This is a genomic window from Mesorhizobium sp. WSM4830, from assembly GCF_055811495.1.
Window position 1 is genome coordinate 1 of record NZ_JBVVQI010000012.1, and the last position, 57,671, is coordinate 57,671.

Genomic DNA, 57,671 nt, shown 5'->3' on the forward strand with positions numbered 1-57,671 from the left:
ACGTCAGCCAGGTTAAATCCGGCTTGTGCAATTTCCGTGCCTGATCCGCCTGACGTGTAATGCAGAGTGGTCATCCAATATTCCTTTTTCTGTTTCGACTGCGCCCTACCTACAGACAGCGTATATTAGCGCCAAATCACATACCGGCACGCGGTGTGAGAATCTTTGATCGTAAGTTGATAAACATCGCGACGTTCTCGCCGATAAGCCTTCGATGGGGTGTCAGGTCGCAAGAGAGTCTCGCGCCATGTGTCGGACCTGGCGTGCGCTATCTGGGGCGCGCATCGCCGCTCTTGAAGCTCCGGTCTAGCTTGAAGAAGGGCCTCGTCATGCCGGGTGCTGGGCATCGGCTTAGCCGTCAACGAAATCGGAAGCGGGACGCATCCAGTGTGCCGTACAGCCGTGCCAAGCCCCAGATGCTCCAGTGTTTCGCTATTAACGCGAATCTTTCTGGGACACCCGCCGAGAGCTTGCGATCATGATGTTCGTGCGGAAGAGGTTGGCCGGATTGGCTGCGAGGCTGGTGCAAGGCGACATATCCCGGACATCAGGGCGCGGACAAGCGGCTTGCGTACCGGCGTCTCGATGAAGCGCCAGACGAGAAAAGAGGCCAGAAGGACCCCGGCCAATACAGCGACGAATGCGGCGTCCTTCCCGACATGCGGCGCCAGCGCGTTAAGCGAAACATAGCCAATGTACTGATGCAAAAGATACAGCGGATAAGTCAACCCTCCGAGCATCATGACGGTCTTGGATGGAGCAATCATGGAGCGGAGCAGTATCGCGCCAGCGAAGACTCCGTAGACCACTAAATTGGCAGCGAGGAGGGCAGGATACGAAATGGCTGCGCCAAAGTGCTCCTGCATCCAGTTGTGAGAGAACATTATGGTCTGGCAAGACACCAGGAACGCGACGGCAAGAAGCAAGAACGCAGCCGGCGAACGACCCCTTGCAACGATGTCTTCCGCGAGGATGCCGGCGGCAAACAAAGGCGCATAGTTTGTAATAAAGAGAATGCGTATCACCGTGTTTCCAAAGAAGAACTCGTTGCTTGCCGAAATTGCGAGCCAGATGGCAGCGATGGGTATTTTCCAGCGCTGAAAGGCACCTGCAAAGATCAGCACCGCAACCCAGCCGTAGAACAGGATCTCGAGCATGATCGACCAATAGGCGCCATCCATGGATGGTCTGCCGAAGAGGCGGGCGAACATGGAAAGATTGGCTATATAGGTTGCAACATCAGTCGGGAAACGCTGGTCTTTGGCGACGACGAGAAAAACAAACGTCGCGGTCATGCAGACGAGGAATCCGGGGTAAAGCCGGGCGAAGCGGGCGACCGCGAATTCTTGCCAGCTTCGACCTTCGGCCGACCACGCGATGACGAAACCGCTGATCAGGAAAAACAGATTGACGCCGAGATAGCCATAGATGGCGTAAGGTGCTGCGGCAGGATATTCCACATCGAGACTTCCGGCGATCGCGCCGCCGAAAAGATAATGATAGAGTACGACCGCGAGGGCCGCAGCCAGGCGCAGCAGGTCGAGTGATGCCATGCGCGCCGGAATGGCCCTACCTGCCGGTTCCACAGCTACCTCCCGCAGCCGTTTCAGCTTTTGACAATCATCAGCGGCCTGATCCGCAATACCAGTGCTAAAGCGAAGACTGCAAACCGGCGGCGGGCCAAGCCTTTACCTTCTCAAGTACGAACAGCTGCTCGCAGGACAGGAACCGCAGGACGCTAAAAGAGCGTACCAGCTTGAGCCCCGCCGCCGCGAAATCCTGTCGTGCAACCGTGAGATTGACAGGATGAGGCGCCGACATCCTTCCGGTGATCATCTTCCGCAGCCTTAGCCGTATTCTCTGGAGGCGGGTGCCAAGGCCGTAGGATACGATCAGGCGACGGCTGGCAACGCGCGCGAGCTCAATGATAATGTCGCGCCTGAGATGTGGCGGGATAAGGTGAATGAGGCGAAGACAGACCACCGTATCAAAGCTTTCGTCGGCGAACGGAAGCTGCGTCACGTCACATCGGATGAATCCCCGAAAACCGGATTGACCTTCATATGCTGACTTAGCCAAGGCCATCATTTCCATTGAAATGTCTGCAGCCAGCACCCGACAATCATGCTGGCCCAGCACGCCGGCCAGCTTCCCGGTTCCGCATGGGATATCGAGCACCTGAGATGGAGGCGGGCTGCACCTCTCCAGCGCCTTGGCGATGCAGCGTTGTTCCCGTCGCGCAATGACGTATGACGCAACGGTGGACAGCTTCAACCGGCCTGCATAGCCGTTCAGGTACCAGCTCGCAAAACTCGGATCTTGATATCTCTGTTTTGTCGGGAGCTCATAGGCCGCGACTGCCGCGACCTTGGCGTTGTAATTGGCAGGTATAGCCGTATTTGCCGCTGCCGTCTGATGTGGCTCGAGGTTCTCGCTCATATGCCTGCTTTCATACGATTTCTCCTGCAGATGAGATCGAAGATTTTGTCCGACACGTTTATTGGATAGCCGACCAGGCTGCCCTATTGGCGATAGAGGGGATAAACGGCCAGTTGGCTGCGTCCATCACAGAGAAGGTTTCCAGAACGCTGGGTGTCTCGCATCCCTCGAACGGATGAGACATGGCGAACTCATGACTGCCGCGCCCTCGCGGAAGTGTGCAGGGGAATAGGGCTACTGCACAGCCCTGTCGGAGACGGAACGGTAAACGGACGGAAGGCAATCCGGAAGGGTAGTGACCCGAAACGCAATCCTTCCGTTCACGATTTTGGCGTCCGTCGATATCCCAACGTGACCACACCGTCATTCATACGGATGGCGCGGATTCCTGGCTCGTCGGCTAGACATCCCAGGAAGAGATGGGCGTTCGCTTCAGCAAATGGACATGACGTCACTGCCAGTAGGCTTCCCTCAGTCTGGATTAAAAGATGATCTTGGAGCTATTTGGGCCGTCCGGTGCTGGTAAGACGACGTTAGCGTCCGAGCTGGTGCACGTTTTGCGAGCTCAGGGCTACTGTGTTGTTTTGCAGACCGGTGACCGTCGACACCCGGTTAGAAGGGCCGCCTTCAAACTGGTTTCCGGCTTGCATTCAAAGTGGATCGGACAGCGTTCTCTCGGTGCAGAAGTGCTTAAGATTCTTCCACCCAAGAATGAGCTGTGGGCGGCTCGCCTGAACTGGCATCTTGAAGCTCTTCTTCAAGCTTGGCGCGCGGCAATAGCGTCCAATGACACGATCTCAATTTTTGACCAGGGTATGGTGCAATTCGTATGTTCACTGGTTTTGTTCAGCGGCATCACGGATCGTGAAAGGGTGTCGCGCGCGCTCGAGCTTCTACCCAAACCGGACCTGCTTGTCCGATTGCAGGCGCCAAGAGAAATTCTAGAGGTTCGGCTGAAGGAACGCCGGCGTAACCTCGGTATTATTCAGAAGTTCCTCGAAGTCGATCTGCAGAGCAGTCTTGATCATATTGACCACGTTAATCTCATTGAGGAACAACTTGGATCATTTCCGGTGCCAACAACTTGCGTCGAAAGTTTAGATTCGAACGGGCTCACAGCCGCCACAGAAATGATAGCGCGTGGAGTAATCGACAAGTTCGGGGCGGCGCGGGCGAAATTTAAAAGAGTTGAAGCTTAGAGAGATGCGGTTCTTAAAGCGTCGATAAGAAGATATCCAATAAGACGGAAAATCGAATTATTGAGAAGAAACCGCGCGAGTTGACATGACATGCGCTTTTTTCGCTACCAGACTGCCTTGGCGTTGACGTTAGCTGCTGTCAGCGCGATATCGATAGTCATCCGCGGGGCGGTGAGTGGAGAGGACGTCGCATCGACAAAGTTCGTCGCGCCGGTAGCCACGGACCTGCCGGATTACCTGCACGCCGCGAAGGATGCGGCATTTGGCACAACTTTCACCCGAATAACCAAACCCGGAATGCTCGGCGCCGGCATCGCATGCGGGAGCAAATATTGCAGCCACCGCTATTCGAGCGCCCAGGCCTGGAATTCGGATCAGAGCCTTCTTGTCATCAGCAACGGCTGCGGCGGCTTATGCTTCCTGGATGGGCGCACCTACGCTCCGCTTTTTCGCCGTGTTCGATCGATCGAATGCGAATGGCACCCTCGCGATCCCGACCTGATGATCTGCGTCGGCGGCCGGAAAATTTCGACCTGGGCGCCACGCACCAACCATGAGGAGGTCCTGTTTGTTTCGACTGACGGCAGCAAGCTCCAGTTCGGGCCATATAAAGGCAATCCAAGCCGTGACGGCAGCCGTATTGCCGTACGCGCGGTTCGCCGGGACGGCAAAGCGGTGGTCTTTGCCTACGATCTCAAACAGCGGCGGAAATTTCCGGAAATCGATCTAGCACAGCTTGTCGGGGCCAACGGCGCCTGCTCAATCTCGCCGCTTGGCGTCAACATCTTATGCATTCAGAACCTGAAAGACGACACTCAACAGACGTTCATCTTTTCTGTTGACGGCGTTCTGCGCCAGAAATGGACTGAGCATCATCGGCCTGGCCATGGCGACATGACCGTCGATGCCGACGGCAGCGAAATCTATGTGGGGATCAGTAAGTCCGATCCGGACATATACCAGGTGATCAAGCGAAGGCTGTCAGATGGGAAAGTCACCTCGCTCATGAGATATGGTGAAGCACAGCATGCGTCGCTCAGGTCGCTGGACAGACCCGGTTGGGTGTTCCTTAGCTATTCGGGCAATCCGGACGAAGTATCGAAATATCCGGCTTGGGCGCCATATGCACGGGAAGTCATCGCGTTGCGCATCGACGGCAGCGGAGAGGTCCGGCGCATTGTGCAGACGAACAACGTTCCATTCGACTACTGGAGTGAGACCCACGCCTCGCCGTCCCCGGACGGTTCACAGGTGATCTGGTCAAGCAATTGGGGAGTACCCGGCGGCCCGGTTTACGATTTCGTCGCCCGTATTGACTGGCCGGAAGGATCAGACACTGGCTCGAGAGCATTAGCCGCGAGCGGTCTTCAATAACGAAACCTTCCGGTTGCCTATGGCGATATCGCCGATCGTGCTTGCTCCATTCACGCTTTTAACGCCTCACGTTCAACTTCGCCGACATACGGGTCCGTTCATGTCGATTCATTCAAACGGACGACGACAGTGGCCAAGCCTCCACCTAGCGTGATTGTGCAGTTTGCAAGGCTTATGACACTTGCCGGAATCCTACGAATTACAGCGATGACGTCGGGTGACGGCTTGTATCGCGAAGGGCGCTCGCGTCGGAGCTCACTGTTGATGTCGCGGCCGAGAAAGGAATAGCAGATGGATTCGGATAAGCGAGCCGAAGAGAATGCCTCGTTCAACTCTGAGTTGTTAGAATGGCTGGTATGCCCAATGACCAAGTGCTCACTTGCCTGGGATTCGGATCGCGATGAACTCGTTTCGAAGAGCGCAGGACTTGCCTATCCGGTTCGCGACGGCATTCCAATCCTGCTAGCCTCGGAGGCACGGACGATCACCTCCCGCGTGGTCAAACTTCGCGCATCCAGACGATGATGGGAGCCGCGCTAAAGCAGGCGGCTTTCCGACGATAGCCAGCAATGACAGGAAAGTGTGCCGCGGAGCGCGAGCTGTCTGCGGACCCGGCTCGGCACCCGGGCAGTGGCGACCTCTTTGATGCAACGCGCGACGACCTGAACCGGCTGGGTACGGCGGCCCGTTGCCGGGACAGGGTTTGCGTCATTTAAACAGACGAGGACAGTGGCAAGACCTGCCCCTACCGTGACCATGGGCGAGATGGGTAGCGAAACCAACACCATGAAAGCAAATTCAAGGGCCGGCCACTTTGCGCGATCGGACTACAGCGAACGGTCAGGAGACGCAGGATGAATCCGCATCTCGTGTGTGTCGGAGGCGAGGATCATGCCCTGCGAATTCCGTTCCTGATGTCGCTGCGAGAGAAGGGATTTCGGGTTACCGCGGTGTCGAGCGGCGGTGAAGCCGCATTCCTGCGGCATGGCATTCCGCATCGCAGCTACGGTTTCGACCGATTTTCCAGCAGCAGCGGAGAATGGGCCGCTATCAGAACCATTCGAAAGCTGATGGCGGAACTCCGGCCGGACATTATCCAAAGCTTCGACACCAAGCCCAACCTGGTGACGCCACTTGCGGTGCGCGGGAGCGTTCCAGTCGTGCGCACTATCAACGGTCTGGGCTGGACGTTCTCGTCCCTGGAACCGCGCGCTCTTGCCCTGCGCCCAATCTTTTGCGGACTGCAATGGCTTTCGTCGTTATGGACGGCGGCTACGGTGTTCCAGAATCGGGACGATCAGGCATTCTTTGAACGCTACCGACTGATCGGACGCGGCAGCGGACGAGTGATCCGCAGTTCTGGAATCGACGTCGATGCGTTCGCCATGGCAAGGCATCTTGCCCCGTCGGCGATGAAAATGCGCGAAGAGCTTGGGCTCCAATCCGCCGAGATCGTGATTTTTGTCGGCCGGCTAACGCGCCAGAAAGGCATCCCGACACTCCTCAAGGCAGTCCCTCGCATCCTGTCGGAAAGGCCCAATGCCCGTTTCGTGCTTGTCGGGCCATTGGAATCCGAGGGCCCGTTTGCAGTGGACAAGGCGGAGATCGATCGGCATGTGCCGCATGTCATCGCGTTGGGTCTACGACGCGACGTTCCTGCCCTTCTTGGCATGGCCGATCTGTTCGCCTTTCCAACACAATACCGAGAAGGGATTCCGCGCGTCCTGCTGGAGGCAGGGCTCGCAGGATTGCCTATCGTCGCCTCGATGATGCCTGGTTGCAATGAGGTGGTCGAGGACGGATGGAACGGCTATCTCGTCCCCCCGCACGATGCGAACAGCCTTGCCTCTCGAATTATAGAGGTCCTGTCCGACCGCCGGAAGGGAACGACCATGGGCGCTCGCTCTGTCGAGCTCGTCCGGACGCAGTTCTCGCTGCCCTGGGTGGTCGAGCAATATTGCGATCTCTTCGACAATGTCCTTAGTGCCAAATCCCGGGAGGGCATCGCTCGACCGGCATCGCCGGTGTTGCTTGAAGAGCCTGCTGCAAACCGCGGATCCGGTGGAGCACGCCGATGATCCGGGACGCGATCCTGGCCTGCGGCGTTGCCATGTCGTATGCGGCGCAGCTCTCAGTTCCGGGCTTGCCCTTCGGCTATGGCGAATTGTTTCTCGCGCTTTGGATCATGCTGTCGATCGGGCGGGTGCTCGCCGGCGGTCACTTGGTCGTCAGGCCCGCCCTGATCCATGTTGCGGGCTTCTGGCTGATCATCACGCTCGCTCTGGGTATTGGAACCATCGTCGGCTACCTGACCACGGTGCTGTATCTGTCGGTGGTGATGCACGATGTCATAGCCTACCTGCTGCTGATCTGCGTCACCTGCCTGGCCGCCGCGGAGCCCGACGCGGATCGCCGTCTGCGCAGTACTGCCTGGTGGGTGGTCGCTATCGCGAACGCATGCTTTGTTGTTCAGTTGGCACTTGGATGGGGTTGGATTCACCAATCCGGCGTCGATCCCTGGTACTGGGATCGCTTCCGAGGCTGGTCAGAGAACCCCAACCAGCTCGCGCTCTATTGCGCACTCTTTGGTCCGCTCGCCTTGCATCTTGCGACGACCACAAGCAAGCCGTGGGCGAGGTTGGCCGGGCTCAGCAGCCTTATCCTGACCATCTATATCGGAAGGCTGACGAAGAGTGATGCCTATCTTTACACGACGGTCCTGGTCGGCCTGATATTTGTTGGGCTGCGGGTTCGGACATGGCTCGCAGCCGGTGACGGCAAGGTCAGCCTGTCCCGGCAAGTTACCCTTCTGCTGATGATTGGCTTCCTTCCGTTGGCAATGTCGATGACGCCTTACATCGTCACGGAGGTGGGCAGCGTCGAACAGTTCGCCTTGAGTCTTACCAAGGACAAGGGCGGCCAGGGGACCGCCGAAACCGCTGCACTTCGAATCCAACTCTGGGGAGATGCATTGGACAAGGGCCTAACGTCAGGATCCCTGGGCCTTGGTCCTGGCCCGCATCTGGAGCGCCCCCCCGTCGGCGACAGCCAGTTTCTGCCCCGACCTTTCGAAGCCCACAACACGATTCTCGATCTGTACACGCAAGGTGGTTTGGTTGCGGTCCTGGCCCTGGCCTGGATTGTCGGCGCGGCGGCTTTATGCGCGTGGCGTGCGAAGCTCGATGCCCTGTTCGTGTTGGTGGTGTCGATCGTCATTTTCGGAATGCCACATCTGATCATCCGCCATCCAATCGTGTGGTTTGCGCTTACCATTTGCCTTGTTGCCGGAACGCCGCGAACGATTTCGGCAACCTCCAGCGACCTGAGGTGATGGCATGTGTGGGATTACCGGAATTCTCCTTGCACCCGATGCCGCCAACATCGAGCCGCTCAGGGCAATTGGCCAGATGACGACGGCCCTTCGTCATCGTGGGCCTGACGGCGAAGGCTTCTGGATCAATCGCGAAGCCGGCATCGCCTTCGGCCACAGGCGTTTGGCTATAGTCGACCTATCGGAAGCAGGGCGCCAGCCGATGCATTCGGCAAGTGGCCGATATACCATTACCTTCAACGGCGAGATCTACAATTTCCGCGATCTGCGCCGCGAGCTTGAAGACGCTGGCCATCGGTTCCGCAGCGCCAGCGATACCGAAGTGATGCTGTGCGCAATCGAGAGCTGGGGTCTCGACACCGCACTGACGCGCCTCGCTGGCATGTTCGCATTTGGATTGTGGGATCTAAAGACCAGGACCCTCCATCTCGCCCGCGACCGAATGGGCAAAAAGCCGCTCTTTATTGCTGCAACGCGCGATGTGCTCGTTTTTGCCTCCGAGCTGAAGGCAATCCATCGTTTTCCAGGTTTCTGTCAAGAGCTCGATCTCGACGCGGCCGCGACAATGCTTTCGAAGGGATGGGTACCGGGTAACAGTTGCATCTGGCAAGGCGTATTCAAGTTACCTCCAGGCTCGGTTCTGTCTGTGACGGCGGCGGATTTTGCCGAGGCGCGCAGTGCCGCATCCCTTTCGCAACGCGCCCGACACTGGTGGTCGCTGCCTGAAGTCGCCGCGAACGGACGACAGAATCCGATCGCCGGCACCGACGACGAACTGACCGACAAACTCGACGACCTGCTTCGACTTGCCGTCCGGGAACGCATGATAGCCGATGTGCCGCTGGGTGCCTTTCTCTCTGGTGGCCTCGACAGCTCCACGGTTGTGGCGCTGATGCAGGCCCAATCGCCAAAACCGGTGCGCACATTCACGATCGCTTTCGGAGAAGACGGGTTTGATGAAGCTCCCCACGCCGCGGAGGTCGCGCGGCACCTGGGCACCGATCACACTGAACTCCACCTTTCAGCAGCCGCTGCGCGCGAAGTCATTCCGGAACTGCCGCGGATCTGGGATGAGCCGTTCGCCGATGAATCGCAGATACCGACTTTGCTCGTGGCGCGGCTCGCTCGCCAACACGTTACGGTGGCCCTGTCAGGCGACGGTGGCGATGAATGCTTCGCCGGTTACGCCCGTCATTTCATGGCTGCGCGGTTGAAACGACAGCATGCGCTGCCGTCGCCGCTGCGTCACGCCCTTGCTGCAGGCGTCGGATTGCTGGCCCGTGCAGCGCGTCACGATTTCGTCGGCATGCTGCCGCTTTCGGCGAGTGGACGGCACGCGCTGCGGAGCGACCGGCTGCATCGCCTCGCTCGGCTGCTCGCTGCACCAGATGAGGACGAATTGTATCGACGGCTGACCGGAGCATCGACCGGGAGCCTCGCACTCCACACGCCGCCCACATCAATTCAAGGGTCCCCCCGGCTTGATGGCCTGCTGTCCCGTCTCTTGTACGACGATATGGCCGGTTACCTGCCCGACGATATACTGGTGAAGTTGGACCGCGCCAGCATGGCCAACAGCCTCGAAGGCCGGTGCCCGCTTCTCGACCATCGGGTTGTCGAATTCGCCTGGCAGCTGCCGGCACATGCGAAGGTCCGCAATGGCAAAGGCAAGTGGCTTCTTCGTCAGCTGCTTAGCCGCTATGTTCCGCAACGGCTGATCGACCGGCCGAAGCAGGGTTTCGATGTTCCCATAGCAGTCTGGCTGAGCGGCCCGTTGCGCATCTGGGCCAGCGATCTAGTCGCCGATATACGCCTCTCCGGAGATGGGATCTTCGACTTTGCGAAGGTCGAAACCTGCTGGCGCGACCATCTTGACGGAAGTCAGGATCATTCTCGCGATTTGTGGCCCGCGTTGATGTTCCAGGCCTGGCGCAACGAGGTCGGGCGGTCCGCCGGGCCGGCAACGGGCATGTCCACAGCGCTCGAACTGACAGGAGTATGAGATGGAAGGGTCCATAGTCAGCCGAATTCACCTTCCGCGCGCCACTGACATGCACGTGCCGACGCGCGAGATCAACCCGCGCATGAGGCCATTCCTGCGCGAACAGGTCGACGCGCAGACCCCCTTCCATCAACTCCTCACTACCATTGCGAGGAGAAAATGGTTCCTGCTTGCAATGGTGATTTTGGGCGGAGTGTTGGCTGGGCTTGCGGGTTTTGTGCGTCCTGTCCTGTTCGAGGCGACCGCACAGGTGATTGTCGATGCTCCTGGCAGGAATGCGGCTCCCGGAGGCGCGGATTCTGCTCAGGAGATGCTGGATGCGAGCATTGATGACCACTTAACCATGCTCTCTTCGCAGGGGCATCTGCGTCGCGTGGTGGCAGTCCTACGCAAGACAGAGATCGGCAATATTGCTGAGCAAGGTGATATCGGTAATTCCCGCGCCGCCCCGGTAGGCGGCAACCTGCAGAACATGCGCACCTTCGCAGCCGGTCTGCTAGAAAGGATTTGGCCGCAGGGCAGGCCGGAGGCGGCCGATGCAGCCGAACTCAAGGCATTGCGGAAGGGCATGAGGGTTGGACAGGAACTGAGATCGAGGGTGATCACCGTCGGCTTCACTGACGACGATCCGGCGCGAGCCGCCCTGGTGGCCAATACGTTCGTCCAAGTATACATCGACGATCTCGCACAGAAGCGCAGGGCGTCAGACAGGCTGGAACTCGCCTCGATCGTCGCCAGCCTGCCGGTCGTACAAAGCGACCTGGCGAAAGCGACCGACCGCCTGGAAAAGTATCGACTGAGCCATGGCGCGGCCGATCAAGGTGCGGCGGATAACGCTGCCAAGGAGACAGCCGAACTTAGTCAGCAGATATCGTTGTCGAAAGCGGATCTCTCAGCGACGGAATCTCGCCTTCAGCACATCGAGGCTTTGCGAGAGGAAGGAGCATCGGTCGCGGCGCTCGCCGAAGCGATCGGGTCTCCGGTGTTGGCCGACATGGCGGCCCGCCAAGCCAACGACAATGCGGATGCGGGCCTTAGCACTGCGATCAACGGCGAGATCGAACAAGGCACTGCTCGCATTGTGGCGGAGGCGAACATCTACCGTGCCCAGATTGCTGCTCTGGAGGGGCGTAAGAATGTGCTCGATGCGGTGGTGGCCGACACAGCCGGCCGGCTTTCCGGCTTGCGTGCGCTCGAGCCGCAGGTCAGCATCCTGACGCAGCGATACAACCAGCTTCTCACCCAACAACAGGATCTGGTCCAGCGCATCGCAACGCCCTTGCCCGGGGTCTCTATCCTTTCAGCGGCCTGGCCGCCGACTAATCCAAAAACCCTGCCGCCCGTCTTTCTTATTCCGCCCGGCATGATCGTATTTGGCCTCATTGGCGGGATCTTCGTCATGGTCCGCAGCCGTCTCAATCAGACCTTGCGCGGCGGGGCCGAAGCTGAAGCCGCGCTCAGGGTTCCGTGCCTGGGGCTGATACCGGAAGCGCCCACAATACACGCGAAACGACTACAGCAGCTGGTTCTCGGCCAGCAAAACTGCAGCTACAGCCGAGCCGTCACCTCTCTCCTTGTCACGGTGACGCTCAACAAGGCGAGGGGCCGCGCGTCGCACGTCATCCTCGTAACGTCCAGCGTCCGGCATGATGGCAAGACCGAGCTCGCATGGAGCCTCGCCTTGGCAGCTACCCGACTTGGGGGACGAGTGCTTTTTCTCGATCTTGACGGCACGGGCGCCCGCCTCACGAACGAGTTTCTGAACGAATTCGGTGCGTTCAAGCCGCATAAATCCTTTGGAGACTATATGAGCGACCGTTGTCCCCTGCACGACGCGGTCACCGGGATGCCCGAAATTGGCATTGACTTCATGGCACTCGCACCATCGGAGGATTTGCTGCCGCAACTGTCCATGATCGACGGGTCTCTGGTCACAGATGAGCTGCGCTCGATGTACAGCATCGTCATCATAAATGGACCACTGGGCCTTGGAGGACCTGAGGCCAGGCTACTCACGGGCTGGGCTGACGCGGTTCTTTTCGCTGTTCGCTGGGCCAAGACGCGCCGCAGCATCGCGCGTGGTGTTCTGCAGTTGCTGACGGAGAACGAGACGGCTCAGGTCCCCGTAGGCAGCGTTCTCACGCAGGTCAATCTCAGGAAACACGCCGGCTACCGGTTTGGGGACAGCGCGGATCTCTTGCTCGAGAGAACATCATGAGTGTCACATGCGGGATTCCGCGTAACGACCGCCACGGCATTCGGCCTGTCGAGCGGAAGATAATATCGACGATCTCGCAGTCCGGAGCCGGGTCCGCGGCCAAGGGCGATCAGGGCGATGAAATGCGCGAGGCCGGCGCAAGAGACATCGACGATTGCAGCGATCCGAAGCTCGCCCGCTTCCCTGCGGCCGCCGTTGCTCCAACGAATATGGTTTTGCCGCACAAGGAGGACACGGGCAGGGGTCTCGGCTACGCCAGCATTTTCGCTCTTTTGGTCTATATCGGGGGTGCGGGCCTGACCAGCTTGGCGCAGTTGTTGATTGCGCGCATCGTCGGCTCCACCAGCTATGGCATCTATTCCTATGTTCTGGCCTGGACCTCGGTGCTTGCCTATCTTGCAACGCTTGGTTTCCATGTATCCTTGTTACGTTTCGTCTCCGCTTACAGTGCCAAGGGGCGGCTTGACCTGGTACACGGCGTAATCAGGTTTGCTCTGCAAAGGTCGCTTGCGGCAGCGACACTATTCGGCATCATTGGCGCCGCCTTGGTCTTTTTCTTTTCAGATCCTTCTCACAAGGAGCTTCAAATCAGCCAGCTGCTAGGCATGGCAGCAGTGCCTTTGGTCACCGCCTACGCGTTGGGCGCAACACTTGTTCGTGCTTTCGGCGGCGGTGTCTCGTCCCTCCTGCCGGAACGCATCGTGCGCGACGGCCTCTTGTTGACGTTGCTGGGAATGGCGGTCTTATCCCGATCATGGACCCCCAACGCACCCTTGGTGATGCAGGCGGTGCTGGCAAGTTCAGCCATCACGGTCGGCCTGGTGTTCGTCATGGCGGCAAAATTTCAGCCGCCTGGCTTGCGGCAGGCTCAGCCAGCCGACGAGTCGCGGGAATGGTGGTCCGCAGTTCCGCCAATGATGCTCATGGCTGGGCTCGATGTTTTCATCAGCCGGGCCGGGGTCATGGTGCTGGGCTGGACGCATCACATTCGCGAAGCAGGCATTTTCGCATTGGGATTGAATGTCGCCTTGCTTGTGAGCCTTTCCCTGGTTGCCGTCTCTACGATGTTTGCGCCGACAGCGGCTGCCCTTCATGCCCGAGGCGATCGGCTCGCTCTGCAGCAGCTGTTTTCACGGGCCGCCCTACTTTCCTCTGGTGGGGCTCTAACGATGGCCATCCCGATGCTTGCGATTATTGAACCTCTGTTGAGCTGGTTCGGCGGGGATTTCAGTACCGCGGCACCCGTCGCGCGGATACTCATTCTCGGATATGTCTTTGTCGCGCTGTGCGGCCCCCAGATGCTCCTCTTGATGATGACCGGAAACGAATGGGCGGCAGCCGTAACCATGATCGTCGGCGCTGCGGCCAGTGTCATAGGCTGTGCCACAGGAATTGCGCTCTACGGCGCGCCGGGCGCCGCAATCGGCCTCGCGCTTGCGTTGGCGATTTGGAATGTGGCGATGTCGATCTACATCAGCAAACGGCTGAAAATTATCCCTGGGCTGATCTTTGCGCTAACATCGTTCAGAACGCACGCAGTCGAAGGCCAGCCGCGACATTGGTTCCTGCGCTGATCTGAGACCGTCGCCCCGATACGCGACGACATCAGCGTTCAGGAATTTCGAGTCCAGGGTTGTGTCGGATAGAGGCTGGCGAGGGCGGCTTTCTGGCCGACGCGTTACGCGGCGAGTGACAGATCATCGCCCGACAGGCCGCGCGGCCTACACGGTGGCCTCATCATTCACCAACGTCTGTTGCCGTATGCTGGCCGCGGCATCCGTTCCATGAAAGTCCCGGTACCATTCGACAAAGCGTTGCACTCCATCCTCGAGCGGTGTTGCCGGGACGAAGCCGACGGCCTGGCGAAGATCGCTGACGTCGGCGCGCGTCTCCAGAACGTCGCCAGGCGGCAACGGCACATCGACGCGAAGCGCCCGGCTTCCAAGAGCGGTCTCGATGATCGAAATCAGCCGGTTGATCTCCTCGGGCCGGTCGTTGCCGATATTGTAGACGCGATATGGCGCGGAACTTGTGGCAGGGTCGGCGGTGCAAGGGTCCCAATTCGGATCTGGCCGCGGTGGTGCGGCAAGTGCTCGAACCACGCCCTCAGCGATATCGTCGATGTAGGTGAAATCCCGCCACACGCGGCCGGCATTGGCTACTTGAATTGGTTTGCCCTCGACGATCGCGCGCGTGAACAAGTAGACCGCCATGTCGGGCCTGCCCCAAGGGCCGTAAACGGTGAAGAAGCGCAGTCCGGTCACGGGCAGGCCGAACAAATGGCTGTATGAATGCGCCATGAATTCGTTCGAACGCTTGGTGGCGGCGTAGAAGCTGACGGGATGATCGGCGCCGTGGTGTTCGGAAAACGGTACGGTTCGATTCAAGCCGTAGACGGAGCTCGAAGAGGCGTAGACGAGATGACTGACGCTGTGATGCCGGCAGCCCTCAAGGACGTTGAGAAACGCCACTACGTTCGATTGCACATAGGCGTGCGGGTCAACAAGTGAATGACGCACGCCGGCCTGAGCCGCGAGATGGACAAAGTGTGACGGGCGAACGTTTGAAAACAGCAACTGAACGCGCGCGGCATCGGCCAGATCCATTCGCACCGGCGTGAATTTCGCCTCGCTACAGAGGCGTGCAAATCGCGCTTCCTTGAGCCGCAGATCGTAGTAGGGCGTGAAATTGTCGACGCCCACGACTTTGATACCGAGACGCAAAAGCCGTGAGGCCACGTGAAAACCAATGAAGCCTGCGGCGCCGGTGACAACGATCGGTCCTGTCCGTGCAAGTTTCTGCACCGCGCGGTCCGAACGGGATCGAGCGATTTCCATCTTCTCCGCTGCGGCAAGGACAGACTCGCTGCATAGATCGTTGTCCACTTGTCGCCTTTCGAATCCGTTCGACGGTACCGAATAGCCGGTCCGGGATTGCGGCTTTCGATATTTACGCTGGCGCATAGAACCTAGTGGAGTGCGCAATCCGGTGCACGACCTGCCAAGTCATGACACGCCAACTTGCGTGGTTTTGAATTCCGGGCGGCTGCCGACGTCCGGCGATTGGATCTAAGTGGCAGGCCCTTACGGCAGGACCGAAATACGCCCAAGAAGGGCCACCAGTTCCGCCTGGCGTTTTGTTTCGGTCTTGGCGAACAGCGAGGCAAGCTGGGAACGGATCGTGGTGCGGCTGAGACGCCAGCTGCGGGCGATCTCCAAAGGTGCGTCGCCCTGGGCCAAGCGCAAGGCGAGGTGCGTTTCTGCGCTCGTCAGGCCAAACATTCTTTGCAGCGTGCGAGGATTTGGCCCCGACCTGTTGTCGCGATCCAGCAACGCCACAATGCTCGTCCCCTCGGGAGCGATAACGCCGTTCTCGTTCAGTATCACCGGTCGGTCGCCCCTGCTGCGGATCACCACCCAAGACAACGAGCCCGGCAGGAATTGGCCCGGAACATTCGCGATCAGCCGCCTTAGGGCGGCCGTAAGTCCGCTCGCCGTGTCGGCCGCTTCGCCCTGGCGCTCAAGCGTGGTTTGGGCGGCTGCGTTCCACTCGACTACTTTTCTTTCGCGATTCAGCACGAGATAGCCACAGCCAATGCGATCAAGCACGCCGGTTATGGATTCCAGACTGCGGCCTTTTTGTTCGCCGAACCTTGCGTCCAATGGATCCGATGCGCGATCAGGAAGGTGACCAGAAGAGGGCCGCGTATTCCGCGCTTCAAAATCATACTTGGTCCTCGTTGCAATGTACCGATTGCTCGAAGAAGCATCGACCTGTCTATCGATCAGATTCATTTTCTACCCCTAACCCAAAGTTTCACACGCCCGAAATAAGTATTCGGGATTCATGTAGTCTTCTATGTGTCGCTGGATTCTAGTCTTCTATGCGCTGACGGATGATATGTTCATCACCACCTTGAAAACTTAATATGATCCGACAGTTCTAAGGCAGCTCCTAGGCCCCGCTGCGTCCGATAAAATGCGCGCTATGATAGCGGTGTGGCAATCCGGCAGTGGTACTAAGCTGTACGTTTTTTGCTCTAGTCTCGACGGGCTAGTCAGAAGGTTGTAGTCTGTGTCCATGAGCTCGCAGTCGCGCAGGTCGAATTCGAACCCGTCGGGCAGATTGCTAACTCATATTGCCTCTGCATCGGTGTTAGCTGCCACACTGATATTTGAAATAAAATCGTCAGCCTATATTGGGCAAGGCGCCAGTTTTCTGGAATTTATTCCGGCTATTATTATTATCGCCTATCTCGAAGACCGCGTACCGGCGCTCGCTGCGACCATTCTGATGGTGGCTGTCGGGCTGTGGGCACGAGGACACGATCAGATTTCAAGTGGAGATTGGGCACGGGCAATCCTGCTTCTGGTTTCGGGCGGGGTGATTGCCATGACCTTCCATCGCCTTAGGCAGGACTTGCGTGAGTTGCTGGAAGTCGCGGAGGCCAGGCTCGCTGCCGTCGAGGCGACCGAAAGCCGCTATCGTTGGGCCTTCGAACGTGCTGCCCTGGGATTCGCGAACACCAACGAGAAAGGTGAGTTGCTGCAGTCCAACAAACGCCTTTGTGAGATGACCGGGTACAAGGAGGAGGAGCTTGCCCAATTGCAGCTCGATACGCTCACCCATCCGAACGACCGGCACACCTTGGCGCAATTGTTGGCGAGGCTGGGCAATGACATCTCTTCGTTCGTTTCCGAGGTCCGTCTGTCAAGAAAGGACGGTACGGCCTTCTGGGCTCGGCTAACGCTTTCTTCGTCCGTACCCAAGGGGGGGCTCTCGGAGAGCATCTTCGTGGTGGTCGACGATATTTCGGAACGACGCGCTGTTCACGAAGCGCTTCGGGCTCAGAAGGAATGGCTGGACCTCGCTCTGTCTGCTGGACGCTTGGCTACGTGGCGCATCGACCTTAAAAACGGGACAGTCACGGGCTCGGACACGTTCTGGGACATTCTCGGCCTGGCCCGGGCCAATAGCCGCAGTTTGGAGGAACTGTCAGCTGTCGTTCATCCGGCGGACTGGCCAAAGCTGGCGGCATCGAGAAAGGCCGCACCATCGGTCACGAATTACGATGTTGAGATACGCGTCCGCCGACCGGACGGACATATCCGCTGGGTTGCGCTGCGCGGAAGGGAGGAAAGACATGATGATGGTGGACAGCGGCTTGGAGTGGCTGCCGACCTGAGCGAGAGACGACAAACCACGCTGCTGCGCGCCGCGGCAAAGAAGCGGGAGCGCATCATGCTCGAACAGCGTCACAGATTCGGCAATGTTTTCGCGGTGATCACGGCGCTCGTGAAGATGGTCGATGTTCCCGGAAACAACGTCGCCAAATACAAGGAAATGCTGATCGACCGGATACGCGCGCTCGAGGCAACCCATCTGCTTCTTTCACGCAACGGCAGCGTATCGGGGGCGATAAACGATCTCGTTGCGCAAGAATTGCACCCATATATTGGAACACGTGCGATATCGGTCAGCGGTCCTTCCGTGGCGATGTCGGGAGGCGCCGCCGAGAGTTTTGCAATGATCGTTCACGAGCTTGCCACCAATTCCATGAAATATGGAGCGCTTGCCGATCCAAAAGGCCGGATCGACGTAAGCTGGACGTTCGCACCTGAAGAAACAGGCAGTGATATCGTGTTCGAGTGGGTGGAATCGGGGCGGCGTAGGACCTCAAGCGTAGTCCGTCATGGCTTCGGCTCCATGATAATCGGAGTGGATGGAGCGCCGCTTGTCGGTCACTCTCCCAGGCTGGAAATATCGGACCAAGGGTTGCGGTATTCGCTGCGGCTGTCACGCAAGGAAATCGGATTGTAGTGCAGTGCTCCAATCGGAAAGCAGATATCTAAAAGGCGGGTCGCGCTGAGCGGCCTTTGAGATGCGCAGGGTTCCTTCCAAGAATGTCGTTGGCCCAAAGCCGCGCTGCGGCTTTGGGATATGCAGTAATATGCGTGAGGAGTCTTGGGACGCCGTTTGCACGTCCAAAAGGGACGCGCGGCGCTCTAGCTGGCATGTCTCGAAAGCCAAGTCTTCAGCATAACGGCAGCCTCGGTCCGATTGCGTACCCCCAACTCACGCAGAACCGCAGCAGCGTGGATTTTCGTGGTCGCCTCCGCGATTTCCAGATCGCGCGCAATTTCCTTGTTTGAATAGCCTTCCGCCATCAGCTTGAGGACTTCCTTTTGCCTCGAGGTCAGCCTGCCGAGGTTGACGCCAGCGGTACGCCTCTGTGGGCCTTTGTCGTCGGAATGGGTATGCGCGTGGGTTGTTTGCGTTGCACCCGGGCGTGACAGAAGTGCAGGAACATAGATGCGGCCGGAGAGGATTTCATTGACGGCCAAAACAACCTCTTCGTCCGTCTGCGATTTTACGATGTAGCCGTGAAGCCCGATCGACAGCGCGGTGAGTATTTCCGAGCGTGAATCGTTTCCGGAAACGATCGCAAATCGCGTGTCCGGATAGGCGGACAGGATCCCGCCGAGCACTTCTTGATTGAACAGGCCCGGCATATTCAGGTCCAGGATCGCAAGATCCACGAACGATTGCTCTGCCAGCAAACTGAGCACCGCGTCGAAACAAGACGCTTCAAATATCTCTACACCTGGAATGCCTGCGGTCAGTGCCAATCGCAAGCCGCGACGATACAAGCCGTGATCGTCGGCGATGACGATTCGATACATTGAACTACCCCAACGCCTGTCTGAATGGATTGAACGGCGATGGCCTGAAAGTCGTGGCCATCCACTCGTCGATTCATCCAGCCGACGCTGCGGCACCCCCAACACCGCAAACGCCAGATTTCTAATATAATCTTAAATGACGGGAAACGCTCCTCTTTTTTTGCCCCTTGTGAGCGAAACCCGCCGAACGTCGTCGAACATACGTTCTGACCTTTTGGACAGCTGACAGACCGGTCGGTCATTCAGCAGTGCTATAGGTCTAAAGATATAGAACAGCAAAACGGCTGAATTGTTACCATTCGAATGCACGACGACATCCACCCTGAGGGCCACATACCATCCAGATGCAATGTCCGGATCAGGGGACAGTGGGGAAAACTCACCGGTCTTCTACGGGAAATCTCACCGGTTCTTCTGAGGGGACAAGAACGCGTTTCCCGGTGCTGACCAGGGCAGGATAGCCGGCCCGTGACGATAGCGTTCAGGCCGAATGAACAAGGGAGGACCAAGATGAAAGCGGTTATTCAATGTGGAGGAATGGGAACACGCCTGCGCCCCTTCACTTCGGTCTTGCCGAAGCCGCTCATGCCGATCGGCGCACGGCCGGTTCTCGAGATGCTTCTGAAATGGTTGCGACGCAACGGTATTCAGGAAGTCTATATTACAACCGGGTATCTCGGCCACTTGATCCGCACCGTGTGTGGAGATGGCTCGCAGTGGAACCTGAAAATTCGATATACGCAGGAGATGGAGCCGCTTGGCACCATCGGGCCACTGTCTTTGATCAGGGATGAACTGACGGAGCCATTCATCGTTCTCAATGGCGATGTCCTCACGGATCTAAGCCTCAGTCGATTTGTAGCAGCGCACCGTAAGCACACCGATCCAGTGACGATCGCAACAGCCTGTCGCCTGATCAAGATGGATTTCGGCGTCATCGACGAAGTCGACAATACCGTGCAGGTCTTTCGCGAGAAGCCGACGCTTTCGCATCTGGTCAGCATGGGAATTTACTGCATGAACCCGGATGTTCTGCAGTTTATCCCATCCGGCATACCCTTTGGGTTCGACGACCTGATGCTGCAGATGATGCAGAACGGCACAACCGTGCACGTGTACAAACATGAGGGTCTCTGGCTCGATATCGGGCGCGTCGACGACTTTCAGAACGCACAGACCATTTCCTGGGAAGACCAGTCGGCCTCGATCGAGGTCACTGCGACGGCTGCATGATCATGATGAAGTCACGAGCCCGGTTCCCACAGTTATCAGTCTAGGAGGTTGTGATGCTCTTGGTCAGTGCCCCGATCTTGGGTGTGCCGGAAAAGACTGCTTTGACCAAGGTCATCGACAGCGGCTGGCTGACCATGGGGGAGCAGGTACGAGCCTTCGAACAAGCTTTTGCCGACGTTCATGATGCGGAGGATTGCGTCGCGGTCAGTTCTTGCACCGCAGCGCTTCATCTCATTTTGCACGCACTTGGCATCGGACCGGGCGACGAGGTGCTGGTGCCATCCTTGACTTTCGTCGCGACCGCAAATGCGGTCCTCTATGTCGGTGCGACGCCGGTCTTCGTCGACATCGAGTCAGCCGACGTGCCGCTGATGTCGATCGTGGAAGCCGAAGCGAAATGCACGGCCCGCACCAAGGCAGTCATTCTTGTCCATTTCGCCGGCTACCTCGCCGATCGGGAACACTGGCAGAAGTTCGCCCGTGCCCGGGGGCTGCATATCGTCGAGGACGCGGCGCATGCGCCGGGCTTGAAGGAGGTGGGGACATTTGGTGCCGCGGCCGCCTTCAGCTTCTACGGCAACAAGAACATGACCACGGCGGAAGGCGGGGCAGTGATTGCCAGGGATGCTGGTCTGCTCGAGACAATCCGCCAGGCGCGTGGACATGGGATGACCACCGGGACGCGTCAAAGGCTGAACAGCCGCACCCCGCAGTATGATGTCACCATGCTCGGTTTCAACTATCGCATGGATGAACTGCGGGCTGCAATCGGACTGGTCCAGCTGCAAAATTTGCAGGAGTGGAATGAGATCAGGCGTATCCTGGTCATGCTGTATCGCCGTCTCATAGCGAAGCATTGCCCGGCCGTGACCATCCCGTTCCACGAGCCGCGGACGTCGGCCTACCACATCATGCCTATCCTTTTGCCACGTTACGCCGACAGGCAAGACGTCATCGACGCACTGCGCGCGCAAGGGATACAAACCACTATCCACTACCCGCCGGTGCACCAGATGACGCTCTATCGTGAGCTCATTCCCGGTACTCACTTACCGCGCACTGAAGATTTCGCGCAGCGCGAACTGACTGTACCGCTACATCCGCAGATCACCGCGCCATTGGTTGAATCGGTAGTCGTCGCTCTTGCCGCGGCGGTCAATAACTGCGCTCAGACAGGAACAGCCGCATGAATGCCCTGGACCTAGCCATTCATCGGTCTAACGTCTCGAGCGCCGCCCATGGGTCTGCGAGACGAGCAATCGATCTCGTCATTGCTGCGGCCGCGGCGATCGTCTTCGCCCCGCTGATGCTGCTGATTGCCGTGGCGCTGCTGCTGGAAGGCGGTCGGCCCATCTTCTTCACTCAGACCCGCGTCGGGGCTGGTGCTCGCCCATTCCGCATGTACAAGTTCCGCAAGTTCAGCGTGCAATGCGACCCCGGTGGCTTGGCGCTGACCATGGCCGACGACAGCCGCATGACGCCGATAGGACGGTTCCTCGCCGTCACCAAATTCGACGAACTGCCACAGCTTTGGAACGTCTTCAGAGGCGAGATGGCAATCATCGGGCCACGCCCGGAGAGCCTTGCCTTCGCCGATTGTTTTCGCGGGGGCTTCGAGGGTATTTTACAATACAAGCCAGGCTTGCTGGGTCCTGCCCAGGTTCTCTTCCGGCACGAAGCCCGTTTTTATCCTCGGTCCGTGGATCCGCTACTGTTCTACCGCGAGGTTCTGTTTCCTGCCAAAGCCAGGCTCGACCTTTCCTATTATCCGCAGCGCACGATCGGCTCCGATGTCGTGTGGATGGTGCGCGGGCTGCTGGCAGTGCTTGGCGTCGTGTCGCCGCCGCCGATCGGATCTTGAGAGCAGGTGGGACATCCGCGCTCTCGTGGATTTGCAAAGTCAGTGCCTCACGTCATAGGGGGAACGCTTGGGTCATGGCATACAAGGGCAGGAAAGTTCTGGTTACGGGTGCCGATGGGTTCATCGGTTCGCATCTCACCGAAGCACTCGTCCGTAGCGGTGCCGACGTCACCGCGCTGGCTCTCTACAATTCCTTCGACAGCCACGGCTGGCTGGACGATTTGCCGAACACCATACGAAGCCAGCTGAATCTCATCCGCGGCGATGTTCGCGACAGCGCGTTCCTTAACCGGATCGTGCGTGGCCAGGCGGTCGTGTTTCATCTCGCCGCACTGATAGCGATCCCGTATTCGTATGCCGCTGCCCAGTCCTATGTGGAGACCAATATCCTGGGCACGGTCAACGTTCTCGAAGCGGCGCGCCAATGGGAGACGGAGCGTGTGGTGCACACTTCGACAAGCGAGGTTTACGGCACCGCGCTGACAATGCCTATCAGCGAATCCCACCCGTTGCAGGGACAGTCACCATATTCGGCATCCAAGATCGGCGCGGACATGATGGCGGAGTCCTATGCCAGATCGTTCGACATCCCTGTGGTCATCATGCGGCCGTTCAATACGTACGGCCCGCGCCAGAGTGAGCGGGCCATCGTACCGACCATTATACGCCAGGCTCTCGACAAAAAATGCCCGGCGATCATGGTGGGAGACACAAGCCCGATCCGCGATCTTACTTTCGTGGAAGACACTGCGGCGGCGTTTTTGACCGCAGGTTCGGCCGAGCTCGAATTTGGCCATGCCTATAATGCCGGAAGCCAGCGCGCTGTGACGATTTCGGACATATTGGATCTGGTGATCGAGTTGAGTGGCTGCAAGAAACCAATCCACCGGGACGAGCGCCGCCTGCGGCCGCAGAATTCCGAAGTACGTGCCTTGCTCGCCGATTCTTCGCTCCTCGAAAGCAAGACTGGATGGCGTGCCCAGACCAGCCTGCGCGAAGGCTTGGAGCGGACGATCGGATGGTGGCAAGGGCGCCTCAGCGAAGGCCGAGTGCGACACGAAATGGGTTACATGACATGAGCTTTCGCCTGGGAGGATTGGCTCCGCTGTTGATTGCGGCCGCGGTATCGTCGGATTCGAGCCGGAAGGAGATTGTCGCCCATGGTCCTCGTTGATCGAATCCTTATTGTCGTGCTCGGCATGCTGGCTGCCATGGATACGGCTGCTGCAGCGGAAGCACGGGTCGCCTATCGACTTTCCGCCGGCGACACCGTCGAGATTGGAATTGCCTCCATCCCTGAGCGAACGCAACGTGCGGTGGTCCAGATGGACGGCACGATCGCGCTTCCCGAAGTCGGTATGGTTTCGGTGGGCGGCTTAACTCCGGCTGAACTGCAAACGCGCATGCAGACGATCTTGCCGACCAAGATATTCCACCAGCGTCTGCCTGATGGGCGGGAGCAAATGATCGTCATCAAGCCGACAGACGTGACCGCCGTGGTTGCGGAGTACAGGCCGATCTATGTGACCGGCGACGTGCTCACTCCCGGACAGCAGGCCTACCGCCCGCTGATGACGGTGCGGCAGGCGATTGCCGTGTCAGGCGGTTTCAGCCTTTTGCGGTCCCGGGCAAACCAGGTTGGCCCAGATCCGGTGGATCTGCGGCGCGATTACGAGTCGCTTTGGGGGGAATATACGAGAGATTATTTTCATAGCGCCCGCATCCGCGCCGAACTTCAGAACAAACCGACTTTCGACATGCAGCCACCACAAGGATCGCCCTTGCCGGCAAGTTTTGCGTCGGCGATCGCCCAGGCTGAAGCGGAAGGGCTGAAGCTGTCGTTGGACAACTTCCAGCAAGAGCAGGGCTTTCTGGATAAAAGCGGCAAGGACGCCGCCGCACAAACCGAGACCTTGCTCAAACGCGCGCAGGCCGAAGCGGATGGTGTGAAGGCGGACGAAGACGATCTGGCGCGCGTAAGGAAAGCGTTTGAGTCGGGAAATCTAACCAATACCCGGCTCGCCGACGTCCGGCGCGCTTTGGTTCTCTCTTCCAGCCGGGCACTCGAAACGTCGGTTGAACTTATGAGAGCACGACGTCAGCAGGACGATTTTGCCAGACAGCACGAACGCAATGACAACCAAAGAAGGATGGGTCTGCTGATCGAGTTGAAGGATACCAACGTGCGCCTTGCCGACGTCAGCGCAAGGCTTCGCGCCGCCAGCCAAAAGTTGCAGCCCACGGGAGCTGCCGCACTGCCGTTGCCGGTTGCCGGCGAGAAGATCCAGGCCGAGGTCACGATCATTCGCAGGGTCGGCGAAGAATGGCGAAAACAGCTTGCCCAAGAAGACACCGAGGTCATGTCGGGAGACACGATCGAGGTCAGGTTCAGCAGCGCTCTCGAAAATGCGGCGACCCGATAGATCGGGCCGCGTTTCGCAACCGCTTTACTGCCTGAAGGCTCTGGAAAACTGGTCGGTAAGGGGCTTCATCAAGTAGGACCAGACACTGCGCTCGTCGGTTCTTATGTGGACTTCGGCGGGCATGCCCGGTTTGAGTATTTTCTCTCCTGTCAGGCAGGTCGCTTCATTTTCGACGTCGATGCGCGCCGAAAAATAGGAAAGCTGACGCTGCTGATCCTTGATCAGATCCGCTGAGACGCGCTTGACCGAGCCTTCGCAAGCAGGTGTGGTGCCGGCGTCGAACGCCGGAAAGCGGATCGACACCTGCTGTCCAGGATGAATCTCATCAATACGCGCCGGAGGAATGGAAGCGTCGACGACAAGGTTGTCGGAATCGGGCACAATCATCATAAGCACCTCTCCGGCGCCAATCACGCCGCCGACGGTGTGGATCGAGGATTCTTGTACCGTGCCCGATTGCGGGGCACGAATGTCTGTCCTGCCGAGTTCGTCTTCGGCCACCACCTTGCGCTCACTGAGTTCGGTCTGCTTGGCTTCCGTTTCGCGAAGTTCGTTGGTCACGTCGCTCCGCATTTGTTCGTCGAGCTGAAGCACCTGCAGGTCCGTTTCACTGATGTGAGCTTGTACCTCCGCTATCGCTGCGACAAGGCGTCCCGATTCGCCGCGAGTCCGGGTCTTCTCCAGGCTGACATTGCTCAACCTCTCCTTGGACACCAACTTCTTTGCGTAGAGAGATTCGACATCTGCAAGGTTCTTGGTCAGCAGATCCAGAGACTCGTCCGTTGCAGACTGCTGCGATTTGAGGCCATCGATCTGACGTTCCAGCTGCTTCGCGCGGCTTTGCAATTGTGCCTTCTGGCCAGCCAGCGCCGCAGCACGACTTTCAAACAAGGCACGCTCGCCACTGACAAGTGCCACCACTTGCGGGTCACCCATTTGAGCCCGAAGGTCGGGCGGGATCTGCATTTCCGGCAGACCCTGGCGCTCGGCCTCCAGTCGGGCCAGACGAATGGTGGCGCGATTGAGGTCCTCGGTGATTATCTGCAGGTTTGCTCGGGTCAATGTGTTGTCCAGCCTGACCAACACGTCGCCGGCCTTCACATGATCGCCGTCCTGCGCGAAGATTCCGCCGATGGTGCCGCCGGTTTGATGCTGGACTTTTTTAATGTTGCTTTCGACCACCACGGTTGCGGGCGCAATCACCGCGCCGGCAATCTTGGTCAATCCCAACCAGAGCCCTCCGCCAAAGATCAACAGCAAGCTGGTTGCCAGGCCCAAGAGCAGATTGGCCCGGATGCCATCCGGCTCTGGCTTCGTCTCCAGCGAACGGCTTTCGCCACCGGCTGCGACGTATGACGACACCGCAACAGCAGGGCGATACCTCGCATATGCCCGGCTGCACGTTTGTGCGGCGGAACGACAATGTGCTGCCAGGCTCCGGACCAGAGTACCCCAGGGTAGATTGGCTCGAATCCCATCCGGCTCCGGCTTCTCCCCGGTCGGCTGGCCTTCGCCGCCAACCGCAGCATATGACGACATGGTCACGTTAGACACTAAGCAATACCTCAAGCATGCCCGCTTGCACCGTGCTGCAGCGGAACGACAATGTTTGGCTTGTCCGGGCGCGGGAAGGGCCGGATCACATTTGCCAGAACGTCTTCGCGCGAGCCGAACGAATGGAGCATCCCGTTCGACAGGACGAGTACCTGATCGATGTTGACGAGAGCGGAGGGGCGATGCGCAACGACGATCACGATACCGCCGCGCTGACGCACTGCCAGGATAGCGCCGGCCAAAGCAGCATCACCGTCTGCGTCCAGATTGGAATTTGGTTCGTCAAGAACGACGAGAAATGGATCGCCGTAAAGTGCCCTGGCAAGCCCGACGAGCTGCCTCTGCCCAGCCGAAAGGGCCGCGCCGCCTTCTCCGATGCGTGTTTGAAAACCCTGCGGAAGACGCATGATCATCTTGTCCACGCCCGCAGCCTTGGCAGCTGCCAGCACGCCTTTTGCGTCGCTTTTGCCGCCGAACCTCGAAATGTTGTCGGCGATCGTCCCGTCGAACAGCTCAACGTCCTGCGGCAGGTAGCCGATATGAATGCCGAGCAGTTCTGAGTTCCACTGATTGAGCGAGGCGCCGTCCAATCTTACGGTGCCACGAAGCGGCTTCCATGCCCCGACCAAAGCGCGCACGAGCGTGGTCTTGCCGGAGCCGCTCGGGCCGACGACCGCCAACCCTGCGCCTCTCGCCAAGCGGAAGCTTACATTGAAGATGGTTGGTTTCTGCAGGCTTGGTGGCGCGACGGTCAATTCCTCGACCGCAAGCTCTGCCTTCGGGCGGGGCAGTTCCATTGGCTCTTGCTGGCTATCAAAAGCATCCAGCGCTGCCGCCAGCTCGGTATAGCTTTTGCGGGTTGCCAGAAACCCTCTCCAGTTTGCGATCGCCACATCGACCGGCGCCAGCGAGCGGCCCAGCAATATGGACGATGCAATGATCACGCCAGGCGAGGCCTCGCCGCCGATCACAAGGTAGGCACCAAGCCCTAGCACACATGATTGCAGGGCCATTCGGAGCGTCTTCGACAGTGAGCTTGCGGCGCCGACGACGTCGGAGAGCCGTTCCTGGTTCTTCAGATAAAGATGACTGACCTCGTTCCAGCGCCGGCTAAGCGGGGCGGAAAGGCCCATCGCCTGAACAACCTCTGCGTTGCGGCGGCCGGAGTCGGCCAGAAGCCGCTGCGCTACGAGTGTCTCAGATGCACGAGCCGCAGGTTTGCGGCCGATGATCTCGGCAACCACCGTCAAAAACACAACGGCGCATGCGCCGAGCGTTGCCAGCACGCCAAGCGCGGGGTGCAGCAGATAGATGACCACCATATAAAATGGTATCCAGGGAGCGTCGAATAAGACTGTCGGCCCCAGCCCGGAAAGAAAGCCACGTAGCTGGTCCAGATCACGAAGCGGGTGTACCCGGTTCGCATCCGGCCCGGCGACGAGGGGCAGGGAAAGCGAGGCTGCGAACGCTTTTTGCTGCAGATTTCTATGCAGGCGGCTGCCGATGCGGACCAACAGGCGAAGCCTCACGAAATCGAGGAGCCCATAGGCCGCGTAAAGTCCCAGCATCCCGACTGTAAATCCGATAAGAGTCGGCACGCTCTGGGAAGGCAGTACGCGGTCGTAGACCTGGAGCATGTAGACGGAGCCGGTTAAGGCGAGGATATTTATCAATGCGGAGAAAACGCCTACGCCGACGAGGCCGTGCACACAGCCGAACATTGCGGAGCGGAGATCGAGCGAGCGCCCTTTGGTCGACTTCATGATGTGCGCTCGTTGACGCGAAATTGCTGCGCAATCTCGTCGATTCTTTCGATGAGGGACAAACTTTAACCTTCCGGGAAGCAGCAGCCCCGCCCCGCTGCTGGAACATTACGAATTGCTTACATACGTGCCTTCTTTGATTAAAATGTAGCAAAATCGTGACGCCAGGCTGAGAATTCGGCAACTGGCTCGCCAGGCTGGGGATAACCGGGTCGGGTAAGGAGATATTCCTAATCATGACACCCGGCAGAAGCTTATGATCATCTTTGTAGCATCAAGGCTCCAAAGCGTCTGGCGACGGATGGGTTTTGATTTTGTCGATCGAGAGTTAAACGGTTTTGAGATACACTTCATCGGTACGCAATTGTCGGCCACCAACGCCGGCTAAAACGGGAGGCGAGTGTCGTGAGCGAAGAGATCAATGTCGCCGATGCCTACGGCAAGGGCCGCAGCACCTTCATGGGATTGCAGTTGCTTGTCTCGCCCGGTGCGCTTGTTCCTCGGCCGGAAACGGAATTGCTCGGCAAGGCCGCTCTCGATGTCCTGAGCCAACTGAGCCTGCCGGTGCCTCGCGTTGTCGACATGTGCTGCGGGGCGGGCAATCTGGCGTGCGCCATTGCGCACCACGCTCCCACCGCGCGCGTGTGGGCAAGCGATCTTACCGACGGATGCGTGGAGGTCGCGCGCCGCAACGTCACCCATCTTGAAATAGAGGACCGGGTAACGGTTCTTCAGGGCGACTTGTTCAGCGCCTTCTCCGGCTTGGAGCTCGACGGTACGATCGACGTGATTGTTTGCAACCCGCCCTACATTTCGGAAAAACGGCTCGAGGGCGACCGTTCACATCTGGTCGAGCTCGAGCCGCGTGAAGCATTCGCAGCCGGCCCCTACGGCCTGAGCATCCACATGCGGGTGCTCAAGGAGGCACCGCGTTATTTGCGGCGTGGAGGCATCCTGCTTTTCGAGGTGGGGCTTGGCCAGGACCGGCAGGTCATGAGTTTGCTCGAGCGTTCCAAGGCTTATGAGAGTATCCGGGCAGTCACCAACCAGGCCGGTGAGGGCAGGGTGGTTGTGGGACATACGAAGGCGCAGGCGTAAGCATCGCAGCCGTGGCCGCCCAGACGCGCTGTCGCGGCTAGAAACGGCCGGGAACTTGAAACAGAGTTGCGCGAGATTTCGGCAATCAGTTTCGCTCGTGTCAGTTTCTCTTGCGCATGATGTATTGCGCAATTCCCTCGATGGAATCGAGATTCTCCGGCAGCAGCTCGCTGTCTTCGACTGTGATGCCGAAGGTCTCCTCGATGAAGCCGATAACCTCGAGCACACCCGTCGAGTCCACGATGCCCTGGTCGAGGAGCGAGGTGTCGCTCTCCAGGCTCTCGGGATCGGCTATATAGAAATTCGAAGCCAGGAAAGCGCGAATTTGTTCGCTGCAGGTATCGGTTCTGTCCTTGGTAGATAACATTGATTTCGCCTCCGGTACAAAAAATGAATGCTGATCAACTTCGCCCTGGTACCGACTCATGACAGGGCCGTTTTTTTGAGCTTACCCGTGTCGGTCATCGGCAGACTGGGTACGATGACGATGGACTTCGGAACCATGAAGTTTTCCAGCCGTCTCTGGCACTCTTTCTGCAACTGCTTTTCACCGATCATGCTTCCCTGCTCCATCACGACAAATGCCTTCACTGCTTGCCCGAGCAGCTCGTCCGGAACGCCGATGACCGCGGCTTCCCGTACGCCCGCAATGTTCATCAACACGTTTTCCACTTCCTTCGGCGCTATCTTCTCTCCGCGCGATTTTATGATCTCGTCGCCGCGACCGACAAAGTAGAGGTAGCCCTCGGCGTCCATCCGGCAGTAGTCGCCGGTGTATAGGACCTGCTCACCCGGCAGCGGGCCGGGCTTGAGCTTCCTGGCTGTCGCCTCCGGCTTGCCCCAATAGCCCTTCATCACCGTCGCTCCGCGGATGACGAGCTGACCAACGATGCCGGGGCCTACCCGCCTGTCATGCTCGTCGACAATCCACATTTCCGTATTGGGGATAGCGATCCCAACGCTCGACGGCTTTCGCTCCAGATCCTCCGGCGGCAGGTAGGTGCAGCGCTTGCATTCGGTAAGGCCGTACATCGAATAGATGCGGGCGCCAGAAAACAGCTCCTGCAGCAGGAGAATGTGCTTGAGCGGCAGGGCGGCCGCAGTGTTCGTGACGTAGCGAATACTCGAAAAATCCTGATCCCTGAGAGACCTGAGCTCCCCGAGTGCGGCGAAGATGGTCGGTACGCCGGGAAAACCCGTCACCCTTTCTTGCTTGATCAGCCCAAGGATCTGCGCCGGGAAGGCGAACGAGCGCTCAAGCACCAGCCGGGCGCCCGCGCCGAAGGCCATGATCATCTGGTAAAGACCGTAGTCGAAGGCGAGCGGCAGGACATTGAGGATCACCTCGTCTTCGGCAAGCGCCAGGTATGAGGAAATCGAGGCGCACGCGGCAATCATGTTTCGGTGCGTCAGCATCACGCCCTTGGGCTCGCCCGTCGAGCCGGACGTATAAATGATCGCAGCGAGATCGATGTCGATGCAGCGGCGCGCGGGCGGCGTGCTGCGGGCTGCCGCGACCGCGGCGTCCCAGCGCACAGCATGCGGCAGTTCTTGTAGATCGCTGCGTTCGATCGGCCCGGAGACGATCATGCGGCGCAACGATGGGCAATTCCGCGCCGGCTCCCTGAAAATCGAGTGCAGGTGTTTGTCGGTAATCAGTGCCGTCGGGCGGCAATCGTTGAGCAGATAATCAAGTTTGTCGCTTTTGGTGAGCGGATTGACGATGCACACCACGGCGTTGGCCTTGAGCACCGCCCAGAACGCAACGACGGCCTCGACAGTGTTGTCGGCGAAGACCACCACGCGATCGCCACGCGCAATTCCGGCATCGGTCAAATGGTGCGCTATGGCGTTCGAACGCATATCGAGATCGCCATAAGTGACACGTTGATTGCCGCACACCAGGGCCACCTTGCCGCCGAGCCGGCTGGCAGAGTGGGTGAGATAGTCGTGCAGGAGCGGTACGGCGCCATGCATCATGCGAGCACCTCTTCGCGATGCACGCGGTCGATATCGATGCTGAGCTTGAGCGTGCGAGCCCCACTTGGACGGCTCGCGATAAATTGCCGATGGAGAAGCTGCGTCGACAGCACCCCGACTAGCGCCATATTGTCGGAGTTGGACAGGTCGCCGCCGCCGGCGCTGGCCTGGCACTTGCTCAGGAGCCGGGTAACCGACTTGGGATCGAAGACGTTCGCTTCGCGCAGCGCGGGCTCCGAAAGTGCTTCGCGAATGTAGGCCGGAGCGCCATCTGCGACGAAGCAAAGCGCGTTGGGGGCCCGGTAAGGCTGCTTCTTGCGCGTGACGATTTCCGACGGCACGATGGGTTGCGCCACGCGCTTCAGCACATGCTTTTCATCGAGCACGCGCAGCTTGTAGGCGGCAGGAAGCGAATTCGCGAGCCTCACGAGTTCATGATCGAGGAACGGGAAGCGCCCCTCGACGGAATGAGCCATCAGCATCCTGTCCCCTTGTGAGGAAAGCAGGTATCCCGACATCAGCGTCTGGATCTCGATATACTGGTCCTGCGCAAGAGAGCCCCATCGCGAAAACTCCGCCGGCAGACGGGCAAGCAGCTCGGATACGGCGTTGCGGCGCTCCGTTTGGGCGCGCATGTCTGCCGAAAACAGCCGCTTGATGGCGCTTGTGGTACGCCAGCGCGTGCCATGCGCAAAACCAGGCGCGTCACAGGCGTGGATGTCGCGCCCGAAGAACTGGCGTGCCATCGCCTGCTGCTGCACCGGCGAGCGGCTGAGATAGGGATAGAGGCGCTCCAGCAGCCGCGAGCGTCGCGTCGAGGCGGGCTGGCGTCCCCAGAAGCGGCGGACCTTGCCCTCGCGGAACAAATCGTAGCCGGCGAACATTTCGTCGGCCCCTTCGCCGGTCAGCACGACCTTGATGCCATGCTGGCGCACCAGTCTCGAGAGCAGGAACAGCGGCGCCGGCGCGGTCCTGAGGATTGGCCGCTCGGTGTGGTAGGTCACCTCAGGGAAGATGCCAGCGATATCGCTGCGCGAAACAACCACCTCATGATGGTCACTGCCGGCCACGCCGGCAACCAGGCGCTGGAAATGCGTCTCATCATACTCGGCGTCGGCAAAACGCAGCGAGAAAGTCTGGAAGCGCTCGCCCGCGAAGCGTCTCCCCAGCGTGGCGACCAGCGAGCTGTCGAGCCCGCCGGACAAATAGCAGCCGACCGGCACGTCGGCGCGTACTATCCTGAGCGCCGTCGCGGCTTCCAGGGCGCTGCGCACTTCCTCCACCGCGTCATCAAGCGAGCCGGTGAATTCATCATCGCCGGGTCCGTCAACCTCTGGATAGTCAGGCTTCCAAAAAGCCCGCTCCCGGACGACGCCGCTTTCATAAATACGAATGCGCCCCGGGGTGAGTTCGCTTACTCCTCCAAACACGCCCTGTGGCGGCGTGACAGTCCAAAGTGTGAAAGTCTGATCGATGCCGGCTGGATCGAAGGCGCGGGGTATATCCGCATCGGCCGCGAAAATGGCCTTCACCTCGCTGGCGAAGTAAAGCCGCCCGCCATGCTCGCAAAAGTGCAGCGGGCAGATGCCGAACCGATCCCGCGACAAGACGAGACGACCTGCCACGGAGTCCCAGATGGCGACTGCCCACTGCCCATTCATTCGCTCGAAGGCGGCCTCGCCCCAGGCATGATAGGCATGAACGATGACCTCGGTGTCGCTGCGTGTGCGGAAGCGATAACCGAGCGCGACCAGGTCTTGTCGCAGCTCGACGTAATTGAAGATTTCGCCGTTGAAGACGATCCACATTGTGTCGCCCGCGCCGGCGAGTGGCTGCTGACCGCTTGCGAGATCGATGACGGACAGGCGGGCATGCGCCAATCCCGCACGTCTGTCCCGGTAAAGGCCGCGCTCGTCCGGGCCGCGATGCGCCAGCGCGCCCGCCATGCGTATCAGCGCATCCCGGGAAGGGGGCGCCGCTGCGGCGCTCAGCGACACAATTCCGGCGATGCCGCACATCGCCTAGCCCTCGCCCATTGAAGAGGACACCAACGGCCGCGCGTGAAGATAACGTGCGGCGCGCCGCTTGCTGTCGATATCCTTGAAAACCTTCTGGACCTGCATCACGGTGAGGCCGGTTGCCTCAGCGACATCTTCGTCGGCGATCCCATGGTTCAAGCCGTAGAGGCACAGATCCATCAGATAATAAGGCAGCGCGAAGTAGAACTCCTCCTGACTCTGCGCCATCGAGAAGGTGTCCGTGGTGGGCGGCCTGCGCCGGACCTCGTCCTCCACCCCAAGATATTCGGCCAACTGATAGACCTGGGTCTTGTAGAGGTGGACGATTGGCATCAGATCGGCAATTCCGTCGCCCTGTTTGACGAAGAAGCCCTGGTCGTACTCCAGGCGGTTCGGCGTGCCCGCTACCGCGTAGTTGAGGCGGTCGGCATGGTAGTATTCGGTCATCTTGCGCAGGCGCTGCTTGTAGTTGGTTGCAGCGACGATCTGCAGATAGGCTGCCGACGGCAGACGCACCGTGTCGGTCCTGCCCTCGGGGTCCTGAACCGTGAGGCGCGTGATGTTGAGACCGTTGCTCTCGAAAACCGAGGCGAGCACCAGCTTGCATTTCCAGCCGTCCCCATATTCGGGAACGACGGTCTGGATTGCTTCGGTCTGCCGTCTATAGGCGCCGATTGCTTCCAGGGCCGGCGTTATATCCTCCAGGATCGTTTCGATACCAAGCTGTGCGGCGACAATGCGGCCGAGCCTCAGTGAGTCGCCGGAGGAATGGCGCTCCGGCATGAATATCCCGAGGACCTTGCCTTTCCCAAAGGCGCGAACACACAACGCCGCGACGACGGAGCTGTCGATGCCGCCTGAGAGGCCGACAACCACCCCTCGACGTCGCAGCGTGCCGAAGACCTGCTGGCGCAAGATCTGGACGATGCGATCGACTTCCGCGCCAGCGTCGAGCACCAGCGCGTCCTTGCCGAATGTTGAGATCAGGTCGATGGCTTGTACTCCAGTTTGCGAGACTCGACTGGCGAATAGGTTTTCGCCACCGCTTTCTCGATAAGGGGACGATTGGTGGTAAGGTGAGGCTCTACAACCAGATCGATGTGGCTGCCGACGATCGGAATCACGTCCAGATGGGCGAAGACGCTATCCCAGCCGATTGCCAGAGGCATTCCGGGTCGAGCACAGCGGAACAGGGTGCCTGTGATCGGCAGAGCCGGCTTTGGCTCGGCCACCCATTGGAAGAAGGCTTGCGCGCGCAAAACCTCTTGCAGTTCCAGTTTGGTTCTAAAGCTCGTCGCGTTGAACTGTCCGTGAGCGAAGCGGTCGAGAAACTGGACCAGTTGTGCCTCGCGCTTCATTGCCACGGCGACTTTCGCGAGGGCCCGGCAAGCCATCCGGTAAGCGGACACGCGGTTGGTTCGGATTCGATTGACTGTGCGCGTAAACGTCTCCCAGCGGGCGCTTCGCTCCCCGACGAGACTGGTGTCGAGGATGCCGAGGAACTTTACGGTTCGCCCCGAGGCCAGCAGCCGCGCCGCAACCTCGAAGGCAACAGCGCCGCCGAGCGAATGGCCGAGAAGTCGTACATGACCCGAGGGTTGGGCGCGGCGGATCTGGTCGACGGCGGCGTCGGCCATATCGGCGAGGCTGTCTTGTCCGCGCAGTATCATAGCCAGGGCCGGATACCTGATCGGGGCAACGCGCGTCACCTTGCCCATCGCTGCTGCAAAGGCAGCAAGGCTCGGGCCATAGCCGACGGACCCTGGGAACAGAAAAAGAACGGGAGGGTCGTGCTTCTGGGCGCGCGCGCTTTGATCGCCTGCCTGGGCGGACACGACCGCCTTGACCATTTCTTCCAGGCTCATCCCGACGGTGAAGGCCTCAAGGCCGAGTTCCTGCCCGATGGCGCTTTCGATTTCCATGACGCAGTGCAGCAGCTTCAGCGAATCTCCTCCGGCGTCATCCCAGCGTCCTGCCGCCACGCGCGTATTGAGAATGCTGGTCCATGCCCGCTGGACGACCTGCTGCGCCGTCAGCTTGCCTCGCGGCTCGAGCGGACGCGCGGTCGCCGCTGTCTCTCTGGCTGAAAGGTCCATCTCTGCAAGTGTCGTGATGTCGACTTTGCCGCTCGGCAGGCGCGGAACCTCGGCGATCGTGTGCAACCGCAAGGGACGCAGCGGCGGCGGCAGATTGGTCCTGACAAGCTGGCGAAGCTCGTCCGAAAAGGTCCCTTCAGCCGAGCGCCGAGGAACAGCGAAGGCGACAAGCTCATTCGCGGCCGTCACGATTGCCACAGCATCCGCGACAGAGGGTGCGCAACGCAGCACCCGTTCGAGTTCGGCTGGCTCGACGCGTCGACCGTTGATTTTTACCTGGCGCCCCTTGCGACCGACGATGTGCAGTAGGCCTTGATCATCAAGTCGAACGAGGTCACCTGTCGCGAAAATCCGAAGGCCTGGATCGTCCGGGTCTGATGTTGCCGGTACAACCGCCCCGTCCTCCCAATGGCCAAGCAAGACATACGGACTCCTGATCAGAAGCTCTCCGCTGCGGCCCGGTTGAACGCGGCGACCCGCTTCGTCGACAATTGCGAAGGTGATTCCAGGCAGCAGTCCGCCAACTGGAACCGAATCTCCATGCTCTGGCCAGTCTCGCGGCAGGAACCATTGCGAGCCGGTGGTCTCGGTTGACGAGTAACCGATCTGGACAAGGCACGTATCGGAGACGGCCTTGCGCAGCAGGGCGATGTCGGTCCAGGGCACCTTCTCGCCACCGATCCGGGCGACTCTGAGTGAATGGAACGCTTCTGCAGGTCCGTCTGCCATAAGCGCGCGAAGCAGTGCCGGCACCAGATAGGTGATTGTCACGTTTTCGGATCGCACCAGGCGTTGAACGGCGCGCAAGCCGACCGCTTCGACTTCGACCAGATGCAAGGTGGCGCCGGTGAGAAGAGCTGCAAGAATCTCCCGGCACCCGGCGATTGTGGCGGGTCCGGTCAATGGCAGGAAAACATCATCCGAGTTGATGTGGCATGCATCGACGTATTGCTGGACCCGGCACAGCAAGCTGCGCTGGCTGTTAACGATGCCCTTGGGCCGGCCCGTACTCCCTGACGTATAAAGCACGATGGCGGGCGCATCGACCGATACGGAATAAGACCGAGGCACTTGCCCAGCCGGCGAGGCGGCACTGGTCGACACATCGATCCAACTGACCCGGTGAGGCAAACCATCGGGTCGGACATTTCCCTCGCCCAGGACAGCTGAGAGCCGCGCTCCGGCCACGATTTCAAGGATCCGCGAGCTAGGATCTCGCGCGTTGAGTGGCACCGAAGGCCGCCCAGCCGTCATGCTTGCCAGCATGGCAATGGGATACCAGGCCGAGTTGGCCTGAAGAATCCCTATCGCCTGTCCGTCTGGGACGGCCGCCGCGATCTGGTAGGACAGCGTCTCGACGGACCGGAGGAGCTGGGAATAGGTCAGACGATTGGCGCCGTCGCTGATTGCAAGCTTGTCGGGGTACTGGCGGACAACATTTCGCAGGTGATCGAAGGCCGCAATGTTGGTAAAATCGACGCCCAATCTTTGAAATGGGCGCAGTACGGGACCGCCCTGATCCAGTGCGTATTGTGCGACACTTGACCAATTATCGGAGGTCGTTATCTGACAATCCACCGCTAGATCCTGATCCGCGACTTCTGATCCCAAATATGCCGAAGACATGAGTTGCCTACGCTAAGATTAGGGTCACTTATCGCCCCCCGCCCCAATCTTTTCATCGATCATTCTGATGATGCCCTGATCTTCCCTCAAGGACGCTTGGCTAGTCACTTCGCCTGTTTCGCAAGCCGCGGGCGGAGCCAATCATGCCAGGCTCGCTGGCTGTTGTGGTGCGCATGACACGGACACATGCCAAGGCGGGATCGAAGACCAAGGTGGGGTCGAAGACGGAATTGCCGCTATTCAGGCATATTGCCTATTCGGTGGTTCTCCCGGGCGATACCGGCGATGCTTCGGTGTCGGAATAGCTGCCGGGGACAAAACAATATGCATAGATCTGTCCCCGATTTTCGTCGGTCACGCGGATCCAATCCTTTTCCCACGTTCGGAAGGTAATGCGCCCGCCCGTCATCATAGCTGCGGCTCTGAACGGACTCGGCGCGTTGACAACGCGCACCGAGATAACATCGTCGCCATCCATGCGCTCGACGAGATACGTCTGCATGAGAGCCTCCCCATGCCCCGCTAGATCACCCGTACTTTAACGCCGGCTAATGAATTCGGTTGCAACTGCTTAGCGAAACTTTGGGTTCCGATACTTTCCGTACCTACCGGCAACGGGGTCCCTCCCACTCCGTATCCGTCAGGTTTTCAGCGACCGGATGCCAGTTTCAGGGGAAGGCAGGCTGATTCCGGCCATGCCGGCGACGCAACGCTAGGCCTCCGCGTGGCGTCGCGATCACGGAGCATCACAATGCGCCGGCGGAGGCATGGGACAGCAGGCTATTCGAAGTTTCTGAACCTGCCTTCACGACGACTGCGCCGTGTCGACGATCCGTTGGAACAGTAGGCCGGGTCCTGGAACGTCAATCGTGTTTGGCCAGGAAGCGCCCGACGGCGGCGAGGCAGTCGTGCTTTTCCTCGACATGCGGCATGTGGCTGGAATTCGGGAAGACCAGCCCTTCGACGTACGGGATAAGATCCAGAAAGGGCTGGACGCAGGCCTCGGTCGCTTCGTCGTAGAAGCCGCGGAAAACCAGGGTCGGCGCCTCGATCCGATGCAGGCGGTCGACGATGGTCCAGTCCCGCATCGTGCCGATGACGTGGAACTCATTGGGACCATTCATGGTGTGATAGACGGTCGGATCTTCCTCGATTGCCGCAAATGTCCGGGCGACCTCTGGCGGCATCGGAACGACGCGACAGACGTGACGGTCGTAGAAAGCCTTCGTCGCCGCAACATATTCGGGGTGATCGGTGGTTCCCGCCGCTTCGTGCCGGTCGAGCGCACTTTGCACATCGGCTGGCAACTCGGCGCGCAATTGCCGGGCTCCTTCCACCCACAGCGCCATCGAGGCCAGCGAATTGGCCAGGATCAATGCCTTGAGCCCTTCAGGGCGGCGCACGGCGTGCTCGGCCGAGAGTATGCCGCCCCAGGACTGGCCGAGCAGGGCATAATGGCCGGCGATGCCGACATGGGCGAGCAGCGCATCGAGTTCGCCCAGGAAGAAATCGACGGTCCAGAAGTCGCCGCCCTTGTCCGGCAGATGGGTCGATTTGCCGTTGCCGATCTGATCGTAGTGGATGACGGCTCGCCCGGTTCCGGCAAGCTCCTTGAACGAGTCCACATAGTCGTGGGTGCAGCCCGGTCCACCATGAGCGACGACCAGGGGCAGCTTGCCCGACCCGAGGTCCCCGGTCACACGGTACCAGGTGCGATAGCCCTTGTAGTCGCTAAATCCTTCGGTGATCGCATGTGCCGTCACAGTCCAAGCTCCGCATCATGGCGCGGCAGGAGCCACTTTGGCGCACCCCTCCCAAGCCTTGTTTGCGGCTGACGGTACTAAGCGGCCCGGCGCATTTACAGCTAGCACTATTTATAGGTTCGCCGGTTATAAGTTGGCCCGAGCCAAGGCCGATCGCCCGCAGGTCGCGAGCCTCAATGCTCCGGTTCGAGCAGCCGGTAATGGGCGGCGAGCGCGATGGCATGGAAGCGGTTGCGCGCACCAAGCTTTCGCGTCGCCGCGTTGAGGTGCAGCGTTGCGGTAGGCACCGCACGGCCAATCTCACGCGCGACCTGCTTGGCCGTCAGTCCGGCAGCGGCCAAGCGCAGGCACTGGCGTTCGCGCGACGTCAGATGGACATGTTGGCAGGTGCGGATCCCGGCGTCGAAACCGGCGTAGACGGAGTCATGCAGCAGATGACCCAGATCGCCGATCTCGGCGATGAAGGGTCTGGCTTCGAGCTCGAACCCGGCCTCCGGCTCGGCACGGATCGCGGTGAAGGTGGCGAGATCGCCGCCGGCAAGGCGAATGGGTACGGTGACGCCGCAGGTCATCCTGGTGTCAAGCAAATAGCTGACCACAGGATCGTGCTTGGACTGGAGCACGCGCTGCATGACGGTGCTCTGAACGCCGTTGTGCGACCAGAGAAACGGTCTCGATACGGTGAGCGCGGCCTCCTGCACCGGATCGAGCTGATAATATCCGCCCTTGCACCAGAGATCCTGCATGTCGCGCGGCACGTTGCGCAGAGCCATCAGCGAGGGCGTGATAAGCTCGCCCTTGTGACTGACCGGCACGGGCGTATAATCATAGATGAATGCGGTGAAACCGATCGGCTCCAGCACCTCCGTTGCCACCGCCATGGCAGCGTCGATGCTCATTCCAGTTCGGAACCGGCTCTCTAGATCGCCTGGAAGGCTTTGCATCCGGCAAGCTTACCCGCTGATGATTGCTTGTCAAATAGCCATGTCGGCCGGTTGCTCAACAAATAGGCGGGATAAGCCTGTCCGACCCTATCTATCTTAATAGCTATCCCGTCCGGCTTCGCTCGCCGTAGTCTTTTGCGATTGGGCCAAGTAGCGGACGCCGTTCGCAACCCCAGCACTGTTTTCAGCCGCGCAATGGTCGATCGACCGGGTTCAGCGCGGCAAAAGCCGACACGCCTCCATGAGGGAACAAATATGCGACTCCAAAAAGCATTTACAGCGTTGATATCCGGGCTGGCTCTGCTCGGCGTGACGATGATGTCGCCGGCAAGCAGTGCCTTGGCCGCCGAGGGCAAGCCAGGCGGCACGCTCCGATTGCTGGCCAATGCCGCGGCAGGCACCGCCGATCCGCACATCAACTACACGCTGCAGTATTTCCAGATCAATTATATCCTCTACGATGGCCTGGTGACCTACAAGAAGGCCGGGGACAAGACGGGCTTCGAGGTCGTCGCGGACCTGGCGGAAAGCCTCCCGCAAGTCGAGAACGGCGGCAAGACCTATGTCTTCAAGCTGCGCAAGGGCATCAAATTCGCGGATGGCTCGGACGTCACCACAAAGGACGTGGTCGCTTCGTTCCAGCGCATCTTCAAGATCAGCGGGCCGACGGCCGGGACCTTCTACAAAGGCATCGTCGGCGCGGATGCGTGCTTGAAGGCCCCGGCGACATGCACCCTCGACGGTGGCCTGTCGGTCGACGATACGGCCCGAACCATTACCTTCAACCTGGTCCAGCCGGATGCCGAGTTCCTGCAGAAGCTGGCCGTTCCGCATGCGTCGATCCTGCCGGCGAGCGCACCGCTCAAGGACGCCGGCACGGATCCGATCCCGGGTACCGGACCCTACATGATCGCCAGCTACGACCCCAACAAGCTGATGAAGATTGTGCGCAACCCTCATTTCAAGGAATGGAGCAAGGAAGCGCAGCCGGCCGGATATCCGGACGAGATCGACTATGAATTCGGCCTGACCGACGAGGCGGCGGTGACGGCGGTCGAGAATGGGCAGGCGGACTGGATGTTCGACCCGCCGCCGTCCGACCGTCTCGCCGAACTCGGCACCAAATATGCCAAGCAGGTCACGGTTCACCCGCTGACGGCGATGTGGTACGCGCCGATGAACACCAATCTGGCGCCGTTCAACGACATCCGCGTTCGCCAAGCCGTGAACTTCGCGATCGACCGCGCCGCGATCGTCAAGCTGTTCGGCGGCAGCAATCTGGCGCAGCCGGCCTGTCAGATTCTGCCGCCGGGCTTCCCGTCATTCGCAGCCTATTGCCCGTTCACCGCCAATCCGGGTGAGAAGTGGTCGGCGCCGGATATGGACAAGGCCAAGCAATTGGTCGCGGAATCGGGAACCGCAGGCCAGGAGGTGACGATCATCACCGAGGACACCACGGTCTCCAAGGCGATCGGCGTCTACCTCCAGGATGTGCTCAACCAGCTTGGCTACAAGACGTCGGTCAAGCCGATCTCGCAGAACATACAGTTCACCTACATCCAGAACACCAATAACAAGGTGCAGATTTCGATCTCGCAATGGTTCCAGGATTACCCGGCGCCGTCGAATTTCCTGCAGGTCTTGTTCAGCTGTGCCTCGTTCACGCCGGGTTCCGACGCCTCGGTCAATATTTCGGGGTTCTGCGACAAGTCGATCGACGCATCGATGGACGAGGCAGAGGCAGCCACCATCGCCGATCCGGCCAAGGGCGCGACACTCTGGACCGCCATCGACAAGGCCGTGACGGACAAGGCTCCGGTCGCTGTCCTGTTCACGCCAAAGCGCGTCGATGTGATCTCTTCCAGGCTGAAGAACTTCACCTTCAGCCCGCAATTCTACTGGATTGTCAGCCAGTCCTGGGTGGAATAGCCGACCGGAGCCAATGCGACGGAGTGCCGCTGGCTCTCCGTCGCATTTCCTTTTCCGGCGGATCAGCGCATCTTCCAGGCCGCGATTTTTCCTAGGCAATCCTGTTCATGGTCAATGTCATTGCGGACCAGCCCGCCATCCCGGTTCGCCGGGCCACCGATGGCCCGTGGCGTACCGCTTGGCGCAAGCTGAAAGGCGATCGTTCGGCAATATCGGCCTTCGCCGTGCTCGTCGTCATCGTGATCGCCTCGCTCGCGGCGCCGCTTTATGCGCGATACGTCTCCGGCACCGATCCATTTGTGACCAATCTCAATGGCGAGATCGTCGTCGATGGGGTGACCCAGCCGGTGCTGCAGCCCTCCACCGAAGGCCTTGGCCTCGGCATGACGCCGATCGGGCCGACCTGGCGCATCGGCCCCTATATGCTCGGTGCCGACAACCAGGGCCGTGACGTCGCGGCGCGGCTGCTTTACGGCGGACGGGATTCGCTGTTGATCTCGGGTGCTGCAGCCGTGCTGTGCCTCGTCCTCGCGACGTTTCTGGGTGTCGTTTCCGGCTTCTTCGGCGGCATCGTCGACATCGGCCTGTCGCGCATTCTCGACGTGCTCTGGGCCTTTCCGATTTTCCTGTTGGCGATTTCGTTGTCGATCGTGCTGATTGCGCAGAGCATCCAGATCGGTCCATTCGAGATCCGCTCCGGCAGCCTGTGGCTACCGGTCTTCATCATCGGCATCGTCTATGTGCCCTATGTGGCGCGGCCGATCCGCGGCCATGTCCTGACCTTGATGCATGCCGAATTCGTCACCGCTGCGATCGGCCTAGGCGCGTCACCCTGGCGCATCCTTTTGCGCGACATCATGCCCAATGTGGTGACCCGCATCATCGTTTTCGTGCCGTTGATCCTGGCGCTCAACATGATGACGGAATCCTCGCTGTCGTTCCTGTCGATCGGCGTGCAGCCGCCGGATGCCAGCTGGGGCACGATCATCCAGGACGGCCAGGGCCTGCTTTATTCGCGGCCGGTCGTGGCACTGGCGCCGGGGCTAGCCATTGTCATCACGGTGCTGGCCCTCAACATTCTGGGCGACGGCGTGCGCGACGCGCTCGACCCGAAATCCTCGCCGAGGGGCGTCTAGTGGTTGCCGCGCTCGGCTTCCGGCTTGGCCAGATGGTGCTGGTCATGTTCGGCATCAGTGTCGTCGCTTTCTTGATCTTCTTTGCGACGCCCGGCGCTGATCCATCGGCGCGCATTGCCGGCCGCAATGCTTCGCAAGAGACGCTGATCCAGGTGCGCCACGATTTCGGTCTCGACCGGCCATTGCCGGTGCAATATGGGCTGATGATGAACCGGCTTTTCGTCAGCCGCGATCTCACCTCCTTCGTCAATCGCGGGCAACGCGTCATCCCGACCGTGATAAGCGCCATTCCCGTGACGCTGTCGCTGGTCGGCGGCGCGGCAGTGCTGTGGGTGCTGGGTGGACTGATCGTCGGGGTGATCGCAGGCGCTACGCGCGGGACATTCATCGATCGCGCACTGATGATCTTGAGCCTGGTAGGCGTGTCGATTCCGGTCTTCTGGCTGGGCGAGGTCGCCAACCTGCTGACGCAAAGCCGCTGGCACGACAGCTGGCTGTTTTCCTGGGTTCCTCCGCTCGGCTACATCCCCCTGACCGAGAATCCCTGGGGCTGGTTCAAGGCGCTGGTCATTCCGTGGTTCACGCTGGCAACCCTTTATGTCGGCCTCTATGGCCGGGTGCTGCGGGCAAGCCTGATCGAGATGATGCAGGAGGATTTCATACGCACCGCCCGGGCCAAGGGGATCGGCGAGCGGCGGGTGCTGCTGCATCATGGCCTCAGGACCTCGCTTGTCGCATTCGTCACCATGTTCGGCCTCGATTTCGGTGCCCTGGTCGGTGGTGGCGCCCTGCTGACCGAAGTGGTCTTCGGACTGCAGGGCGTCGGAAAACTGACCTATGAGGCGCTGCAGACGCTCGATCTGCCGATGATCCTGGCCACCGTGATCTACGCCGCCTTCTTTGTGGTGATGGCTAACTTCGTCGTCGACGTGGTCTTCGTCATCATTGACCCGAGGGCTCGCGATGTCGGCTGATGCTCCTCTTCTGGTGGTCAAGGACCTCACCGTCTCCTTCCGCAGCGACGAGGGCCTGGTGCGCGCGGTGGGAGGTGTTTCGTTCTCCGTCGAGCAGCGCGAGATCGTCGGTGTGGTCGGCGAATCCGGTTCGGGCAAAAGCCAGACCTTGCTCGCCATCATGGGGCTGATCGACAGCCCCAACGCTATCGTATCCGGTTCCATCCGTTTCATGGGACAGGAGCTGATCGGGCTCAAGCGACGTGCGCTCGATGCCATTCGCGGCCGCCAGATCGCGATGATCTTCCAGGATCCGATGTCGGCGCTCACCCCGGTGCATACGATCGGCAACCAGATCGGCGAGCAGGTGCGCGCGCATGAAAAAGTGTCGGCGAAAGCGGCACGGGCGCGGGCCGTGCAATTGCTGGATGCGGTCGGCATCGCAAATCCGGAGCGGGTCGTCGACAGCTACCCGCACCAGCTTTCCGGCGGCATGCGCCAGCGCGCGGTGATTGCCATGGCGCTCTCGTGCAACCCGGTGCTGCTCGTCGCGGATGAACCGACTACAGCCCTCGATGTTACCGTGCAGGCGCAGATCCTCGAACTGATCGGACGATTGCGCGACCAGTTCGGTTCCGCGGTGATCCTGGTCACGCACGATCTTGGCGTCGTCGCCGAAGTCGCGGACCGGGTGCTGGTGATGTATGGCGGACGCTTCGTCGAGGAGGGCGGCAAGAGCAGCGTGTTCCGGGCGCCGCTGCATCCCTACACATGGGGCTTGTTCGGCTCGATCCCGCCGATGGAGGGACCACGTCCAGCCCGGCTTGCTGCCATTCCGGGAATTCCGCCCTCGCTCTCCAACCTGCCGAAAGGCTGCGCCTTCGGCCCCCGCTGCGCCTTTCGCCACGACGCCTGCCTGGCTGAGCTGCCGATCATGCAAGGCGGGAGCCATCGCGCCGCCTGCCTGTTGCCGGAGCCTACGCGCAGGCAATTCGCTGCCCAGAGGCCTGGCGGCGTGGCGGAGATGCAACGATGAATGCCATGCCACGCGAACGTCCGCTGCTTCGTGCCGGCGACCTGTCGAAGCGCTATAGCGTCGGCCGCTCGATCTTCCCGGCGCAGCGCCGGACCGTGCATGCGGTCGATACGGTGTCGCTCGACATCTGGCCCGGGGAGACCCTCGGCATCGTCGGCGAGTCCGGTTGCGGCAAATCCACGCTTGGCCGGTGTCTGGTGCGTCTGACCGAAATCAGCTCGGGGTCGCTGGAATTCGAGGGCCGCGACATCAGCGACGCTTCCCAGCGGCAGCTTCGTCCGTTGCGGCGGCAGATGCAGATGGTCTTCCAGGATCCCAGCGCTTCGCTCAATCCGCGCCGGCGGGTCGGCGATCTTCTGGCCGATCCGTTCCGCATCCATGAACGCCTCTCGGCATCGGAAATGGCGGACCGCGTGGCCGAGCTCCTGCGCCGGGTCGACTTGTCGCCCCAGCACGCATCGCGCTATCCGCACGAATTCTCCGGCGGCCAGCGCCAGCGTATCGGCATCGCCCGCGCGCTGGCGCTGCGGCCACGGCTGATCGTGGCCGACGAGCCGGTCTCGGCGCTCGACGTGTCGATCCAGGCGCAGATCGTCAATCTGCTCGCCGACCTGCGCGAGGAGTTCAACCTGACCTATGTGTTCATCGCTCACGACCTTTCCGTGGTGCGCCAGATCTCGAGCCGTGTGGCGGTGATGTATCTGGGATCGATCGTGGAGAGCGGGCCGACCGACGAGGTCTTTGCGGCGCCCAGACACCACTACACCGCGGCGCTGCGTTCCGCCGTGCCGATACCCAGCATCGAACGGGCGCGGCGCGGCCGGCTGGTGCTCAAGGGTGACCTGCCCAGTCCGATGAGCCCACCCTCCGGGTGCCGGTTCCACACCCGTTGCCCGGCTGCCACCCCGATCTGCCGCAGCGAGCGTCCGCTTCTCCAAAGCATTGGCGAGGGCCGCCTGGTTGCTTGCCATCATCCAGCCGACGGTTGACGACCGGAGTTCTCGTTCAGCGATATCGGATCAGGACCGTTCAGCCGTAATCGTCCTTTCGGCGAGGATAGAGGCCGATCTGGACGCCGCACGATCCGGCGCTATGTTGCGCTTCGGCGGCCGGGCATCGCGAATGCCTAATACTAAAGTAACTGTTCTCGCGTTGCCGAGCGATGCTACGATTTGAAGGACGGGCATAGCCGGCCGTATAGCGCTGCGCGATCTGGTGCCGAAGAGGACGGAATGTGGGAGGCCACTCTTCGTGCCGCAGCAGGCAGCCGCCGACATGATTGATCGTTGTCGACCATAAGGGAGGAAGTCACCAATGAAGATATCGTACCTGGTCTCGGCCGCGCTTCTTGCAGCGACTGCGATGCCTGCCGCAGCCGCCGAGATTTCCGACGGCAAGGTCAAGATCGGCATTCTCAACGACCAGTCGGGCGTCTATGCCGATTTCGGCGGCAAGTGGTCGGTCGAGGCCGCCAAGATGGCGGTCGAGGATTTCGGTGGCAAGGTGCAAGGTGCGCCGGTCGAGATCGTCAGCGCCGACCACCAGAACAAGCCGGACATCGCCTCCAACATTGCGCGGCAGTGGTATGACACCGAACAGGTCGATTCCATCATGGAACTGACCACCTCCTCGGTGGCGCTCGCCGTCCAGGGGATTTCCAAAGAAAAGAAGAAAATCGACATCGTCACCGGCGCGGCGACCACCGAGCTAACCGGCAAACAGTGCTCGCCCTATGGCTTCCACTGGGCCTACGACACGCATTCGCAGGCAGTGGGGACCGGTGGCGCTCTCGTCCAGCAAGGCGGCGACAGCTGGTTCTTCGTCACAGTCGATTATGCATTCGGATATTCGCTCAAGGAGCAGACCGCAAAGTTCGTCCAGAGCCATGGCGGCAAGGTGGTTGGCGAGGTGCGTTACCCGCTCGGCTCGACCGACTATTCATCCTTCCTGCTGCAGGCGCAATCGTCGGGCGCCAAGGTCATCGGCCTGGCGAATGCCGGCCTCGACACCTCCAACTCGATCAAGCAAGCGGCCGAATTCGGTATCGTGCAGGGCGGCCAACGTCTTGCAGCACTTCTGTTCACTCTGGCCGAGGTGCATGGGCTCGGCCTCGAGGCGGCGCAAGGCGTGGTGCTGACCGAAGGTTTCTACTGGGATCGCGACGACAAGAGTCGCGAGTTCGCCCAGCGGTTCTTCAAGCGCACCAACCGCATGCCGAATATGATCCAGGCCGCCACCTATTCAGCGGTGACCCAGTATTTGAAGGCGATCGACAAAGCCGGCACCGATGGAACCGAGGCGGTCGCCAAGGAATTGCATTCGATGCCGGTGAACGACGTCTTTACGGCAAACGGCAAAGTGCAGGCCGATGGCAACATGGTTCACGACATGTATCTTTATCAGGTCAAGTCGCCGAGTGAGAGCACCAAGGAGTGGGACTATTACAAACCGCTCGCCACGATCCCCGGCAACGAGGCGTTTCTGAGCCCCAAGGAGAGCGGCTGTCCCACGGCCGGCGAGTGATTGGCGGACCGATGGAACCGCCCGAACCGAGTGAGCCGCGGGTGGTGCTTTCCGCCCGCGGTTTGCGGCGTGACTTCGCCGGCTTTGTTGCGGTCAGGAATGTCGATCTCGACCTCTACCACGGCAACATCCACGCACTGATCGGACCTAACGGTGCCGGCAAGACCACCGTCTTCAACCTGCTCACCAAGTTCCTCCCGCCGACCAGCGGCAAGATCGAACTGCTCGGCCACGACATCACCCGCACCTCGCCGGCCAAGGTCGCGCGGATGGGCCTGGTGCGCTCGTTCCAGATCTCGGCGGTGTTTCCACATCTCAGCGTGCTCGATAATGTGCGTGTTGCGCTGCAGCGGCCGGGCGGGCTCAGCGTTCAGTTCTGGCGCTCGCTGGCGGCCCTCGATCGATTGACGCCGCGCGCCGAGGAGCTTTTGCGGTCGGTCGGCCTCGACGATGCCAAGAACAGGCCCGCCGCCGATCTCTCCTATGGCAGGAAACGCGTGCTCGAGATCGCCACGACGCTGGCGCTCGATCCGAAAGTGCTGCTGCTCGACGAGCCGATGGCCGGCATGGGGCACGAGGATGTCCGCACGGTTTCCGACATCATCCGCTCGGTGGCTAAGGAGCGCGCGGTGCTGATGGTCGAGCACAATTTGACTGTTGTAGCCGATCTTTGCGACTGGATAACCGTCATGCAGCGCGGCGAAATCCTTGCCGCCGGCGACTATGCCACGGTCAGCCGCGACGAGCGGGTGAGGATCGCCTATATGGGCACCGCCGATGAGTGAGGCCGCGCCGCTTCTCGCAGTCCGCAGCCTCAACGCCTGGTATGGCGAGAGCCATGCGCTGCACGGCGTCGATCTGGAGGTCTTTCCAGGTGAAACGGTGACGTTGCTGGGCCGCAACGGCGTCGGCAAGACCACGACATTACGCGCCATTATCGGGCTGATCCGCCAGCGGACCGGGCAGATTTTTTTCGACGGCAAGGATTTGATGCGCCTGCCGTTGCACCGGACCGCGCATCAAGGCATTGGCCTGGTGCCGGAGGAACGCGGCATCTTCGCAACGTTGACCGTGGACGAGAATCTGGTCCTGCCGCCGATCGTCGCCGAGGGCGGCATGAGCGTGGAGGAAATATTCGATCTCTTCCCCAATCTGAAGGAGCGACGCAACAGCCCCGGCACCAGGCTGTCGGGCGGCGAACAGCAGATGCTGGCGATCGCGCGCATGCTGCGGACCGGCGTGAAAATGCTGCTTCTCGATGAGCCGACCGAGGGACTGGCTCCCGTCATCGTGCAGCGCATCGGCGACTTGCTGGCGACGATGAAAAAACGCGGCATGACGATCCTGCTGGTCGAGCAGAATTTCCGCTTTGCCAGCCGCGTCACCGACCGTTTCTACCTGATGGAGCACGGCAAGGTCGTGGCGGGCTTTCCGGTCGGCGAACTGCCGGATCGCATGACGCTGCTGCATGAAGTGCTGGGTGTATGATGGCGCCATGACGATGATCTTCGGAATACCCGTTCAGGCATTCCTCGGCCAATTGCTGGTCGGCCTCATCAACGGCTCGTTCTACGCAATGTTGAGCCTGGGCCTGGCTGTCATATTCGGCCTGTTGCGCGTCATCAATTTCGCCCACGGCGCGCTCTATATGCTCGGCGCCTTCATCGGCTACCTGCTTCTCACCCGGTTCGGCATCGGCTACTGGCCGGCTCTGATCCTGTCGCCGCTGATCGTCGGCGGCTTCGGCGTCGTGGTCGAGCGCCTGGCGCTGTCGAGGCTTTACGACATCGACCCGCTCTACGGGCTGCTTTTCACCTTTGGCCTCGCGCTCGTGCTCGAAGGGGTGTTCCGCTACTACTATGGCGTATCGGGAAGTCCTTATTCCGTGCCGCCGCTGCTTTCCGGGGGAACCAATCTCGGCTTCATGTTCCTGCCTAATTACCGCGGCTGGGTGGTGGTCGCCTCGATGATCGTCTGTTTCGGCACCTGGGCGCTGATCGAGAAGACCAGGCTGGGCTCCTATCTGCGCGCGGCAACGGAGAACCCCGGCCTGGTGCAGGCTTTCGGCGTCAACGTGCCGTTGCTGCTGACTCTCACCTACGGCCTCGGCGCCGCTCTTGCCGGGCTTGCGGGGGTTCTCGCCGCGCCGATCTATCAGGTCAGCCCGCTGATGGGATCTGACCTCATCATCGTCGTCTTCGCCGTCGTCGTGGTCGGCGGCATGGGATCGATCCTCGGGGCGATCGTCACCGGTTACATGCTTGGCCTCGCCGAAGGCCTGACCAAGGTTTTCTATCCCGAAGCCTCCAATCTGGTGGTCTTCGTCATCATGGCGATCGTGCTTCTGGTCCGGCCAGCCGGCCTGTTCGGAAGGGATGCCTGAGATGGCCGAACTCTCACTTCGCGAGACGCGCGCCAAAAGTTCGGTATGGCTTGAATGGACGCTGGTGGGGCTCGCCATTCTGGCGCTGCTGGTGGCGCCTTTCTTCGTCTATCCGATCTTCCTGATGAAGATGCTGTGCTTTGCGCTGTTTGCCTGCGCGTTCAACCTTCTGCTCGGCTACACCGGGCTGTTGTCCTTCGGCCATGCGACATTCTTCGGCGGGGCGGCTTATTTCACCGCATACGCGGTCAAGGTCTGGGGCTGGCCGCCGGAAGCGGGCATCCTGCTCGGTGTCCTGGGAGCCGCGCTGCTCGGCCTTGTGATGGGCTTCTTTGCCATCCGCCGGCAAGGTATCTATTTCGCCATGATCACGCTGGCGCTGTCGCAGATGTTCTTCTTCTTCTGCGTGCAGGCGCCGTTCACCGGAGGTGAGGACGGCATCCAGGGCGTGCCGCGCGGAACGCTCTTCGGCATGCTCGACCTCAACGTCCCGATGAACATCTATTATTTCGTGCTGGCGGTCTTCCTGATCGGCGTGTTCGCCATCTGGCGCATCATCAACTCGCCTTTCGGCATGATCCTGCGTTCCATCCGGGAAAACGAGAGCCGGGCCATTTCGCTGGGCTATTCCGTCGCCAATTACAAGCTGGCGGCATTCGTCATGTCGGCAACATTGGCCGGGCTGGCCGGCGCGCTCAAGGCGATCGTTTTTCAGTTTGCCACGCTCACCGACGTCACCTGGCAGATGTCGGGCGAGGTGATCCTGATGACGCTCCTCGGCGGCATCGGCACCATGGTCGGGCCGATCATTGGCGCCAGCCTGGTCGTCGGCCTGGAAAACACGCTCGCCACCTCGAGTTTTCCTGTGACCATCGCCACCGGCCTGACCTTCATGGTCTGTGTGCTGGTTTTCCGGCGCGGTATTGTCGGTGAGGTCTATGCACGGTTTCTCGGGCCAAAGGGTAACGCGAAAGACTGAACGGCTCAGTTCCGCCTCGCTACGCGATGCGTAAGCCTTGCGCATCGAGAAGCACGCAGCCCAGCGGGTCGAAGCAGACATCGACCGCTTCGCCTTCACGCAGCGGCTGGCCGTCGATCAGCGTGTTGGCGCGCACCTGCGTGCCGGCGCCGATGTCGATCTCGTAGACGGCGTTGCCGCCGAGATAGGAGGTCGAAACGACCCGTCCCTCCAGCCTGTTGGCAGCACCGGCGGCACCGACGGTGAGCTTCTGCGGGCGAACGACGACGGTGACCGCGCTGCCAATCGCGAGCGCCTTAGGCGCGGCCGCCTTTACGACGTGGCCGCTGGCCAGCGCGATCGTCGCCATCTTGCCGTCCATCACTGTCACGCTGCCGGGCAGCATGTTGGCCTTGCCAAGGAAATTGGCGACGAATGCGGTGGCCGGCTGGTCATAGACCTGCGCGGGGGAGCCGATCTGCTCGATCAGGCCGGCGTTCATCACGACGATATCGTCGGACATCGACAAGGCTTCTTCCTGGTCGTGCGTCACGAAGATAGCGGTGATGCCCGTCTCCCTCTGGATTTTCTTGATCTCGACTCGCATGTCCTCGCGCATATTGGCGTCGAGCGCCGACAAGGGCTCGTCCAGCAGCAGCACTTCCGGCTCGAAGACGATGGCGCGGGCCAGTGCGATGCGTTGCTGCTGGCCGCCCGAAAGCTGTGAGGGCAGCTTTGTCTCGCTGCCGGGCAGCCGCACCATATCCAGCGCCTTCTTGACCCGGCGCACGATTTCCGGTTTCGGCACATTTCGGTATTTCAGGCCGAATGCGACGTTGTCGAAGACGTTCTTGTGCGGAAAAAGCGCGTAGTTCTGGAACACCAGACCAATGTTGCGCTTGTAGATCGGGATGTCGTCGACCCGCTTTCCGCCGATCGAGATCTGGCCACTGGAGATGTCGACCAGGCCCGCGATCGATCGCAGGATCGTCGTCTTGCCGCACCCGGACGGACCCAGCAAGGTGACGAAACTACCCTTGCGGATCGCCAGTGAAAAATCGCGTACAGCGGCGAACTTGCCGTAGAAAATATCGATGTCGCGAAACTCGACCGCAGGCTTTCCTATCGGCTGCCGCTCGCTCTGGGCGAGCGGGTCACCAGCAACCCCAGCCGAAGCCGGCCGGGGCTGATGGTCGTGACTGTTGTCGTCATGCACCTTTCGACACCCTGTCCCATTGCTTGGTCCAGGCGTCTTCGTTCTTCGCCCAGTAGAGCGGATCGGCGAAGGTCAGCGATTTCATAGATCCGGTCGGGTCGAAGGCCGGAAGTGCTGCGATCTTGTCGGTCAGCTTCACCTTGGTCGGGTCAAGCGATGGCGGATAGTTCTGGCCCTCGGCGACGGCGATCGACGTGGCCGGGTCCAGCATGAAGTTGATCAGTTCCTCGCATTCGGCCATGGGCGAACCCTTGAGCACCAGCATGTCCTCCATCCATGCGTATGAGCCGGCAGGGTCGAGATAGCCGATCGGCTGGCCCTGCTGCTGCAGGGCGGCGACACGTCCTGACCAGGCGTCGGTGACGACGATCTCGTTTCGCGACAGGAGGTCCATGAGTTCCGCGCCGGAACTCCAGAATTTCTTGGCCAGGTCCCGGGTCTCGCGAACCTTGGCCCAGACCGCATCCATATCCTGGATGTTGTTGGGGTCTTGTTTCGTCTGCAGCGCCGCATACCAGACGCGCGTCGTCATATCGGCGTAGCCGCCGATCTTGCCGGCATATTTCGTGTCGGTAAGCAGGTTGGCGCCCTTTTCCTTGGCTTCCTCCGGCGAGATGACCTTGTTGTTGTAGGCGATGCCGGTGGTGCCGTAATCATATGGCACTGCCGACAGCTTTGGCGTGATCTTACGGAACGGCTCGATCATGGCGGTCAGCACATTCGCCATGTTCGGAATGTTCGCCTCGTTGATCTCCGAATTGAAACCGCCATTGACATATTTGATGTAGTAGTTGACGCCGGAAGAATGGACGATCTGGAAGTCGCCCGGCTTCGACGTCTTGATCTTGGTGATGATCTCGTTCTCGTCGCCAAAGGTGCCCTGGACGACCTTGACCTTGGACTTGGCGGTGTAAGGCTGGAACGCGTACTTATCGATCGCTTCCTGCACCACGCCGCCCCATCCGTCGAAGCGCACTTCCGAGACCGCGGCCAGCGCCCGTCCCATCCAGGGCATGGAAAGCCCGGTGGCGGCGGCAGCGGCGGCCGTCAGCGTCAGGAATGATCGCCGGCTGATGTCGCCATTGGCATAGCGTTCGTTGAGCCGTTCCAGTCGTTTGGTGGTTGTCAGTTTCATTTCCATTCTCCCATTTTCATTTTCACTTGCCTGCCTTGAACCAGGTGAGGCTTTGCAGGATGAGCCCGCCAGCCAAGGGAATGCCGACCGTCAAAAGGATCATGACGGTTCCGAGCGCGTTCACCTCGGGGCTGATCGAGATCTTCAGCATCGAAAGGATTTGCGTCGGCATGGTCTCGACGCCCGCCGGCCGCCAGAACAGGCTGGCCGAGGTGTTGTCGAACGAAATGGTGAACGCGAGCAGAACACTGGCAAGCACTGCGGGAATGAGCAGCGGCAGCGTGATCTCGCGGAATGTCGACACACGCGGCGCCCCGAGCGAAAGCGCTGCCTCCTCATAGGAACGTTTTATGCCGACCATGCGCGCCTGGACGATCAGCACCACGTAGGGGAGCGTGAGCAGAATGTGGCCGAGCACCAGCAGCGTCATGCTGCGCGGCTGGTCGACGGCTTTGATCATGACCAGCAGGCCGACGCCGAGTATCGTTTCGGGGACCAGCGCGGGAAGAATGACAAGCGTGTTGATCGCCTGCTTGCCACGGAACTCGAAGCGCACCAGCGCCAATGCCGCCATGATGCCGAGCAGCGTCGTCACCGTTGCCGTCACCAGGGCAATCCACATCGATGTCCTGAAGGCGTCGAGAACCGGCTCGTTGGTGAGCAGCTTTTCATACCATCGCAGGCTGAAGCCGGTAAGGGGAAAGCCGCCGAACATCGAGGCGTTGAAGGAAAGCACGATCGTCGCGAGGATCGGCGCAAACATAAAGACGTAGACGCACACCGTGATCGCGCCGGTCAGCCGCCACGCCCATCTGCCTTCGCGATCGGGATGATCCGCTCTCATGCACTGAGGCCCTTCATGATCTGCGATAGGCCCATATAGCGGCTGTAGGCGGCCGCGGCCGCGCCGAGCAGGACGAACAGGACGATCGAAAGCGTGGCGCCCATCGGCCAATTGAGCTGCCCCATGATGGTATCGTAGATCAGGTTGCCGAACAGCGCATCGCGGCTGCCGCCGAGCAGCTGCGGCGTCACATAGGAACCGGCCGCCAGCACGAAGCAGAGCAGCAGCCCGGCGCCCAGCCCCGGCATCGATAGCGGCAGGGTCACTTCGCGGAACGCCTGCGCGCTGGTACAGCCCATCGAGCGGGCGGCGGCGATCAGGGTGCGGTCGATGCTTTCCAGGCTGACATAGACGTTCAGGATCATATAGGGCAGCAGAAAATGCAGCAGCCCCATGATGACGGCGCCCTCGGTGTAGAGCATCGGCAACGGCTCGTTGATGACCCCCAGCCTGATGAGCGCGACGTTGATCAGCCCCTGTTCGCCGAGGATGTGAATCCACGAGAACGTCCGGATGGTGAAGCTGATCCAGAACGGCACGATGAGCAGCAACAACAGCAGCCATTTGTGCCTGAAGGTCGTGGCCCAGATGAAATAGGCGGGGAAATAGCCAAGGATCGCACAGATCACCGCGGTGATGGCGCCAACGCGAACGGTCTTCCAAAGAAAACCGTGATAGTAGCTGTCAGTGAGGAATTCCTTCCAGTTGTCGAAGGTCAGTACCGCCGACTCCACTCCCGCGGTGACGAAGGTGAAAAACGTGTAGACCGTCATCATCGCGATCGGCAGCAGCAGAAGCAGGGTAAGCAGCAAAAGCACAGGCGCGACGAGGACCCAGGCCAGTCGCTGATCGTATAATTTCCACCCTTTGGTCACGACCGTCCAACCACTTTATATGCAAGCCGCCATCACCGGGCTCGGCTCCGGACCAGATTGGGCGATCGGCGTTCAGGTGTCCACTCTGCATATGGCTCCTGCGCAAATTCTGTGCAGCGCCACTGCCCGGTTATCGGTCCTGCTGGATTCGACAAATTGCCCGGCGTTCTGCCTGCGCATTGATTAAATCAGATATCCCGATATACAGGATAATTTCGGATATAGATTTTGCATGGGTCGGGCAATTTCATGAGTCGCAATTTTCTGGTGATTGAACCTGAGGAAGGCATTGCCGTGCTCAAGGGGCTTGCCTCCTCGGCGCGCATCTCGATGCTGAAACTGCTGCATGAAAAGGGGCCGATGAATGTCAACGAAATCGCCGCCGTGCTGTCGCTGCCGCAGTCGACCGTCTCGACCAACATCCAGGTGCTGGAGGATGCGGGGCTGATCCGCACCGAGAACCTGAAAGCGAAGAAAGGCAGTCAGAAAATCTGTTATCCGACGGCCGAAGAAGTGCTCGTCGTGTTCAAGAGCGAATATCGTGCGGTCAAGAACGACGCGATCGAAGTGTCGATGCCGATCGGGCTTTATACCGGCTTCGAGGTCACCGCACCTTGCGGCCTTTGCTCGCCGGACGGCATCATCGGCCTGCTAGATGTTCCCAACACTTTCCTCGATCCGGACCGCATGAAAGCCGGTCTGCTATGGTTCACGCGCGGTTTTGTCGAATACCAGTTCCCCAACAATGCCAAGCTCGCCAATGCCGAGATCACCGGACTCGAAGTGGCGATAGAGCTGTCCTCGGAAGTGCCGGGCACCAGCGCCGATTGGCCCTCGGACATCACGCTGACGATCAATGGCGTCGATGTCGGCACCTGGACGTCGCCAGGGGATTTCGGCGACAAGCGCGGCGTCTTCACGCCCTCATGGTGGAAGCTCAAGGGCTCGCAATACGGCAAGCTGAAGAACTGGCGAATTGCCAATGACGGCACCTATGTCGACGGCCTCAGGATTTCCGAAACCGGCCTCGCCGCACTCGATCTGAAGAGCCATCATTCAATCCGCGTCCGTATCGGCGTCAAGGATGACGCCAAGCGCCCCGGCGGGATCAACATTTTCGGCAAGGGCTTTGGAAATTACGATCAGGACATCCTGCTCAGGATCAAAACTGGTTGATATCATGAAACCGGGTTCTGAAGATAACGCAGCAATTTCAAATAGCTGGCTTTCTACCGTGCCAAAGCGTTCGTCTAATTGTCCTACATTTGGGTATTTTGGCTTGACGAAGGGCTGCCAATCCCGCTTTGATATCGGGCAAGATGATTTAAATCATCGTTTGTGATATCGATGGGAGGAATGCATGAAGGCAGCCGTTACGGCTCATCCGCATTATGTTGTCTCGGAAATCGATCCGAGGCTCTACGGATCCTTCATCGAGCATCTGGGGCGAGCAGTTTACACCGGCATCTACGAGCCCGGCCATCCGACAGCGGATGCCAACGGCATGAGGCAGGACGTCATCGATCTCGTCAGGGAACTCAATGTTCCGATCGTCCGCTATCCCGGCGGCAATTTCGTCTCCGCCTACAATTGGGAAGACGGCATTGGCCCCAAGGAACAGCGCCCAGTCCGCCTCGATCTCGCCTGGCACACATCGGAAAGCAACGAAGTCGGCCTGCATGAATTTGCCGATTGGTGCACCTCCGCCAACACCGAGATGATGCTTGCCGTCAATCTCGGCTCGCGCGGCCTAGACGAAGCCCGCAACCTGCTGGAGTACGCCAACCATCCCGGCGGCAGCAAATGGAGCGACAGGCGCATCGCCAACGGCCGCAAGGAGCCCTTCGACGTCAAGCTCTGGTGCCTCGGCAATGAAATGGATGGCCCCTGGCAGATCGGCCACAAGACCGCGGACGAGTATGGCCGCCTGGCGCATGAGACGGCCAAGGCCATGCGCGCCTTCTCCAAGTCACTCGAGCTGGTGGTCTGCGGATCTTCGAATGCCAAGATGCCCACCTACCCTGAATGGGAAGCGACGGTTCTCGACCACACCTACAACGAGGTCGACTACATCTCGCTGCACATGTATTTCGACAACGAAGCCAACGATGCTCCGAACTATCTCGCCATGAGCGAAAAGCTCGACGACTACATTGTCTCGGTCGCCGGCGTCATCGAGTATATCAAGGCCAAGAAGCGCTCCAACAAGCAGGTCTACATCTCGTTCGACGAATGGAACGTCTGGTACCATTCCAAGGAGCAGGACAGGAAGATACTCGGCGGCAGCGACGGTTGGCCGTTCGCCCCGCCGTTGCTCGAAGACATCTATAATTTCGAGGATGTGCTGCAGGTCGGCCTGATCCTCAACACCTTCATCCGCCGTTCCGATGTCGTCAAGATCGCCTGCCTGGCACAACTGGTCAATGTCATCGCGCCGATCATGACCGTTCCGAATGGCCCGGCATGGCGGCAGACGATTTTTTATCCCTATCTGTTTGCTTCTAACTATGGCCGCGGCAACGCGCTGGATCTCAAGGTGGAAAGCCCGACCTACAAATCCACCGTTGCGGGCGAGGTCGCCTATGTCGATGTTGCCGGCGTGCACGACAGGCAAACCGGCCACGTCACGTTCTTCGCCGTCAACCGCCATTCGAGCGAGGCAATCGAAACAGTGGTCGATCTCACCGGCTTCGGCGCGGCGGAGATCGTCGATCACCGGGTGATGGCACACGCCGATCTGAAAGCCGTCAATTCGGCCGAAAACCCTGGCAATGTCAGCCCCAGGAAGGGTGAGGGCGCCTCGCTCGCCGGCGGCAAGCTGAGCCTGTCGCTGCCGGCCTATTCCTACCAGGTCATACGCCTGAGGCTCTGAGTTCAGGCGGATCATCGAGAAAGCGCAAACGCTGAGGAGGAGCGTCGACGTGACGGCCAATATCGAGATCAGGAACGTGAGCAAGCAGTTCGGTGCCATGACCGTGCTGGATCATCTGTCGCTCTCCATAAGGGCACGCGAATTCATCGTGTTCCTGGGCCCGTCCGGCTGCGGAAAATCGACGCTTCTTCGGATGATCGCCGGGC

Annotated in this window: 47 protein-coding genes (1 of these 47 running past the window's edge); 28 read left to right on the top strand and 19 right to left on the bottom strand. The window is 60.1% G+C overall.

Going from position 1 to position 57,671, the window contains the following annotated elements; all coding sequences use genetic code 11:
* Nucleotides 1-476: 476 nt before the first annotated feature.
* A complete protein-coding gene (locus tag AC0L2Y_RS16675; protein ID WP_473557862.1) occupies nucleotides 477-1,586 on the bottom strand; it encodes an acyltransferase family protein in 1,110 nt (369 codons plus the stop codon).
* A gap of 64 nt (nucleotides 1,587-1,650) precedes the next feature.
* Nucleotides 1,651-2,439 (bottom strand): class I SAM-dependent methyltransferase, encoded by a 789-nt coding sequence (locus AC0L2Y_RS16680; RefSeq protein ID WP_473557863.1) that lies wholly within the window; start codon nucleotides 2,437-2,439, stop codon nucleotides 1,651-1,653.
* A gap of 488 nt (nucleotides 2,440-2,927) precedes the next feature.
* Here AC0L2Y_RS16680 and AC0L2Y_RS16685 point away from each other — a divergent pair, with 488 nt between their 5' ends.
* From AC0L2Y_RS16685 to AC0L2Y_RS16720, 8 genes are all read left to right on the top strand, one after another.
* Nucleotides 2,928-3,638 (top strand): AAA family ATPase, encoded by a 711-nt coding sequence (locus tag AC0L2Y_RS16685; protein WP_352489794.1) that lies wholly within the window; start codon nucleotides 2,928-2,930, stop codon nucleotides 3,636-3,638.
* 90 nt (nucleotides 3,639-3,728) lie between these two features.
* Complete coding sequence (locus AC0L2Y_RS16690; RefSeq protein WP_473557867.1) at nucleotides 3,729-5,012, top strand: hypothetical protein; 1,284 nt, start codon at nucleotides 3,729-3,731, stop codon at nucleotides 5,010-5,012.
* Nucleotides 5,013-5,303: 291 nt separating this feature from the next.
* Nucleotides 5,304-5,537 (top strand): Trm112 family protein, encoded by a 234-nt coding sequence (locus AC0L2Y_RS16695; RefSeq protein ID WP_352489796.1) that lies wholly within the window; start codon nucleotides 5,304-5,306, stop codon nucleotides 5,535-5,537.
* A gap of 329 nt (nucleotides 5,538-5,866) precedes the next feature.
* The gene (locus AC0L2Y_RS16700; RefSeq protein WP_352489797.1) at nucleotides 5,867-7,090 is read left to right on the top strand and encodes a glycosyltransferase family 4 protein; all 1,224 of its coding nucleotides are present in this window, start codon (nucleotides 5,867-5,869) and stop codon (nucleotides 7,088-7,090) included.
* A complete protein-coding gene (locus AC0L2Y_RS16705; RefSeq protein WP_352489798.1) occupies nucleotides 7,087-8,343 on the top strand; it encodes an O-antigen ligase family protein in 1,257 nt (418 codons plus the stop codon). Before AC0L2Y_RS16700 ends, AC0L2Y_RS16705 begins: the two co-directional genes overlap by 4 nt.
* Before the next feature lie 4 nt (nucleotides 8,344-8,347).
* On the top strand, nucleotides 8,348-10,345 hold the full coding sequence (asnB, locus tag AC0L2Y_RS16710; protein WP_473557869.1) for an asparagine synthase (glutamine-hydrolyzing): 1,998 nt from the start codon (nucleotides 8,348-8,350) through the stop codon (nucleotides 10,343-10,345).
* A gap of 1 nt (nucleotide 10,346) precedes the next feature.
* The gene (locus AC0L2Y_RS16715) at nucleotides 10,347-12,563 is read left to right on the top strand and encodes a GumC family protein (protein WP_473557872.1); all 2,217 of its coding nucleotides are present in this window, start codon (nucleotides 10,347-10,349) and stop codon (nucleotides 12,561-12,563) included.
* Complete coding sequence (locus tag AC0L2Y_RS16720; RefSeq protein ID WP_352489801.1) at nucleotides 12,560-14,137, top strand: lipopolysaccharide biosynthesis protein; 1,578 nt, start codon at nucleotides 12,560-12,562, stop codon at nucleotides 14,135-14,137. The genes AC0L2Y_RS16715 and AC0L2Y_RS16720 overlap by 4 nt, the downstream gene beginning before the upstream one ends.
* A gap of 147 nt (nucleotides 14,138-14,284) precedes the next feature.
* Here AC0L2Y_RS16720 and AC0L2Y_RS16725 read toward each other — a convergent pair whose 3' ends face one another.
* Together AC0L2Y_RS16725 and AC0L2Y_RS16730 are read right to left on the bottom strand one after the other, a co-directional pair.
* Complete coding sequence (locus AC0L2Y_RS16725) at nucleotides 14,285-15,400, bottom strand: NAD-dependent epimerase (RefSeq protein ID WP_473557875.1); 1,116 nt, start codon at nucleotides 15,398-15,400, stop codon at nucleotides 14,285-14,287.
* Nucleotides 15,401-15,646: 246 nt separating this feature from the next.
* The gene (locus AC0L2Y_RS16730; protein WP_473557877.1) at nucleotides 15,647-16,357 is read right to left on the bottom strand and encodes a helix-turn-helix transcriptional regulator; all 711 of its coding nucleotides are present in this window, start codon (nucleotides 16,355-16,357) and stop codon (nucleotides 15,647-15,649) included.
* Nucleotides 16,358-16,643: 286 nt separating this feature from the next.
* Between AC0L2Y_RS16730 and AC0L2Y_RS16735 the strand changes: the two genes are divergently transcribed.
* A complete protein-coding gene (locus tag AC0L2Y_RS16735; RefSeq protein ID WP_473557879.1) occupies nucleotides 16,644-18,383 on the top strand; it encodes a PAS domain S-box protein in 1,740 nt (579 codons plus the stop codon).
* Between the two features lie 185 nt (nucleotides 18,384-18,568).
* Here AC0L2Y_RS16735 and AC0L2Y_RS16740 read toward each other — a convergent pair whose 3' ends face one another.
* Entirely contained in the window at nucleotides 18,569-19,246 is a 678-nt protein-coding gene (locus AC0L2Y_RS16740; protein ID WP_023675618.1) for a LuxR C-terminal-related transcriptional regulator, read from the bottom strand.
* A gap of 510 nt (nucleotides 19,247-19,756) precedes the next feature.
* Here AC0L2Y_RS16740 and AC0L2Y_RS16745 point away from each other — a divergent pair.
* From AC0L2Y_RS16745 to AC0L2Y_RS16765, 5 genes are all read left to right on the top strand, one after another.
* On the top strand, nucleotides 19,757-20,479 hold the full coding sequence (locus AC0L2Y_RS16745) for a nucleotidyltransferase family protein (protein ID WP_023675619.1): 723 nt from the start codon (nucleotides 19,757-19,759) through the stop codon (nucleotides 20,477-20,479).
* 53 nt (nucleotides 20,480-20,532) lie between these two features.
* Complete coding sequence (locus AC0L2Y_RS16750; RefSeq protein ID WP_352490098.1) at nucleotides 20,533-21,669, top strand: DegT/DnrJ/EryC1/StrS family aminotransferase; 1,137 nt, start codon at nucleotides 20,533-20,535, stop codon at nucleotides 21,667-21,669.
* On the top strand, nucleotides 21,666-22,340 hold the full coding sequence (locus tag AC0L2Y_RS16755) for a sugar transferase (RefSeq protein WP_473557883.1): 675 nt from the start codon (nucleotides 21,666-21,668) through the stop codon (nucleotides 22,338-22,340). The genes AC0L2Y_RS16750 and AC0L2Y_RS16755 overlap by 4 nt, the downstream gene beginning before the upstream one ends.
* A gap of 74 nt (nucleotides 22,341-22,414) precedes the next feature.
* Entirely contained in the window at nucleotides 22,415-23,419 is a 1,005-nt protein-coding gene (locus tag AC0L2Y_RS16760) for an SDR family NAD(P)-dependent oxidoreductase (RefSeq protein WP_473557886.1), read from the top strand.
* An 81-nt stretch (nucleotides 23,420-23,500) separates the two neighbouring features.
* A complete protein-coding gene (locus tag AC0L2Y_RS16765; protein WP_473557888.1) occupies nucleotides 23,501-24,763 on the top strand; it encodes a polysaccharide biosynthesis/export family protein in 1,263 nt (420 codons plus the stop codon).
* 24 nt (nucleotides 24,764-24,787) lie between these two features.
* Here AC0L2Y_RS16765 and AC0L2Y_RS16770 read toward each other — a convergent pair whose 3' ends face one another.
* Nucleotides 24,788-26,125, bottom strand: coding sequence for an HlyD family type I secretion periplasmic adaptor subunit (locus tag AC0L2Y_RS16770; RefSeq protein ID WP_473557889.1), 1,338 nt, complete (start codon nucleotides 26,123-26,125; stop codon nucleotides 24,788-24,790).
* 203 nt (nucleotides 26,126-26,328) lie between these two features.
* Nucleotides 26,329-28,080, bottom strand: coding sequence for a type I secretion system permease/ATPase (locus AC0L2Y_RS16775; RefSeq protein WP_473557892.1), 1,752 nt, complete (start codon nucleotides 28,078-28,080; stop codon nucleotides 26,329-26,331).
* 405 nt (nucleotides 28,081-28,485) lie between these two features.
* Here AC0L2Y_RS16775 and AC0L2Y_RS16780 point away from each other — a divergent pair, with 405 nt between their 5' ends.
* On the top strand, nucleotides 28,486-29,178 hold the full coding sequence (locus tag AC0L2Y_RS16780) for a N5-glutamine methyltransferase family protein (RefSeq protein WP_473557894.1): 693 nt from the start codon (nucleotides 28,486-28,488) through the stop codon (nucleotides 29,176-29,178).
* 100 nt (nucleotides 29,179-29,278) lie between these two features.
* On the opposite strand, the gene AC0L2Y_RS16785 is transcribed toward AC0L2Y_RS16780, so the two are convergent.
* The 8 genes from AC0L2Y_RS16785 to AC0L2Y_RS16820 all read right to left on the bottom strand — a co-directional run bounded on the left by AC0L2Y_RS16785 (nucleotide 29,279) and on the right by AC0L2Y_RS16820 (nucleotide 39,560).
* Entirely contained in the window at nucleotides 29,279-29,545 is a 267-nt protein-coding gene (locus tag AC0L2Y_RS16785; protein ID WP_473557897.1) for an acyl carrier protein, read from the bottom strand.
* A 56-nt stretch (nucleotides 29,546-29,601) separates the two neighbouring features.
* Nucleotides 29,602-31,158, bottom strand: a complete 1,557-nt coding sequence (locus AC0L2Y_RS16790) for a class I adenylate-forming enzyme family protein (RefSeq protein ID WP_352489810.1) — start codon at nucleotides 31,156-31,158, stop codon at nucleotides 29,602-29,604.
* Nucleotides 31,155-33,176 (bottom strand): asparagine synthase (glutamine-hydrolyzing), encoded by a 2,022-nt coding sequence (gene asnB / locus AC0L2Y_RS16795; protein WP_473557899.1) that lies wholly within the window; start codon nucleotides 33,174-33,176, stop codon nucleotides 31,155-31,157. Before asnB (AC0L2Y_RS16795) ends, AC0L2Y_RS16790 begins: the two co-directional genes overlap by 4 nt.
* Before the next feature lie 3 nt (nucleotides 33,177-33,179).
* Nucleotides 33,180-34,163: an NAD(+) synthase gene (gene nadE / locus AC0L2Y_RS16800; protein WP_473558150.1), complete on the bottom strand. Its 984-nt coding sequence runs from the start codon at nucleotides 34,161-34,163 to the stop codon at nucleotides 33,180-33,182.
* A complete protein-coding gene (locus AC0L2Y_RS16805; RefSeq protein WP_473557901.1) occupies nucleotides 34,160-36,898 on the bottom strand; it encodes an AMP-binding protein in 2,739 nt (912 codons plus the stop codon). The genes nadE and AC0L2Y_RS16805 overlap by 4 nt, the downstream gene beginning before the upstream one ends.
* Nucleotides 36,899-37,151: 253 nt before the next feature.
* Nucleotides 37,152-37,400 (bottom strand): hypothetical protein, encoded by a 249-nt coding sequence (locus tag AC0L2Y_RS16810; protein WP_352489813.1) that lies wholly within the window; start codon nucleotides 37,398-37,400, stop codon nucleotides 37,152-37,154.
* Between the two features lie 361 nt (nucleotides 37,401-37,761).
* Nucleotides 37,762-38,661, bottom strand: a complete 900-nt coding sequence (locus AC0L2Y_RS16815; RefSeq protein WP_352489814.1) for a proline iminopeptidase-family hydrolase — start codon at nucleotides 38,659-38,661, stop codon at nucleotides 37,762-37,764.
* A gap of 173 nt (nucleotides 38,662-38,834) precedes the next feature.
* Nucleotides 38,835-39,560: a LuxR family transcriptional regulator gene (locus tag AC0L2Y_RS16820; RefSeq protein WP_352489815.1), complete on the bottom strand. Its 726-nt coding sequence runs from the start codon at nucleotides 39,558-39,560 to the stop codon at nucleotides 38,835-38,837.
* Nucleotides 39,561-39,860: 300 nt separating this feature from the next.
* Between AC0L2Y_RS16820 and AC0L2Y_RS16825 the strand changes: the two genes are divergently transcribed.
* The 10 genes from AC0L2Y_RS16825 to AC0L2Y_RS16870 all read left to right on the top strand — a co-directional run bounded on the left by AC0L2Y_RS16825 (nucleotide 39,861) and on the right by AC0L2Y_RS16870 (nucleotide 50,544).
* The gene (locus tag AC0L2Y_RS16825; RefSeq protein ID WP_473557905.1) at nucleotides 39,861-41,534 is read left to right on the top strand and encodes an ABC transporter substrate-binding protein; all 1,674 of its coding nucleotides are present in this window, start codon (nucleotides 39,861-39,863) and stop codon (nucleotides 41,532-41,534) included.
* A 107-nt stretch (nucleotides 41,535-41,641) separates the two neighbouring features.
* Nucleotides 41,642-42,670 (top strand): ABC transporter permease, encoded by a 1,029-nt coding sequence (locus tag AC0L2Y_RS16830; RefSeq protein ID WP_352565401.1) that lies wholly within the window; start codon nucleotides 41,642-41,644, stop codon nucleotides 42,668-42,670.
* On the top strand, nucleotides 42,670-43,644 hold the full coding sequence (locus AC0L2Y_RS16835) for an ABC transporter permease (RefSeq protein WP_352661999.1): 975 nt from the start codon (nucleotides 42,670-42,672) through the stop codon (nucleotides 43,642-43,644). Before AC0L2Y_RS16830 ends, AC0L2Y_RS16835 begins: the two co-directional genes overlap by 1 nt.
* Nucleotides 43,634-44,659, top strand: a complete 1,026-nt coding sequence (locus AC0L2Y_RS16840) for an ABC transporter ATP-binding protein (protein ID WP_473557908.1) — start codon at nucleotides 43,634-43,636, stop codon at nucleotides 44,657-44,659. The genes AC0L2Y_RS16835 and AC0L2Y_RS16840 overlap by 11 nt, the downstream gene beginning before the upstream one ends.
* A complete protein-coding gene (locus AC0L2Y_RS16845) occupies nucleotides 44,656-45,648 on the top strand; it encodes an ABC transporter ATP-binding protein (RefSeq protein WP_352565399.1) in 993 nt (330 codons plus the stop codon). The genes AC0L2Y_RS16840 and AC0L2Y_RS16845 overlap by 4 nt, the downstream gene beginning before the upstream one ends.
* A gap of 325 nt (nucleotides 45,649-45,973) precedes the next feature.
* The gene (locus AC0L2Y_RS16850) at nucleotides 45,974-47,182 is read left to right on the top strand and encodes an ABC transporter substrate-binding protein (protein WP_473557910.1); all 1,209 of its coding nucleotides are present in this window, start codon (nucleotides 45,974-45,976) and stop codon (nucleotides 47,180-47,182) included.
* Between the two features lie 11 nt (nucleotides 47,183-47,193).
* Complete coding sequence (locus AC0L2Y_RS16855) at nucleotides 47,194-47,967, top strand: ABC transporter ATP-binding protein (RefSeq protein ID WP_473557912.1); 774 nt, start codon at nucleotides 47,194-47,196, stop codon at nucleotides 47,965-47,967.
* Entirely contained in the window at nucleotides 47,960-48,670 is a 711-nt protein-coding gene (locus tag AC0L2Y_RS16860; protein ID WP_473557915.1) for an ABC transporter ATP-binding protein, read from the top strand. Before AC0L2Y_RS16855 ends, AC0L2Y_RS16860 begins: the two co-directional genes overlap by 8 nt.
* 7 nt (nucleotides 48,671-48,677) lie before the next feature.
* Entirely contained in the window at nucleotides 48,678-49,565 is an 888-nt protein-coding gene (locus tag AC0L2Y_RS16865) for a branched-chain amino acid ABC transporter permease (protein ID WP_254819527.1), read from the top strand.
* 1 nt (nucleotide 49,566) lies between these two features.
* Nucleotides 49,567-50,544, top strand: a complete 978-nt coding sequence (locus tag AC0L2Y_RS16870) for a branched-chain amino acid ABC transporter permease (protein WP_473557918.1) — start codon at nucleotides 49,567-49,569, stop codon at nucleotides 50,542-50,544.
* Nucleotides 50,545-50,563: 19 nt separating this feature from the next.
* On the opposite strand, the gene AC0L2Y_RS16875 is transcribed toward AC0L2Y_RS16870, so the two are convergent.
* Genes AC0L2Y_RS16875 through AC0L2Y_RS16890 form a run of 4 tightly spaced genes read right to left on the bottom strand, consistent with a single transcriptional unit; the run spans nucleotide 50,564 to nucleotide 54,593 of the window.
* Nucleotides 50,564-51,739 (bottom strand): ABC transporter ATP-binding protein, encoded by a 1,176-nt coding sequence (locus tag AC0L2Y_RS16875; protein ID WP_473557921.1) that lies wholly within the window; start codon nucleotides 51,737-51,739, stop codon nucleotides 50,564-50,566.
* Nucleotides 51,732-52,874 carry an extracellular solute-binding protein gene (locus AC0L2Y_RS16880; RefSeq protein ID WP_023675643.1) on the bottom strand — a complete coding sequence of 381 codons (1,143 nt, stop codon included), beginning with the start codon at nucleotides 52,872-52,874 and terminating at the stop codon, nucleotides 51,732-51,734. Before AC0L2Y_RS16880 ends, AC0L2Y_RS16875 begins: the two co-directional genes overlap by 8 nt.
* 22 nt (nucleotides 52,875-52,896) lie before the next feature.
* Nucleotides 52,897-53,718, bottom strand: coding sequence for an ABC transporter permease (locus tag AC0L2Y_RS16885; protein ID WP_352661970.1), 822 nt, complete (start codon nucleotides 53,716-53,718; stop codon nucleotides 52,897-52,899).
* Nucleotides 53,715-54,593, bottom strand: a complete 879-nt coding sequence (locus tag AC0L2Y_RS16890; RefSeq protein WP_473557923.1) for an ABC transporter permease — start codon at nucleotides 54,591-54,593, stop codon at nucleotides 53,715-53,717. Before AC0L2Y_RS16890 ends, AC0L2Y_RS16885 begins: the two co-directional genes overlap by 4 nt.
* A gap of 249 nt (nucleotides 54,594-54,842) precedes the next feature.
* Between AC0L2Y_RS16890 and AC0L2Y_RS16895 the strand changes: the two genes are divergently transcribed.
* From AC0L2Y_RS16895 to AC0L2Y_RS16905, 3 genes are all read left to right on the top strand, one after another.
* Nucleotides 54,843-55,769 carry an ArsR/SmtB family transcription factor gene (locus AC0L2Y_RS16895; protein WP_352455343.1) on the top strand — a complete coding sequence of 309 codons (927 nt, stop codon included), beginning with the start codon at nucleotides 54,843-54,845 and terminating at the stop codon, nucleotides 55,767-55,769.
* 184 nt (nucleotides 55,770-55,953) lie between these two features.
* Nucleotides 55,954-57,465: an arabinosylfuranosidase ArfA gene (arfA, locus tag AC0L2Y_RS16900; protein ID WP_473557926.1), complete on the top strand. Its 1,512-nt coding sequence runs from the start codon at nucleotides 55,954-55,956 to the stop codon at nucleotides 57,463-57,465.
* A 49-nt stretch (nucleotides 57,466-57,514) separates the two neighbouring features.
* Nucleotides 57,515-57,671, top strand: the beginning of a protein-coding gene (locus AC0L2Y_RS16905) for an ABC transporter ATP-binding protein (RefSeq protein WP_473557928.1). It continues 935 nt past the right edge of the window; only the first 157 of its 1,092 coding nucleotides appear in the window; it begins with the start codon at nucleotides 57,515-57,517; its stop codon lies beyond the right edge, outside the window.

Bases quoted from the DNA above. Each gene is read 5' to 3' on its own strand.
- AC0L2Y_RS16680 (WP_473557863.1), bottom strand. From the start codon at position 2,439: ATGAGCGAGAACCTCGAGCCACATCAGACGGCAGCGGCAAATACGGCT.
- AC0L2Y_RS16685 (WP_352489794.1), top strand. From the start codon at position 2,928: ATGATCTTGGAGCTATTTGGGCCGTCCGGTGCTGGTAAGACGACGTTA.
- AC0L2Y_RS16690 (WP_473557867.1), top strand. From the start codon at position 3,729: ATGCGCTTTTTTCGCTACCAGACTGCCTTGGCGTTGACGTTAGCTGCT.
- AC0L2Y_RS16695 (WP_352489796.1), top strand. From the start codon at position 5,304: ATGGATTCGGATAAGCGAGCCGAAGAGAATGCCTCGTTCAACTCTGAG.
- AC0L2Y_RS16700 (WP_352489797.1), top strand. From the start codon at position 5,867: ATGAATCCGCATCTCGTGTGTGTCGGAGGCGAGGATCATGCCCTGCGA.
- AC0L2Y_RS16705 (WP_352489798.1), top strand. From the start codon at position 7,087: ATGATCCGGGACGCGATCCTGGCCTGCGGCGTTGCCATGTCGTATGCG.
- asnB (WP_473557869.1), top strand. From the start codon at position 8,348: ATGTGTGGGATTACCGGAATTCTCCTTGCACCCGATGCCGCCAACATC.
- AC0L2Y_RS16715 (WP_473557872.1), top strand. From the start codon at position 10,347: ATGGAAGGGTCCATAGTCAGCCGAATTCACCTTCCGCGCGCCACTGAC.
- AC0L2Y_RS16720 (WP_352489801.1), top strand. From the start codon at position 12,560: ATGAGTGTCACATGCGGGATTCCGCGTAACGACCGCCACGGCATTCGG.
- AC0L2Y_RS16725 (WP_473557875.1), bottom strand. From the start codon at position 15,400: ATGGAAATCGCTCGATCCCGTTCGGACCGCGCGGTGCAGAAACTTGCA.
- AC0L2Y_RS16730 (WP_473557877.1), bottom strand. From the start codon at position 16,357: ATGAATCTGATCGATAGACAGGTCGATGCTTCTTCGAGCAATCGGTAC.
- AC0L2Y_RS16735 (WP_473557879.1), top strand. From the start codon at position 16,644: ATGAGCTCGCAGTCGCGCAGGTCGAATTCGAACCCGTCGGGCAGATTG.
- AC0L2Y_RS16740 (WP_023675618.1), bottom strand. From the start codon at position 19,246: ATGTATCGAATCGTCATCGCCGACGATCACGGCTTGTATCGTCGCGGC.
- AC0L2Y_RS16745 (WP_023675619.1), top strand. From the start codon at position 19,757: ATGAAAGCGGTTATTCAATGTGGAGGAATGGGAACACGCCTGCGCCCC.
- AC0L2Y_RS16750 (WP_352490098.1), top strand. From the start codon at position 20,533: ATGCTCTTGGTCAGTGCCCCGATCTTGGGTGTGCCGGAAAAGACTGCT.
- AC0L2Y_RS16755 (WP_473557883.1), top strand. From the start codon at position 21,666: ATGAATGCCCTGGACCTAGCCATTCATCGGTCTAACGTCTCGAGCGCC.
- AC0L2Y_RS16760 (WP_473557886.1), top strand. From the start codon at position 22,415: ATGGCATACAAGGGCAGGAAAGTTCTGGTTACGGGTGCCGATGGGTTC.
- AC0L2Y_RS16765 (WP_473557888.1), top strand. From the start codon at position 23,501: ATGGTCCTCGTTGATCGAATCCTTATTGTCGTGCTCGGCATGCTGGCT.
- AC0L2Y_RS16775 (WP_473557892.1), bottom strand. From the start codon at position 28,080: ATGAAGTCGACCAAAGGGCGCTCGCTCGATCTCCGCTCCGCAATGTTC.
- AC0L2Y_RS16785 (WP_473557897.1), bottom strand. From the start codon at position 29,545: ATGTTATCTACCAAGGACAGAACCGATACCTGCAGCGAACAAATTCGC.
- AC0L2Y_RS16790 (WP_352489810.1), bottom strand. From the start codon at position 31,158: ATGATGCATGGCGCCGTACCGCTCCTGCACGACTATCTCACCCACTCT.
- asnB (WP_473557899.1), bottom strand. From the start codon at position 33,176: ATGTGCGGCATCGCCGGAATTGTGTCGCTGAGCGCCGCAGCGGCGCCC.
- AC0L2Y_RS16805 (WP_473557901.1), bottom strand. From the start codon at position 36,898: ATGTCTTCGGCATATTTGGGATCAGAAGTCGCGGATCAGGATCTAGCG.
- AC0L2Y_RS16810 (WP_352489813.1), bottom strand. From the start codon at position 37,400: ATGCAGACGTATCTCGTCGAGCGCATGGATGGCGACGATGTTATCTCG.
- AC0L2Y_RS16820 (WP_352489815.1), bottom strand. From the start codon at position 39,560: ATGAGCATCGACGCTGCCATGGCGGTGGCAACGGAGGTGCTGGAGCCG.
- AC0L2Y_RS16825 (WP_473557905.1), top strand. From the start codon at position 39,861: ATGCGACTCCAAAAAGCATTTACAGCGTTGATATCCGGGCTGGCTCTG.
- AC0L2Y_RS16830 (WP_352565401.1), top strand. From the start codon at position 41,642: ATGGTCAATGTCATTGCGGACCAGCCCGCCATCCCGGTTCGCCGGGCC.
- AC0L2Y_RS16840 (WP_473557908.1), top strand. From the start codon at position 43,634: ATGTCGGCTGATGCTCCTCTTCTGGTGGTCAAGGACCTCACCGTCTCC.
- AC0L2Y_RS16845 (WP_352565399.1), top strand. From the start codon at position 44,656: ATGAATGCCATGCCACGCGAACGTCCGCTGCTTCGTGCCGGCGACCTG.
- AC0L2Y_RS16850 (WP_473557910.1), top strand. From the start codon at position 45,974: ATGAAGATATCGTACCTGGTCTCGGCCGCGCTTCTTGCAGCGACTGCG.
- AC0L2Y_RS16855 (WP_473557912.1), top strand. From the start codon at position 47,194: ATGGAACCGCCCGAACCGAGTGAGCCGCGGGTGGTGCTTTCCGCCCGC.
- AC0L2Y_RS16860 (WP_473557915.1), top strand. From the start codon at position 47,960: ATGAGTGAGGCCGCGCCGCTTCTCGCAGTCCGCAGCCTCAACGCCTGG.
- AC0L2Y_RS16865 (WP_254819527.1), top strand. From the start codon at position 48,678: ATGACGATGATCTTCGGAATACCCGTTCAGGCATTCCTCGGCCAATTG.
- AC0L2Y_RS16870 (WP_473557918.1), top strand. From the start codon at position 49,567: ATGGCCGAACTCTCACTTCGCGAGACGCGCGCCAAAAGTTCGGTATGG.
- AC0L2Y_RS16880 (WP_023675643.1), bottom strand. From the start codon at position 52,874: ATGAAACTGACAACCACCAAACGACTGGAACGGCTCAACGAACGCTAT.
- AC0L2Y_RS16885 (WP_352661970.1), bottom strand. From the start codon at position 53,718: ATGAGAGCGGATCATCCCGATCGCGAAGGCAGATGGGCGTGGCGGCTG.
- AC0L2Y_RS16895 (WP_352455343.1), top strand. From the start codon at position 54,843: ATGAGTCGCAATTTTCTGGTGATTGAACCTGAGGAAGGCATTGCCGTG.
- arfA (WP_473557926.1), top strand. From the start codon at position 55,954: ATGAAGGCAGCCGTTACGGCTCATCCGCATTATGTTGTCTCGGAAATC.